This window comes from Calothrix sp. UHCC 0171, from assembly GCF_034931845.1.
Classification (GTDB): domain Bacteria; phylum Cyanobacteriota; class Cyanobacteriia; order Cyanobacteriales; family Nostocaceae; genus Brunnivagina.
In genome coordinates, this window is the sequence record NZ_JAYGHN010000013.1 from 3,045 (window position 1) to 60,715 (window position 57,671).

The 57,671-nt window shown below is 39.6% G+C and carries 48 protein-coding genes and 1 tRNA gene (1 of these 49 only partly in view); 14 read left to right on the top strand and 35 right to left on the bottom strand.

From position 1 onward, the window contains the following. The 3 genes from VB733_RS12025 to VB733_RS12035 form a co-directional block, all read left to right on the top strand. Positions 1 to 644: hypothetical protein (locus VB733_RS12025; protein WP_323340322.1), on the top strand; the 644-nt coding region annotated here is incomplete at its 5' end. Between the two features lie 60 nt (positions 645 to 704). Next, a tRNA-Gly gene (locus VB733_RS12030) sits at positions 705 to 775 on the top strand. A 361-nt stretch (positions 776 to 1,136) separates the two neighbouring features. Next, positions 1,137 to 1,538 (top strand): hypothetical protein, encoded by a 402-nt coding sequence (locus tag VB733_RS12035; protein WP_323340323.1) that lies wholly within the window; start codon positions 1,137 to 1,139, stop codon positions 1,536 to 1,538. A gap of 49 nt (positions 1,539 to 1,587) precedes the next feature. Here the strand turns inward: VB733_RS12035 and VB733_RS12040 are convergent, their stop codons facing one another. The 8 genes from VB733_RS12040 to VB733_RS12075 all read right to left on the bottom strand — a co-directional run bounded on the left by VB733_RS12040 (position 1,588) and on the right by VB733_RS12075 (position 12,171). Continuing rightward, positions 1,588 to 2,547: a GNAT family N-acetyltransferase gene (locus VB733_RS12040; RefSeq protein ID WP_323340324.1), complete on the bottom strand. Its 960-nt coding sequence runs from the start codon at positions 2,545 to 2,547 to the stop codon at positions 1,588 to 1,590. Positions 2,548 to 2,759: 212 nt separating this feature from the next. Then, positions 2,760 to 5,441, bottom strand: a complete 2,682-nt coding sequence (locus VB733_RS12045; RefSeq protein WP_323340325.1) for an HDIG domain-containing metalloprotein — start codon at positions 5,439 to 5,441, stop codon at positions 2,760 to 2,762. A gap of 452 nt (positions 5,442 to 5,893) precedes the next feature. Beyond that, positions 5,894 to 6,931: an ADP-ribosylglycohydrolase family protein gene (locus VB733_RS12050; protein ID WP_323340326.1), complete on the bottom strand. Its 1,038-nt coding sequence runs from the start codon at positions 6,929 to 6,931 to the stop codon at positions 5,894 to 5,896. Positions 6,932 to 7,162: 231 nt separating this feature from the next. Further along, the gene (gene aroQ, locus VB733_RS12055) at positions 7,163 to 7,636 is read right to left on the bottom strand and encodes a type II 3-dehydroquinate dehydratase (protein ID WP_323340425.1); all 474 of its coding nucleotides are present in this window, start codon (positions 7,634 to 7,636) and stop codon (positions 7,163 to 7,165) included. Between the two features lie 27 nt (positions 7,637 to 7,663). After that, positions 7,664 to 7,801, bottom strand: coding sequence for a hypothetical protein (locus tag VB733_RS12060; protein ID WP_323340327.1), 138 nt, complete (start codon positions 7,799 to 7,801; stop codon positions 7,664 to 7,666). 293 nt (positions 7,802 to 8,094) lie between these two features. Then, the gene (locus tag VB733_RS12065) at positions 8,095 to 9,792 is read right to left on the bottom strand and encodes a SulP family inorganic anion transporter (RefSeq protein WP_323340328.1); all 1,698 of its coding nucleotides are present in this window, start codon (positions 9,790 to 9,792) and stop codon (positions 8,095 to 8,097) included. 76 nt (positions 9,793 to 9,868) lie between these two features. Continuing rightward, the gene (locus tag VB733_RS12070) at positions 9,869 to 10,732 is read right to left on the bottom strand and encodes a universal stress protein (RefSeq protein WP_323340329.1); all 864 of its coding nucleotides are present in this window, start codon (positions 10,730 to 10,732) and stop codon (positions 9,869 to 9,871) included. Between the two features lie 32 nt (positions 10,733 to 10,764). Further along, positions 10,765 to 12,171 (bottom strand): SulP family inorganic anion transporter, encoded by a 1,407-nt coding sequence (locus tag VB733_RS12075; RefSeq protein ID WP_323340426.1) that lies wholly within the window; start codon positions 12,169 to 12,171, stop codon positions 10,765 to 10,767. Between the two features lie 764 nt (positions 12,172 to 12,935). On the opposite strand from VB733_RS12075, the gene ureC reads away from it, so the two are divergent. Together ureC and VB733_RS12085 are read left to right on the top strand one after the other, a co-directional pair. Beyond that, complete coding sequence (ureC, locus tag VB733_RS12080; protein ID WP_323340330.1) at positions 12,936 to 14,663, top strand: urease subunit alpha; 1,728 nt, start codon at positions 12,936 to 12,938, stop codon at positions 14,661 to 14,663. Positions 14,664 to 14,760: 97 nt separating this feature from the next. Continuing rightward, positions 14,761 to 15,510, top strand: a complete 750-nt coding sequence (locus VB733_RS12085; protein ID WP_323340331.1) for a Uma2 family endonuclease — start codon at positions 14,761 to 14,763, stop codon at positions 15,508 to 15,510. 40 nt (positions 15,511 to 15,550) lie between these two features. Here the strand turns inward: VB733_RS12085 and trxA are convergent, their stop codons facing one another. Further along, positions 15,551 to 15,874, bottom strand: coding sequence for a thioredoxin (trxA, locus tag VB733_RS12090; RefSeq protein WP_323340332.1), 324 nt, complete (start codon positions 15,872 to 15,874; stop codon positions 15,551 to 15,553). 934 nt (positions 15,875 to 16,808) lie between these two features. Between trxA and VB733_RS12095 the strand changes: the two genes are divergently transcribed. Together VB733_RS12095 and VB733_RS12100 are read left to right on the top strand one after the other, a co-directional pair. Beyond that, positions 16,809 to 17,099 (top strand): nucleotidyltransferase family protein, encoded by a 291-nt coding sequence (locus VB733_RS12095; protein WP_323340333.1) that lies wholly within the window; start codon positions 16,809 to 16,811, stop codon positions 17,097 to 17,099. Beyond that, positions 17,096 to 17,431, top strand: a complete 336-nt coding sequence (locus VB733_RS12100) for a DUF86 domain-containing protein (RefSeq protein ID WP_323340334.1) — start codon at positions 17,096 to 17,098, stop codon at positions 17,429 to 17,431. The genes VB733_RS12095 and VB733_RS12100 overlap by 4 nt, the downstream gene beginning before the upstream one ends. Positions 17,432 to 17,561: 130 nt before the next feature. Here the strand turns inward: VB733_RS12100 and VB733_RS12105 are convergent, their stop codons facing one another. Further along, positions 17,562 to 17,813, bottom strand: coding sequence for a hypothetical protein (locus VB733_RS12105; protein WP_323340335.1), 252 nt, complete (start codon positions 17,811 to 17,813; stop codon positions 17,562 to 17,564). A 186-nt stretch (positions 17,814 to 17,999) separates the two neighbouring features. On the opposite strand from VB733_RS12105, the gene VB733_RS12110 reads away from it, so the two are divergent. Beyond that, positions 18,000 to 19,100 (top strand): hybrid sensor histidine kinase/response regulator, encoded by a 1,101-nt coding sequence (locus tag VB733_RS12110; RefSeq protein ID WP_323340336.1) that lies wholly within the window; start codon positions 18,000 to 18,002, stop codon positions 19,098 to 19,100. 251 nt (positions 19,101 to 19,351) lie between these two features. Beyond that, on the top strand, positions 19,352 to 20,728 hold the full coding sequence (locus VB733_RS12115) for an aldehyde dehydrogenase (RefSeq protein ID WP_323340337.1): 1,377 nt from the start codon (positions 19,352 to 19,354) through the stop codon (positions 20,726 to 20,728). Positions 20,729 to 20,834: 106 nt separating this feature from the next. Here VB733_RS12115 and VB733_RS12120 read toward each other — a convergent pair whose 3' ends face one another. The 21 genes from VB733_RS12120 to VB733_RS12220 all read right to left on the bottom strand — a co-directional run bounded on the left by VB733_RS12120 (position 20,835) and on the right by VB733_RS12220 (position 49,044). Further along, a complete protein-coding gene (locus VB733_RS12120) occupies positions 20,835 to 20,972 on the bottom strand; it encodes a hypothetical protein (protein WP_323340338.1) in 138 nt (45 codons plus the stop codon). A gap of 32 nt (positions 20,973 to 21,004) precedes the next feature. Then, complete coding sequence (locus tag VB733_RS12125; RefSeq protein WP_323340339.1) at positions 21,005 to 23,215, bottom strand: polysaccharide biosynthesis tyrosine autokinase; 2,211 nt, start codon at positions 23,213 to 23,215, stop codon at positions 21,005 to 21,007. Positions 23,216 to 23,298: 83 nt separating this feature from the next. Continuing rightward, positions 23,299 to 24,798 (bottom strand): DUF4091 domain-containing protein, encoded by a 1,500-nt coding sequence (locus VB733_RS12130; protein WP_323340340.1) that lies wholly within the window; start codon positions 24,796 to 24,798, stop codon positions 23,299 to 23,301. A 314-nt stretch (positions 24,799 to 25,112) separates the two neighbouring features. After that, complete coding sequence (locus tag VB733_RS12135) at positions 25,113 to 26,285, bottom strand: glycosyltransferase family 2 protein (RefSeq protein WP_323340341.1); 1,173 nt, start codon at positions 26,283 to 26,285, stop codon at positions 25,113 to 25,115. 11 nt (positions 26,286 to 26,296) lie between these two features. Continuing rightward, positions 26,297 to 27,073, bottom strand: a complete 777-nt coding sequence (locus VB733_RS12140; protein ID WP_323340342.1) for a polysaccharide deacetylase family protein — start codon at positions 27,071 to 27,073, stop codon at positions 26,297 to 26,299. Between the two features lie 36 nt (positions 27,074 to 27,109). Beyond that, positions 27,110 to 28,426 carry a glycosyltransferase family 4 protein gene (locus VB733_RS12145; RefSeq protein ID WP_323340343.1) on the bottom strand — a complete coding sequence of 439 codons (1,317 nt, stop codon included), beginning with the start codon at positions 28,424 to 28,426 and terminating at the stop codon, positions 27,110 to 27,112. Positions 28,427 to 28,466: 40 nt separating this feature from the next. After that, a complete protein-coding gene (locus tag VB733_RS12150) occupies positions 28,467 to 29,468 on the bottom strand; it encodes a GNAT family N-acetyltransferase (protein WP_323340344.1) in 1,002 nt (333 codons plus the stop codon). A gap of 68 nt (positions 29,469 to 29,536) precedes the next feature. Beyond that, positions 29,537 to 31,486, bottom strand: a complete 1,950-nt coding sequence (gene asnB / locus VB733_RS12155; RefSeq protein WP_323340345.1) for an asparagine synthase (glutamine-hydrolyzing) — start codon at positions 31,484 to 31,486, stop codon at positions 29,537 to 29,539. 52 nt (positions 31,487 to 31,538) lie between these two features. After that, positions 31,539 to 32,681: an O-antigen ligase family protein gene (locus tag VB733_RS12160; RefSeq protein WP_323340346.1), complete on the bottom strand. Its 1,143-nt coding sequence runs from the start codon at positions 32,679 to 32,681 to the stop codon at positions 31,539 to 31,541. Positions 32,682 to 32,883: 202 nt separating this feature from the next. Next, positions 32,884 to 34,053, bottom strand: a complete 1,170-nt coding sequence (locus VB733_RS12165) for a glycosyltransferase (RefSeq protein ID WP_323340347.1) — start codon at positions 34,051 to 34,053, stop codon at positions 32,884 to 32,886. 32 nt (positions 34,054 to 34,085) lie between these two features. After that, on the bottom strand, positions 34,086 to 35,225 hold the full coding sequence (locus tag VB733_RS12170) for a glycosyltransferase family 4 protein (RefSeq protein ID WP_323340348.1): 1,140 nt from the start codon (positions 35,223 to 35,225) through the stop codon (positions 34,086 to 34,088). A 78-nt stretch (positions 35,226 to 35,303) separates the two neighbouring features. Next, positions 35,304 to 36,137, bottom strand: coding sequence for a class I SAM-dependent methyltransferase (locus VB733_RS12175; protein ID WP_323340349.1), 834 nt, complete (start codon positions 36,135 to 36,137; stop codon positions 35,304 to 35,306). Between the two features lie 112 nt (positions 36,138 to 36,249). After that, positions 36,250 to 37,632 carry a murein biosynthesis integral membrane protein MurJ gene (gene murJ, locus VB733_RS12180; protein WP_323340350.1) on the bottom strand — a complete coding sequence of 461 codons (1,383 nt, stop codon included), beginning with the start codon at positions 37,630 to 37,632 and terminating at the stop codon, positions 36,250 to 36,252. 51 nt (positions 37,633 to 37,683) lie between these two features. Further along, positions 37,684 to 39,096, bottom strand: coding sequence for a sugar transferase (locus VB733_RS12185; protein ID WP_323340351.1), 1,413 nt, complete (start codon positions 39,094 to 39,096; stop codon positions 37,684 to 37,686). Positions 39,097 to 40,100: 1,004 nt separating this feature from the next. After that, entirely contained in the window at positions 40,101 to 40,619 is a 519-nt protein-coding gene (gene ilvN, locus VB733_RS12190; RefSeq protein WP_096611386.1) for an acetolactate synthase small subunit, read from the bottom strand. A gap of 140 nt (positions 40,620 to 40,759) precedes the next feature. After that, positions 40,760 to 41,383, bottom strand: coding sequence for a molybdenum cofactor guanylyltransferase (locus tag VB733_RS12195; RefSeq protein ID WP_323340352.1), 624 nt, complete (start codon positions 41,381 to 41,383; stop codon positions 40,760 to 40,762). A gap of 190 nt (positions 41,384 to 41,573) precedes the next feature. Beyond that, entirely contained in the window at positions 41,574 to 42,824 is a 1,251-nt protein-coding gene (locus VB733_RS12200) for a retropepsin-like aspartic protease (protein ID WP_323340353.1), read from the bottom strand. 210 nt (positions 42,825 to 43,034) lie between these two features. After that, positions 43,035 to 44,099: an S-methyl-5-thioribose-1-phosphate isomerase gene (mtnA, locus tag VB733_RS12205; protein ID WP_323340354.1), complete on the bottom strand. Its 1,065-nt coding sequence runs from the start codon at positions 44,097 to 44,099 to the stop codon at positions 43,035 to 43,037. A gap of 388 nt (positions 44,100 to 44,487) precedes the next feature. Continuing rightward, positions 44,488 to 46,395: a 1-deoxy-D-xylulose-5-phosphate synthase gene (dxs, locus tag VB733_RS12210; protein WP_323340355.1), complete on the bottom strand. Its 1,908-nt coding sequence runs from the start codon at positions 46,393 to 46,395 to the stop codon at positions 44,488 to 44,490. Between the two features lie 516 nt (positions 46,396 to 46,911). After that, positions 46,912 to 48,087 carry a tetratricopeptide repeat protein gene (locus tag VB733_RS12215; RefSeq protein ID WP_323340356.1) on the bottom strand — a complete coding sequence of 392 codons (1,176 nt, stop codon included), beginning with the start codon at positions 48,085 to 48,087 and terminating at the stop codon, positions 46,912 to 46,914. 51 nt (positions 48,088 to 48,138) lie between these two features. After that, a complete protein-coding gene (locus tag VB733_RS12220; RefSeq protein ID WP_323340357.1) occupies positions 48,139 to 49,044 on the bottom strand; it encodes a M23 family metallopeptidase in 906 nt (301 codons plus the stop codon). Positions 49,045 to 49,609: 565 nt separating this feature from the next. Between VB733_RS12220 and VB733_RS12225 the strand changes: the two genes are divergently transcribed. Further along, positions 49,610 to 50,827 (top strand): HhoA/HhoB/HtrA family serine endopeptidase, encoded by a 1,218-nt coding sequence (locus VB733_RS12225; RefSeq protein ID WP_323340358.1) that lies wholly within the window; start codon positions 49,610 to 49,612, stop codon positions 50,825 to 50,827. A 103-nt stretch (positions 50,828 to 50,930) separates the two neighbouring features. Here VB733_RS12225 and VB733_RS12230 read toward each other — a convergent pair whose 3' ends face one another. The 3 genes from VB733_RS12230 to ispD all read right to left on the bottom strand — a co-directional run bounded on the left by VB733_RS12230 (position 50,931) and on the right by ispD (position 52,916). Further along, positions 50,931 to 51,278 carry a DUF760 domain-containing protein gene (locus VB733_RS12230; RefSeq protein ID WP_323340359.1) on the bottom strand — a complete coding sequence of 116 codons (348 nt, stop codon included), beginning with the start codon at positions 51,276 to 51,278 and terminating at the stop codon, positions 50,931 to 50,933. Between the two features lie 129 nt (positions 51,279 to 51,407). Further along, on the bottom strand, positions 51,408 to 51,941 hold the full coding sequence (gene scpB / locus VB733_RS12235) for an SMC-Scp complex subunit ScpB (RefSeq protein ID WP_323340360.1): 534 nt from the start codon (positions 51,939 to 51,941) through the stop codon (positions 51,408 to 51,410). A gap of 285 nt (positions 51,942 to 52,226) precedes the next feature. Then, positions 52,227 to 52,916, bottom strand: a complete 690-nt coding sequence (gene ispD / locus VB733_RS12240; protein WP_323340361.1) for a 2-C-methyl-D-erythritol 4-phosphate cytidylyltransferase — start codon at positions 52,914 to 52,916, stop codon at positions 52,227 to 52,229. 354 nt (positions 52,917 to 53,270) lie between these two features. Here ispD and VB733_RS12245 point away from each other — a divergent pair, with 354 nt between their 5' ends. Together VB733_RS12245 and VB733_RS12250 are read left to right on the top strand one after the other, a co-directional pair. Then, on the top strand, positions 53,271 to 54,230 hold the full coding sequence (locus tag VB733_RS12245) for a glycosyltransferase family 9 protein (RefSeq protein ID WP_323340362.1): 960 nt from the start codon (positions 53,271 to 53,273) through the stop codon (positions 54,228 to 54,230). Positions 54,231 to 54,989: 759 nt separating this feature from the next. Further along, complete coding sequence (locus VB733_RS12250) at positions 54,990 to 55,856, top strand: thermonuclease family protein (protein ID WP_323340363.1); 867 nt, start codon at positions 54,990 to 54,992, stop codon at positions 55,854 to 55,856. Positions 55,857 to 55,929: 73 nt separating this feature from the next. Here the strand turns inward: VB733_RS12250 and VB733_RS12255 are convergent, their stop codons facing one another. Then, positions 55,930 to 56,502 (bottom strand): peroxiredoxin, encoded by a 573-nt coding sequence (locus VB733_RS12255; protein WP_096617510.1) that lies wholly within the window; start codon positions 56,500 to 56,502, stop codon positions 55,930 to 55,932. Between the two features lie 178 nt (positions 56,503 to 56,680). Between VB733_RS12255 and VB733_RS12260 the strand changes: the two genes are divergently transcribed. Both VB733_RS12260 and ung read left to right on the top strand, forming a co-directional pair. Beyond that, the gene (locus VB733_RS12260; protein WP_323340427.1) at positions 56,681 to 57,106 is read left to right on the top strand and encodes a Fur family transcriptional regulator; all 426 of its coding nucleotides are present in this window, start codon (positions 56,681 to 56,683) and stop codon (positions 57,104 to 57,106) included. A 127-nt stretch (positions 57,107 to 57,233) separates the two neighbouring features. Then, on the top strand, positions 57,234 to 57,671 hold the 5' portion of the coding sequence (gene ung, locus VB733_RS12265) for a uracil-DNA glycosylase (RefSeq protein ID WP_323340364.1). The gene runs 246 nt beyond the window's last position; the window shows 438 of its 684 coding nt (coding positions 1-438); it begins with the start codon at positions 57,234 to 57,236; the stop codon falls past the right edge of the window.

A 57,671-nucleotide genomic window follows, 5' to 3' on the forward strand; every position in this document is an offset into this window, starting at 1 on the left:
AGCAAAGAATTGCCGAGCAACAGCGCCAGCAAAGAATTGCCGAACAACAGCGTCAGCAGGAACTTGCCGAACAACAGCGTCAGCGAGAATTAACTGAACAACAACGTCGTGCTGATGAAGTGGCAAGAAATCAACGGGAAATACCAAAATCATCAGATACAGTTGGTGTAAATAAAAATCCACCACCGCCTACAGGAGGAAGAGTTACTACAGAAACAACTGGGGGATTTTGGACAGCAAGCTTGTCTTCTGCATCTGAAAGTGAACAAATTGATCTCAACTCAATCACGGGTGAAGGTACACTCGAATCTCCTCCTCAAATGAAACAAAAAACGACAACACCAAATAAATCACCTTTACTCAACGAAAAAGATCGGCAGTTAATTACACAACCGATAACATGTCGCGTTTTACTATCTATTGATGCTAGCGGCAAGATTTTTAAGAATAATGGAATTCGCATTGCCGATGACGCAGCCCAGAAAGATGTCTGTAAAAGATATGCTGAGGAGTATTTTCAGCAAAATCAGGGAAATATCGAATTTATACCCAGACGAGACAAGGGGAATGTGCCAGCAAGCGGCGGACTTTTCGTAGACCTAATCATACAACCTGCCGCAACCAGCGAGGAAATTACTAATTAAATACTTGATTTTACTAGCTAGCTATGTTATTCTATATAAGTTGAAAATTTAAAAACATTTGCGGGTGTAGTTTAGTGGTAAAACCTTAGCCTTCCAAGCTAATGATAGGGGTTCGATTCCCCTCACCCGCTTATTCTATTTGTGATACAGTGAGAATTAGTGCGATCGCCGCAAAGCAGCTAAAATAATCACCACCATCATATAAATTTTTCATGATCTGAAATTATCTGTATATATGCGGTTTAATATATGCAGCATTTGTGCGACATTTGTAAAAGATGGTATATGATGTCATTTGCCTAAAGAATGGCGATAAAATCGACGCGGGTATGGGGAAATAAGAGACGCGGAGAAAAATTAATCATAACTGATTCGCTGGACTTGATATTAATGTCATCTGATATAACCGTGGGAATGAAACACTTGCGCGACTAGCAGCGTCTTCAACAATTATTTGGCTAACGATGAAATCGGTAATAAGGAATCAAAATAATGGCTAGCGAAGGATTTGAGAGTGTTTCTTTTCAGGGTTCATTCCAAGATACTTTGGATACTGTCGCGGGATTCATGGAAAAGTATGGTGAAGCTGTGAATCAAACCTATCAAGATGAAATTGATAGCAAAATCTATCAAAGTCAAAGTATGGGTGAGATTGTCGGTAATTTTGCGGCAATCAGTTACCAAATTTCCTATTTAAAAACTTTACAAAATAATTTAATTACTCAAAGAATTGCTGATAGCGAATTAACCCAAAAAGCGCTCACAGAGTTTGAGAAAAACCTCAATCAAGTGAGTAATGATTTAGATGAACTAAAGCAAAAAGTTGCTGAATTAAAAATATTTTTATCTAGGAATATCAAGAATACAAAAACTATAATCAAAGATGTAGAATGATTAATATTTATGAATCAGTTCTTTATAATTTACTATTCCATGCTTCCTTTTACCGCCAATCATCGATCGCAAATACATCATGACGATTGTAGCCTTGTTGGTTAGGTTTTTGCATTGCCACACCGATAATTTCTGGACGAAAACCACGCGCTAACATCCGACAATAAGCATCATCACGACTCGTATTTATCCCTGCCACCAACTTAGACATTCCTCGCGCCACAGTCAAAGCTTCGCACAAATCTAATAACTTCTCAAAATTGTCGGCTGCATTCTTTCCACAACGCACGGCAGCAAACTTAATAAAGCAAGTATCACTACCAGCTTCTGTGGCTGCACCACAATGACAAACTGCAAAACCAGCTAAGTTTGATTCATCCCATAATAAGACTGTCTCTCCCAATCCTTGGGCTTGGACAGTTTGAATTTCTCGCGATAAATTTAGCCCTTCATACACCGATTCTGTGACTTCTCGACAAGCACGGAGACATTCCAAGCGTTGTTCTGGATTAATTTGTGAATATTGTGTTTCCCCAGGTAAAACTTGAAGTTGAGTTGGAACTTGATTTGGCTGCACAGATTTTGCCATAATAGCAGTGAGAAATTGCAACCGAAAGCCAAACTTTTGATAAAGTGCATGGTGTTTGGGACTTTGAGCAAAAGTGAACAACCCATTCAAACGATGATTCCATTGTTCAAAAGAAGCGATCGCTGGTTCAACTAATTTTTGTCCAATTCCTTGGTTCCAATAGTCAGGATGCACACTTAAAGGACCAAAAAAACCAAAACTACCCCAATTTACCGCTAAGTTCGAGCCAATTAATTTACCATCTGCCTCAGCTACAAATACCGTAGTTGGATCACTTTTCCAACGGTGAGGAATGTAAGTTGCATCCCCATAAAACTCAGTTGGTTCGGGTAATCCCACAAATGTACCAAATGCTAGGCGAAAAATATGGTCAGCTGCATCCAATTCATGGGATTTTAGTAGGCGGATAGATACATTCATTGCTTTATATTCCAGAAAAGCATGAATCATATCTTATGACTTGAGGTTACTTAATTGGTAGTAGAACTTAATTAAACGCAATAGTTAATCAAATTTTCCAAAGCTCACCATTACATCATGTTCGGCTAATCACTTACAATTAAAATTTCTCCGCGTCTCCGCGTCTCTAAGTCTCCGCGTCAGTTTTAATAAGAAGTATTCCGGACATAATATTACTTCTCCTTTGTACTCGCTTTTAACTTGGGATAGGCAATACGTTTGTGATGGAACTGTTGCCAAACTTCCACAAATATCTCAGCAATCTCTGACATTTGAGTGCGAGTCAATCCAGAATCCAGCAATTGATTATCTTGCCAACGGGCACGCAAAATATTATTAAGCATAGATAAAGCTTGTTCTGGTGTTGTGTCCTTGAGGCTGCGTAGGGCTGCTTCACAGGAATCTGCTAGCATGACGATCGCAGTTTCTTTAGACTGGGGAATGGGACCATCATAACTAAAGTCACGAGCATCCACTTGAATATAGTCGCATGTCTTTGCCAATTGCTGTGCCTGATGGTAAAAATAAGCAATCTGCATAGTCCCTTGGTGTTCAGGGATAAAGGCTTGAATCGCTGTCGGTAAGCGATGTTTTCGTGCCATAATTAAGCCTTCACTAACGTGTCTCTTAATAATTTCGGCACTTATCCAAGGGTTTTTGATTTCCGTATCATGTTTGTTAGGTGCCCCCATTTGATTCTCAATAAATGCGTCGGGGTCATGCATTTTCCCAATATCGTGGTACAATGTCCCGGCTCTCACGAGTTCGACGTTACATCCAAGTCTGCGCGCTGCGGCTTCCGCCAGACTGGAGACGAACAAAGTATGTTGGAAAGTACCGGGAGTTTCAGCAGCCAAACGTTTGAGGAGGGGGCGATTGGGGTTTGCAAGTTCGGCTAGACGAATGGGGGTGACTAAATCGAAAAGCTGTTCGAGATAGGGACTTAAACCGAGAGCAACGATACTCCAACTTAAACCAGAACAACCTAATAGGAATGATTCTTTCAAGACTGGATATAAGTTACCGCCAAAGGCTCCACCAATACAAATCTTTAGAAGTAAATATACACCAGCTTGGGCGATCGCAACCGCAATTCCTAGTAAAGCTAATTCTTCACGGGAACGTAATTTGTGGGCGATACAACTAGCTAACAATGAGCCTGTGGCACCCGCTAAAAGTGTAATCCTACTGATTTCTAAGCTACATGGTAATAGTAATGTCAATAAGCCGATTGTCGTCACGCCGATGGTACTACCATAAAGGCTACCCAATAGTAAACCGGAAGCACTCCAAGTTGTGAATGGTGTGCCCATTGTTAAGACTAAAGGAATACTCAGAATAAGTAATAAAATTAAAATGCGATCGCGTTGTCTCTTCCGATATTTTACCCGTTTTTCGACAAACACAAAAATTGCCACCGCCACCGCAATGATTCCAGCCAAGATGATTAACCGCAACCATTTAACTTCTCGGCGAATTAAACCGTAATGTTCGAGAACCTGAAAATTCCAATCACTAATAATTTCGCCTTTACGAACAATTATTTCACCCTGCTGCACTGTAATCATGACAGGCTTAATGCCCTTAGCCGCATTTTTAGCTTGGATTTGTGTTTTTGCTTCATCTTTCTTCAGATTCGGTTGTAGTGTTTCCAATAACAACTTGGTTGCGAAAGATTCGGCTTCTTTCATTCCCGCATCTTGTAAGTTTAACTTGACTGCATCTTCTAAGAAGCTGGGTGGTAATCCGGGGGGAATACCTTGGGCGAGAATACGCTGGGCTGTCTGCTGGATAGCAATTTGGGCTTTCGTCCAATCATCTTCAGTTAAATCTAAGACTAGACTATTTTTGTATGCCGAATTCGGATTTTGACGAGCAAGTTCGGCTATTTTCATTTTAGCTTGAGTATATCTTTGGCGCGATCGCGATATTTCTTTGAGCAGTGCAGATATCTGTTCTGGGGAAGTCGTTAACCGTAAGGTTTCAATTTCTGTCAATGCTTGAGCTAATTTATCACTGCTAGTAATCCCGGCAAAGTCTGTTGGTATTGGGTTTGATAATATCTGGTTTGAATTCGGTAGTGTTTTTGTTGTATGTGTGGTGAGACTGGGAAAATTATGCTGATGATTCAATTGAGAATTCGCTCCTGTTTCCACACAAAAGGGATTCTGGCATTTTCCCTGCTGTTTGGGTAATAGCAATTTCTCTAGACGTGATTCGCGAGATTTACTCATACTCGCCAAAGTCGAATTATTGCGAGCGATGACTCCTTGAAATACTTGCCATTCTTTGTTTGTGGCGGAACGCAAATAACGCTGTGATACCACCGACAAAACCGAACTGTCGGCATAATAAGGGAATGAACCGGCGATACTGCGGATTTGGCTTCCCTGCTCTAAGTCTTCTTGGAGTTTTTGCCCAATGTGCCCATTAATATTCTCATCAACCATCAAAATTGGTATGGAGCTAGAATTATTACTGGCTACTTGGCGCTTCGCTTGTGTTTGGTATTTGTTTTCAATCGTATCAGTATGGGGTGCTTGAATTGTTGCTAATGCTTTACTTCCAGCTTTCATTTGTGGCTGATTGTATAATTTTTGCCCCATCACCCCAGTCAATGTCAAAACTGCGATCGCAAAAATCACCAGCGAATTCTTAGGTATTTTCTCTAGTGCCATTATATAAATACCTGTAACATTGCTAACTAAATTCGCTATTACTTCATGCCAACTATAACCTATTTGCCATTTTTTACGGAGCCTGAATAAAAACTCGCGGTGTAGCTTTTTGTAATGTCGCCACCACTTATTCATCCTCTGCAATAAGGAATGTAAAAAAAATGGCGCTTGTTTCATCACCTGTAACCGTAATAACTGACTCTGAAAGTTAAAATGAGGAAATTTTGCATGGAAGCATGTCTGAAGCAAGTTTTACACAATTACTACCCTTAGCCCCAAGTATTAGGTAGCAGTGATAACACTATATAAAATATTACTGATGTTTGTAAATTTTTGCTGAACCGTAGGATATTGTAATTTTGTCAATGGTGTTGTATGTAAATTTAAGAGCGATTATGTATTTGCAAAAGATGTTGAGATTGCTAGGTAATGTTGCAGTCAGGAATCATGTAAAAATAAGTAGTGCAAGTGTCTCGCTCGCTATTTCCCAAAGGTGGGCTTTCCAGCCCCTGAGTTTTCCGTGAAGAACATCTCCCTGGAAACTCCTCTCCACACTACTTGTTTAATTTATTTTTACACGACCACTAACTGATGATATTTGGGCTGTATATTTAATTTTGTGGAAGCAATCAACGGCATTTAATTACGCGAGGTGATGCAGAAACCTGCCAGTGAGAATCAGTTTCGAGTAAAGGGAGTCTCTGATTGGACAATGTTGAATTCCCTATTTCGTTAGTTCCGTTTGTCTGCTGTTCAATATCGTACACCCCTGACCATACAGCCAAAAGCCCATCTGCTAATTTTACCATTTGCGTTCCCATGTTTGAGTGCAAGGTTGTCGATTTTTGTTCCGAACATCGGACTTGCCAAGCGATCGGTATTCCTGCTGTACTATTGTAAGCTCCCGATAATGCTCCTGTAATTGTGCCTATGGTTGTGAAGTCTGTGTTGCTATGTGCAAGCAAAATAGAAAGACGAAAGTCTTCAAGGGTTACTAGAAAACAGTAAAAAGCTACTGCTACCAATTGACTGGCGGTATATTGATGAGGAGAGTTTTTGTGGGGTTGCTCGGCTTTACTTACTTTACTTAATTCAATGTTAACTTGTTCTAGGCTAGCGCCTTGTTCTAATAAGTGATGAATTTTGAATAACTGCTGTGGAGTATCAGTTGGAGTATTACCTAAAAAATCTACAATCTGGGGAATTAGCGTAGCTGGTTTGAGATTTTCAGTCAGTGATTTGGCAATTGCATAACCGACTGCAAGGGTAATATCTCGTATAGCTAAATCGTCGCTATAAGCCTGCACTACATCACTTATGTTTTGCTTCAGCTTCAGAGAGTTCTCGTGAAAAAATAGAGCTACTGGTAGGGTTGCAAAAATTGTTGTTAGTAAAGGCTGCTCGTTTAAGTCAATATTTACATTGCTAGATGTATTTGAGTTTAACGGATTTAGGATGTGATTCACTGGCTTGATTCGCAAGCAATCTTCTAAATCCAATTTGCCTTGAGCAATCAAACTTTTACTAGCAAATTTCATCACATTTAGAGAGGCTTGAGTCTGAAATGCTAACTCTTTTTCCTGCTTTACATTCTTAATTGGTAATGTTTCTCCAATTACAGCACCAACAACAGCACCTCGAAACCTACTAATCAGCGAATAGCGCAACTTTTAAATTCTCACTCCTGTTAGCTGTATATTATTTTACTAAGTTTCAGAAGACAATCATCAGCAGTTAGTCTCTAAATAAATATGTACAATACGTGATTTTCTATGATTTTCTATATGTTTTTATACATCAACAACCAGAAACATCTCTAATTTTTAGGAGAATATCCCTCTAATTAAAATTTCAGATTCTCAATTGTATCTTCGATATTCATTTAATCTATGCCTGATTTAGGCTGGAGTTTCCTTTTGGGAATTTTGTTCTCTGAGGTAATTTACCAATGCATGTAAACCCAGCAGATAACTTTGAGCGCCAAAACCGCTAATTTGACCGATCGCAACGGGTGCTATATATGAGTGGTGGCGAAACTCCTCACGGCGGTAAATATTGCTTAAGTGAACCTCAACTGTCGGCAAATTGACACCAGCGATCGCATCCCGCAAAGCTACACTGGTATGGGTATAAGCTCCAGCATTGATCAAAATGCCTTGATGTTGCCCTACAGATGCGTGAATTGTATCGACTAGGATACCTTCATGATTTGACTGCGTGACAGATATATTGACCTCAAGTTTATTGGCTGCTTCTGTTAATAACCGATTAATATCAGCTAAACTCAGGCAACCATAAATACCTGGTTCACGTTGCCCCAGCAAATTCAAGTTTGGCCCATGTAGTACCAAAATGCTGAAAAGGGAATGGATTACCACGTCGAGTGCTTAATATATCCTTTAGCGACGACGCGATCTATCATTTACAGGAATCGGAATTAATTCTGGTTCCGGTTCTGCTTGTGGACCTAGCAACGCTTCTATCAGCTTGCGCCCCAATTCCTTCAGCTTTTCTAGCACCTTATCTATATAATCCATTGAACTGACCGCTCCTGAGATACTACCTCAATTTTTGGTTAACAGCTAGGGAATTATGGGACTATCAAACACCTTATATAATCCAAAGCGGGCTACTAAGTTGTAATATCCCGTGCTGCGGAAAAGAGCCGCTTCTCTAACATCATTCGGTGTTGATTCCCCTCCTACTAGAGTATCACATTAACAACCAATAGAAACGCATCTGTCCAATGATAGGTATTTAAGTATTTTTAATCACAAATAATTTCCTGGCATAGGAGGTCGGGTTTTCGATTTGAAAATTTACAAATTGTTCAGGCGGAATGTTCTGGTTGAATCAGGACAGATGCCGATTCTAATGCCTGTAAGCGGCTTGCTACCTGAAGAATTTTGGGTGACAACTTAACAGAGGACTGCTCCTGTGTATTTTGAGGCTTGCAGAAGCGTTGCAATTCAAACTGAGTAATTCGCCGCTCCACTTGTCCAGGGGTGACAACAACCCAAACATGGCGATGATGGGCGATCGCATCCTGAACTATAGATTCAATTGCCAATGCTGCGGTCACACCAATACTAGGGACTTCAGTCAAATCTAACACCAGTGCATGGTAGTTTTGCACAAAAGACATCCGTCGGGAGATACTTTTGGCAGCACCAAAACTCATGGGTCCCCCTAATTTAAGTAGCAAAATATCTCCTCTTGCTTGGGTGAGGATTTCCTGTTCGGCGGGAGTGAGATTGTGATGTCCAGTGGAGTCGGTAATGACTTGAATATTATCGCTTTGGACATCACTTAAACGTTTAATTGTCAGGACATTGGCAATAAATGCCCCTACTAGTACCGCCGTAATTAAATCTACAAATACGGTTAAAAACAGCACCAGATACATCAATCCCGTCCCTTTCAAGGAAAGACGGGGGGCACGTTTAATAAAACCCCAATCGAGAATATCAATACCTACCTTCAGTAATAACCCTGCCAATACTGCATTGGGAATCTGCGCTGTTAATGGTCCTGCCCAAAATACTACCAACAGCAGTACCAGGGCATGAATCATCCCCGATAGAGGTGTTTTTCCCCCAGCTTGGACATTCACCACCGTCCGCATCGTGGCACCAGCACCGGGTAAACCCCCAAATAGCCCCGCCAACATATTGCCAATTCCCTGTCCAATCAATTCCTTGTCAGAATCATGCTGGGTGCGGGAAATACTATCAGCCACCAAGGAAGTTAACAGAGAATCGATCGCTCCCAATACCCCTAACATCAGCCCATATCGCAGCATATCGGCTAACTCGCGGATATTAAAGGTGGGCATTCGCAAGGTGGGTAATCCGCTAGGAATTTGACCAATCCGAGCCAGATTTGCATTTTTGAATAGCACCATCGAGATAATTGTCACTACCACCAATGCCAATAGGGGAGAGGGTAAAATCCGATTTAGTTTGGGTGGAGAAGCAAAAACAATCACCAAGGTCAGTAATCCTAGTCCTACTGCCACCCAGTTGGGATTACTCAGGTAGGTGGGTAGTTGTTGTAGAGTTGTGACTACGCCACCCGCTCCGGTATGACCCAATAAGGGGGGTAATTGCAGCAAAATGATAATTACGCCAATCCCTGACATGAAGCCAGAAATGACAGTGTAGGGCAGGAGGGTGATGTATTGTCCTAGGCGCATCACTCCAAATAGAATTTGCAGCAGCCCACCCAACATGACAACGGTAAATGCAATTGCTAACCCCGTATCAGGATAACGTTGCACCAAGGTGGCAATCACAGTTGTTACTACCACAGTCATTGGTCCGGTGGGACCAGAAACTTGGGCTGGTGTTCCCCCAAAGAGGGCAGCAAAAAAACCAACAATGATTGCACCATAGAGTCCGGCGATCGCTCCTGCACCGGAAGCTACCCCAAAGGCTAGGGCTAATGGTAGAGCTACAATGGCAGCAGTTAAGCCCCCAAACAGGTCGCCGCGCCAATTGCGAAAGTGAATTTTATTTATTAGGCTCATGGGTTTTGGGTATGATACTTATCAGTAAAAAGCCATTAAGTAGCCAGTTCATATCCAATCAGTATTTGTACTGCGGTCAACGAAATACCAGGACAGGTATATTACTGCTGCGGAGAATTTGAGCCGTGGTGCTACCAATTACCAAATGGCGAATACGGCTATGTCCGTAAGCCCCCATCAGTAATAAATTAATGTTGTTTTCTTGCACATATTGTGCGATCGCATTTTCGGGATTACCTACCATTAAGGAAGATACCGCTTCAAACCCACCTGCACGTGCCTGTTGTTTGGCTTCCTCAATTCGAGAACTGGCTGTGGAATCTTCTGCACTTTTGGCAACAGTGATGATATGCAGTTCTAAACCTGTGAAGACAGAAGATGTTAGTAAAAATTGCAACATTTCCTGACAACTTTTACTACCGTCATAAGCCAGTAAAAATCTCTCAATTGGTTGAAATTGGCGGGAGGTGACTAAACAAGGTTTATTACTAGCCCGGACAATTCGCTCCAGATTTGCCCCTAAATGTCCAGAGGCAAATTCCGCCGTTTCTCCCCGTTTACCCAAAATAATTAAATCCACTTCTGGTTCTAATTCCGGCATATAATCAACCAAAAAACCAGTTTTATGCATTACCTGAACAGTTTCTACACCCCCACGGGTGAGTGCGTCCTCGGCTTCCTGTAAAATTAACTTTGCCCGTTGATGGTTTAGCTTGGCTTTTTCATGTTCTAATGCCACCAATTGATTGAGTAGCACGTCAGAGGCATTGACACCAATACTACCACTCAAGTTTGCGGCTTCCTCTGTTGCTTGGCTGCGGGCATCTGTGACGTACAACACATCGACTGCTGCTCCTAATCGCGTCGCCAACCATGCCCCATACTGATAGCTACTCTGGGAAAAAACTGAACCATCTGTACATAATAAAATTCGTTTCATGGTGACTAATTTCTGTTAGTAATATGCTATTTTTAGGAACCAGATTGATTGTGAATACCTAGCTTCTCAACCAATGTGGCACTGGCTTGGTTTAACCCCACCAATACCACATCCGCACCATTACGACGAAATTTCAAGACGATTCGGTCAAGTATGGCTACTGCTCCCTGATCCCAGAGATGAGCATTGGTCAAGTCAACGGTGACGCGATCGACTACTTCCCCAAAGTCAAAGGATTCTAAAAATTCTTCCTTGGATAAAAAGAAAATTTGTCCGCTCACTTTATAGGTGCGATGGCTGCCATCCTCGCTTAAAAATTTATTCACAAATACCAATTTGGCTATTTTACGGGAAAAGAACACCGTACTCATCACAATTCCCGTCGCCACTCCCAGGGCAAAGTTACGGGTAAAAATCGTCACAAACATTGTTGTTAACATGACGAGGGTTTCACTTTGGGGAATTCGGGGAATATTTTTAAAGGATGACCAGCGAAATGTACCAATCGATACCATAATCATAATGGCAACCAGGGCAGCCATGGGCATTTGTCTGACCCAATCTTGCAGTGCCAAAATGGCAAACAGCAGAAACACCCCAGATGCGAGGGTTGATAAGCGTCCTCTACCCCCAGATTGGACGTTGATTACCGATTGTCCAATCATCCCACAACCAGCCATGCCGCCAAAGAATGCGGTGACAATATTCGCTATACCTTGCCCTTTGGCTTCTTGGTTTTTATCACTGGGGGTATCGGTGAGTTCATCTACCAAGGAAGCAGTGAGGAAGGAAGCCAATAATCCGACGATTGCCAAGGTCAAAGAATAGGGCAAAATGATTTGTAAGGTTTCCCAGGTGAAGGGAACTTGTGGTAAGGCAAATACAGGGGGTGCAGTGGGTAATTTCCCCATATCTCCGACGGTGGGAACATCTAGTTTCAAAGCGATCGCAGCAATTGTCATCACTGCTAAAGCCACCAAGGGGGAGGGGACAACTTTGGTAAACCGGGGCAAAATGTAAATAATTGCCAAAGATATACTAGTTAAAATATATACCAAGGGTGGTTTACCGATGAGTTGTGGCAACTGTGCCAGAAAAATTAACACCGCCAAGGCATTGATGTATCCCAACATTACGGCTCTGGGGACATATTTCATCTGCCGACCCAGTTTAAATACTCCAAATAATACTTGGATGATCCCTGTCAGGAAAGTTGCCGCGAGTAGGTATTCCAAACCACGCTCTTTGACCAAATCAATCATCAACAGTGCCATTGCTCCGGTTGCAGCCGAAATTGACCCCGGTCTACCCCCTAAAAACGCTGTCATCACCGCGATAATAAATGAGGCATATAGCCCAACTTTCGGATCAACACCAGCAATAATAGAAAAGGCGATCGCTTCGGGAATCAGTGCCAGTCCTACCACAGCCCCAGCCATAATGTCTTGCCGAGTGTTAAAAAACCACTCTCGTCTCAGAATTGTCCCTTTCAAGTTTCCTCCTAGCGTCTTGATTCAAATAAAATTGCCAGTGCGTAATTCACACTCAAAATAGCCCACTCGCCAATATAATTCAGTAATTAATCATTCCTAATAGCCTACGGAAGCACATCTGCATCTAGGTTGTTATCAGTGATTACTTCGACCCTTATAGTTCTAAAGTTACCTAAAGCTACGCAAGCATCACCTTTGCCATAGGCAATTAATTAGTGATTATTTCATCGTGATTGGAGAGGAAGATAGTATCAACGCTGGGTAGTTAAATGACTCACAGGAACAACGAGCAGTTATAAACCCAGGTTAAAATTTGTTGAATGCGATCGCTTCAAAGAATCAAAACGAAACTAATAGTTTGCCTACTTTCCTAGACAAAAAATATTTCTGATTACTATTCCAATTGCTATAAAGCTCTGTACCTTAAGGTGGACAATCCCAACTATTTGAAGCTATTGGAGAGATCGTTACCTGTGACATTACTCAAACCTATTTACTACTAAAATTAATGAAAAACCGCTCATTGCTGGAAAGGATCATACCATAGCGTCTTTACAATTTGCAATATAAAGTCCGCAAAGCCTCACATATCTGCTAAAGCAATTTCCCGACATTACCATCACAGCAAAATTATAAATTTATACAAAATTTCCTCTTAATATTCCTAAACTTGCCCAAAAATAATCAAAGCAACACCCCAGGAGTGCATTATGCCTTACAGAATGTCCCGTCGTGCCTACGCAGAAACATTCGGTCCCACCGTCGGAGATAAAATTAGACTCGCAGACACTGAATTATTTATTGAAGTCGATCGCGATTTTACAACTTATGGTGATGAAGTAAAATTCGGTGGTGGTAAAGTCATTCGTGATGGCATGGGACAATCTCCAATCTCCAATGCTGATGGTGCTGTGGATACCGTGATTACCAACGCTGTCATTCTCGATTGGTGGGGTGTTGTTAAGGCTGATATTGGCATCAAGGATGGCAAAATATTTAAAATTGGCAAAGCGGGAAATCCCTACATTCAGGACAATATAGATATTATTATTGGTCCCGGAACCGAAGCGATCGCTGGAGAAGGAATGATTCTCACGGCAGGAGGCATTGATTCCCACATCCATTTTATCTGTCCGCAGCAAATTGAAGTGGCGATCGCATCGGGAATTACAACTATGATTGGTGGGGGTACGGGACCAGCAACGGGTACAAATGCGACAACTTGCACACCAGGGGCTTGGAATATATACCGAATGCTACAAGCGGCTGATGCTTTTCCTATAAATTTAGGATTTTTAGGTAAAGGTAATACCAGTCAACCCCAGGGACTAATTGAACAAATTCATGCCGGAGCAATGGGGTTAAAGTTACATGAAGATTGGGGAACGACTCCAGCGACAATTGATACTTGTTTAGCTGTCGCTGATGATTACGATGTCCAGGTTGCCATACATACCGATACCCTCAACGAAGCCGGATTTGTTGAAGATACTATTGCCGCCTTCAAAAATCGTGTCATTCACACCTACCATACCGAAGGTGCAGGGGGAGGACACGCACCAGATATTATCAAAGTCTGTCAAGAAGCAAATGTTTTACCATCATCCACAAATCCCACTCGTCCTTACACAGTAAATACCCTTGATGAACATTTGGATATGCTGATGGTGTGTCATCACCTGGATGCAGATATCCCCGAAGATGTGGCTTTTGCTGAGTCACGCATCCGTCGAGAAACCATTGCTGCTGAGGATATTCTGCATGATTTAGGGGCGTTTAGTATGATTGCCTCCGACTCACAGGCGATGGGACGGGTAGGAGAGGTAATAATTCGCACTTGGCAAACTGCCCATAAAATGAAAGTTCAACGGGGGAATCTCTCCTCAAGCTCGGCAATTTCGGGAGAAGAACTTAGAGCAGATAATTTTCGGGCACAGAGATATGTCGCAAAATATACAATAAATCCAGCGATCGCCCATGGGATTGCTGAGTATGTGGGTTCCGTGGAAGCGGGTAAACTGGCAGATTTGTGTTTGTGGAAGCCTGCTTTTTTTGGCGTAAAACCAGAGATGGTGATTAAAGGAGGTTTTATTGCTTGGGCACAAATGGGTGATGCCAATGCAAGTATTCCCACACCCCAACCTGTACATATGCGATCGATGTTTGGTAGTTTCGGGGGGGCGAGACATGCAACTTCACTGACGTTTGTTTCTAAAGCTGCTTTAAAGCGAGAAATTCCTGACAAATTGGGTTTGCAAAAGCAAGCTGTGGCTGTATCAGGAATCCGCAAATTAAGTAAGGGAGATATGAAATTAAATGATGCGATGCCACGTATTGAAGTTGATGCGGAGACTTATGAAGTACGTGCAGATGGAGAATTATTGACTTGCGAACCGGCAACGATTTTACCAATGGCGCAAAGGTACTTTTTGTTTTGAGGCTAAAAATTTATATCTGGATTGTCATCGACCAAGGGGCGATCGCAATTATGTAGAATAGAAACTACGAACAACCATTATGCAGGCAGGCTTCCCCATGTTAGCCAATTCAGCCACATATCAAATTACCTGGGAAAAATTACCAGACGATTTTGTTTTAGACGACGAACCTGTGGATAATATTAATCAACCTCCCCTTGCAGCTGCATTGACTGAAAGCTTAGAACTTGCGGGAAAATTACCAGTTAATGCTTTAACTACAACTAATTACGGCATTTGTGCCACTTTAAATCATAAAATTGTCGTCAAAGCACCTGATTGGGGATATGTACCAGCAATTCGGGTTCCGCGAGATGAAGTTATCCGCAGTTATACCCCCCAACTGCAAGGTGATATTCCTGTGATTGTCATGGAATTTATTTCTGACACTGAAGGAACAGAATATTCCAGCAAACCAACCTATCCACCAGGAAAATGGTTTTTCTACGAACAAGTCCTCAAGGTTCCTAACTATGCCATTTTTGAACCCAGCAACGGCACATTGGAAGTTTATAAATTAGACAATTTAGGTAATTACGAATTGCAAACTCCCGATGCCAATAACCGCTATTCAATTACCCAGATGAACCTATTTTTGGGTGTATGGCAAGGTATGCGGGAAAATCGTGATGGTTTTTGGTTGCGGTGGTGGGATGAAAACGGAGAATTATTGCTTTGGGGTGCGGAAGTCGCAATACAAGAGAGACAACGTGCGGAAACGGAGAGACAACGTGCGGAGGTAGAAAAGCAACGTGCAGAAAGATTAGCACAACAATTACGGGCTGCTGGCATTGAACCCGAAGTCTAAATGTTTTCATGCCAGAGTGTAAATCTTTTTAGAAAAGTGCCTAAAGTAGATTTGTTACAGCTGTGGAGAATCTTTCATAGGTTGTTACTCCAACAATGGTTTCCATCAAGTTTCCATCTTTGTAAATCATCACTGCTGGAATACTGCGGATACCCAACCTTTTGGCAAGGGTTTTACTCTGGTCGAGGTCTACTTTTGCTACTTTAGCACTACCTGCATATTCTTGAGCTAATTTATCCATCAAAGGAGCAATCATCTTGCAAGGACCGCACCAAGTTGCTGTAAAGTCAAATACAAGCACTCCACTGTCAGGTGTCAAAAGTGAGTCAAATTCTTCTTCTTGAATATATTCAACTGTTTGCATGAGATATTCCCTTTATTTTTTATTGATGTTGATATTGATTCTTGTCGCAGATTCAGACAAAATTTAGTACAAAGCTTCTTCTTGATAGGTTTTAATTATGCAATTAGGCGTTGCTGAATTGATGAGTGAATCTCAAGTCAAGACGCTATATGTAAATATTCCATTAACGCCACAAACCTTAATAATATTATCATTTATTGAGTTGATATAATTATGAAAAATTAGAAATGCGATAACTTCGTTGAGTTGTGCTAACGCAATCCCCAAAAAACCTTATAAAGTTAAGGCGATAACTAGCTCATCCGGGGTAGCTTTGTCAAGAAAGACTGATAGCGATCGCATAACTCTACAAATCCACAAAAAGCGATCGCAATTTTTTTAAAACTTGCACCCCAAACTAGAGTTTTCATTCTTCATTGTCATCTAATAAATCAGCTTTTAAGTCAGCGAATTTCCCCCTTTTTGCCGTACATACTTTTAAAGCCTTCAAAGTATTAGTAGCATTGAGCGCAATCTCTGCACGTCTTTTTCTATGCGTCTTTTCTTAATCAACTCAAATAACATATCTTGTTCTTCTTCTGATAATTCTTCTACACAATCGATTACCGCTTAAAAGTTGAAATTATTACTCATGTTTAAAATGTGGGAATGACTGTTAATTTCCACTCAATATAATATTTCTGACATTATAATATCGCGATGGCGATCGAACTTCCCTAAAAACCTCAAAATCGAAAGCGCGATAAGCGAAGCTTAATGCCAAAGGCATATCGCATTCCACAAAACTCTTTAAAACCAAATGCAATAGCATCTCACAAAAGCCCTTTCAAATCGAAATGCGATCAGCCCAGCTTAATACCTAAGAACAAAGCGCACGCTCCACGAACGGCATATCGTATATCATTAAGAATAAGAGAAAAACAAGTATTGAGTCATGAATATATATGAAATTCTGCGAACCAAACGAGAAGATATTTTGCAGATTGCTGCAAAGTATGGTGCATACAATATTAGAATTTTTGGTTCAGTAGCTCGTCGTGAAGCTGATGTTCACAGCGATATAGATTTTTTGGTGGAAATGGAGTCAGGACGTAGCTTGTTCGATTTGGGTGGATTATTGATGGAATTGCAGGATACACTTGGCTGTGAAGTTGATGTCGTTACGGAGAAAGGATTGCGATCGCGCATTCGAGAGCGAGTATTAAATGAAGCAATTCCATTATGAGAGATAATCGTGAAAAGCTGCGCGATATTTTAGAAGCGATTGAGCGCATAAATAAATATGCAATTCAAGGTCGAAAAGCTTTTGAAGAAAACGAACTAATTCAAACTTGGTTTATTCAACACCTACAAATCATTGGAGAAGCATCACGTGTATTATCTGCTGATATTCGCGAGGAAAATCCACAAGTTCCTTGGTCACAGATGATTGGAATGCGAAATATTTTAACCCATAACTACTTTGAAATAGATTTGGATGTTGTTTGGTTGGTTATAGAACGGGAATTACCAAAACTCAAGCCTCAAATCGAAGCAATTTTACAATCATTATCTTAAATCTTGCAATTGCGATCGCACTTCCAAAAATAGTACAAACGAAATGCGATAAGCGAAGCTTAATGCCAAAGGCATATCGTACTCTATAAAAAACCTTCAAATCTAATCTGATAAGCGGAGCTTAATGCCATCAGCATATCTTCATTCCAAAAACTTCTGCAAATGCAGGTTGAGATTTCTTCTGCAAAGCTTGAAAAGCCTGAGTAATCGGACGGCAGCCACGTATAATCAAATCCTTAACAGCACCAAAACTACTATCAACTTTTTCTATAGGTATATCACCAGGAGAAGATACGCGCCCAATTGGCATGTCAGGTACTTCCACAGCAACTAAAATAGTTTTGCCATCTCCTGTATCAAGTTCGATTAGTTTACGTGCCATGATTAAATTTGTAAGTGATTATTTTTATCAAATGCCATTTATATCGTATATACAGTAACAAGATTCATGTATCCAAGCAAAGAATCACTCTCTAGCAGGAGGGTAATTTCCAAAACTGTACCAAAATAGTGATATAAATAAAACTTATTTATATTAATTTGATTTAAACCTATACATCCTAACTAAATGAATTCCCTGACATCTCACTCAGATAAAATCCTTGTTGTTGATGATTCTCCAGATAATGTCTTTCTCATTAGAACGATTCTGGAGGAAGAAGGTTATGTAGTTAGCACCGCAGAAAATGGTGCTACAGCTTTAGCAAAAATTGCAGAATCTAGCTTTGATTTAGTCTTGCTAGATTTGATGATGCCGGGGATGGATGGTTATGAAGTTACTCGCCGTGTGCGTGAAAATAAGGAGTTGCGGTTTATGCCGATTCTGCTCATAACCGCTCACGATTCCCCTAATGTTGCCCAGGGATTAGATTTGGGTGCTGATGACTTTATTCGCAAGCCCGTTACAGTCGATGAATTGATGGCAAGGGTGCGTTCTCTATTACGTCTAAAGCATAGTATTGATGAACGTGATGAAATTGCCAAGCAGCGTGAAGATTTTGTCTCCCGTCTTACCCATGACTTACGCACACCATTAGTCGCAGCAGAAAGGATGCTGGAATTATTACAACAGGGTGCTTTAGGGGAGCTTTCGCCGCAAATGAGTGAGATTATTACTATTATGGGGCGAAGTAATAGTAATCTGTTAGCGATGGTAAATACTCTATTAGAAGTTTACCGTTTTGAAGCTGGACGGAAAACTCTGGCTTTTCAACCTGTGAATCTCTATCAACTATTACAAGAAGTCGTCGGAGAGTTGACTCCTCTGGCACAGCCAAAAGGACTAGCGATACACTCAGAATTACATGGGGAAACAAATTCATGTGTGGTAAACTGCGATCGCTTGGAACTTCATCGTCTATTTACTAATTTAATTGGTAATGCGATCAAATTTACCGATAAGGGTACAGTAGCTATTGATATTACTCCCATAAGGAATAGTCATGAATCTGTGAGGATAGAGATTAAAGATACGGGTATGGGTATTTCTCTCGAAGAACAAGCTGATTTATTTGAAAGATTTCGCCAAGGAAGTCACAAACGTCAAGGAAGTGGTTTAGGGTTATATCTTTCCCGTCGTATTGTTGAAGCGCATAACGGTAAAATTCAAATGCAATCGGAGGTTGGTAAAGGCAGTACATTTATCATTGATTTACCAGTTAAGCAATAATTAATTGGTTGAATTATGAATGCTCAGTTTTTATTGGTTGGTAAATTTTTTATTTATAAGTTTTTAGACTTAGATTTAGCTTTGGACTTTTAACTGTTTAATCTAAATTTTGATTCTCTATTATATTATTTCAATAGTAAGCTGCGACGTATCTAATTTGTATATAAGACGCGGGCAGGATGCCCGCACTACTTATACAATTTAGCTGCACATCAGCTTATAACCAAAATTGTAGGACATGTATTAACATTATGTCACCTCAGATATTAATTAGCGATGTACTCCGTGAACAACGTCAATATTTTCGGGCAGGTGCAACTAAAAGTGTTGATTTTCGTATTGCCCAACTTCAAGCTCTTAAACAAGTAGTAATTGAGCATGAAAGTGAAATTCTTGAAGCATTAAAAGCTGATTTAAATAAACCGGAATTTGAAGCTTATACTTCCGAATTTTCTTTCGTTATTCAAGAAATTAATTATGCACTAAAAAATATTAAAAATTGGGCGAAAACGAAAAAAGTCTCAATTCCTTTGATTCTGTCACCTGCATCCGCACAAATGATTCCTGAGCCTCTAGGAGTTGTTTTAATTATTGGACCTTGGAACTATCCTTTCCAACTAAGTTTACTACCATTAATTGGCGCGATCGCATCTGGTAATTGTGCAGTTATTAAACCTTCTGAATTTGCTCCGCATACCTCTCATTTAGTTGCAGAAATTATTTCTAAAAACTTCCCCCAAGAGTATATATCGGTAGTTGAAGGAGATGTTGAAATTAGCAAACAATTACTCCAAGAAAAATTTGATCATATCTTTTTTACAGGTAGTACAGCTACAGGTAAAATTATCATGGCAGCAGCCGCAAAACACCTCACACCTGTAACTTTAGAATTGGGCGGGAAAAGCCCTTGTATTGTTGATAAGGAGATTAATTTAGAAGTTACAGCACGTCGAATTGCCTGGGGTAAATTTTATAATGCGGGACAAACTTGTATCGCTCCAGATTATGTTTTAATTAACAAAGATATTAAAAAAGAATTCTTAAAAAACATCGAAAAATGTATTCAAGAATTTTATGGAGACAACCCCAAAAATAGCCCAGACTATGCTCGGATAATTAATCAAAGGCAATTTTCGAGAGTCGCTAATTTATTGCAAGGTGATATTCGTATTGGCGGTGAAATAAATGCGGATGAACTCTACATATCGCCGACAGTAATTGATAACGTTACTTGGGAAGATACAATTATGCAGGATGAAATTTTTGCTCCGATTCTGCCTGTAATTGAATATGTAGATATTAATGATGTGATAGATAAAATTAATTTGCGTCCTAAACCATTAGCCTTATATATATTCTCTAAAAATAAGAAATTTCAGCAAAAAATATTGTCTGAAACCTCCTCTGGAGGCGTGTGCATTAATGATGTGATAAAACAATTTTCCGCATCAAATTTAGCTTTTGGTGGTGTGGGTGATAGTGGTATTGGTAGCTATCATGGGAAAGCTAGTTTTGATACTTTCTCCCACTATAAATCTGTGGTTAACAGAAAATTTTTCTTGGATGCAAGCATATTATATGCTCCTTATGCAGGAAAGCTGAGTTTATTGAAAAAACTATTAGGTTGATAAGTTTTATTCCTCTAGGAGGATGTTTTAAAAAGAGGAGTTTGGTTACAAACCTCTAAGGTAGTAGTTTTGAGATCAGGGTTGGGGACTATAATATTAGAGAAAATCACCAAAGCGATCGCTTACCCAAACCAAACTCAGGATTATGGATTAAATAAGGTGCAAAAGCGGGGTTTCGACTTAAAAGAGCCACTTCGTCATTTGTTATTCCCCGCGTCCCCTTCTCTCCGTGTCCGCCTTTCATGCTTGCCGATGAAAAAATTTCATCGGGACTGCCTACCTCTTCACTCCCAAATCTAAATCCTCAACACTAACTCTATCAACACTTTTTTGAGAATAATACTCTTCATTATTAAAATAGTAGTTGCTGTAGGGTTCGTTTTTGGGAATGATGCCATTCACAACTTGTCCTAAAACATTTTGACCGGATTTTTCTAATAGTTCTTTCGCAAATCCCGCGTTAATCACATCAGCCACACCTGGACGAACTACAAATAAAAGACCATCTGCCATTTGCCCAAGACTAGCTGCGTCAGCCCCAACACTGAGAGATGGAGTGTCGAGAATTACAATATCGAAAATATCTCTAAATGAGTCAATTAACGTTCCCATACGTCTGGAATCGAGTAAAGAACCTGGGCTAGGGGGAACTAGACCGGAAGGAAGAACGTATAAATTATCCATGACTTGGGTAATAGCCGATCGCATATCCGATTGTCCGACAATGACGTTGCTCAAGCCTTCGTTATTTGCTAAATCCCAGATTTGATGTTGGACAGGATGATGTAAATCACCATCTACCAGTAAAACACGACGTTCCATTTGGGCGATTGCCATTGCTAAGTTTGCAGCGACGGTTGATTTTCCTTCTTGGGGAACTGAACTTGTGACAACAATAACTTTAAGTTCTTTATCGGCACTGACATATTTGAGGTTTGCCCGCAGCATTCGATAAGCTTCACTTGCAGGCGATCGGGGCATATCCCGAACCACAAGTCTCGGAATTGATGGTTCCATCTCATCGTTAGCCTGGAAAAAGGACGATTTGGGTTTGCTAAATGAAGGAATTACACCTAGTAAGGTGAATCCCATGAATTCCTTAGCTTCATCAATACTCTTAATATATTTATCGCGGGTTTCTAATAAATATATAGTTGCGATCGCAGCCAATGACCCCAATAAGCCCGCACTCAAGTAATTAATAGCGGGAGATGAAAGTGGCACATCCGGAATTTCGGCTTTACTGATAATTTGGGCATTACCCAAATTTTGATTCTCAGCAATGCGGCTTTCTTGTAGTTTTTGCAGTAGCAAAGAATAAGTCGATTGAGCAGCCTGAACTTTACGTTCTAGCTCGCGTTGTCGTTGTTCTAATCTGGGTAAATTATCTAGTCGTTGTCGGTATTTTGTCTCTAAACCAGATAGTGTTGCTAATTGACTGACTAATCCTGAACTTTGGGATTCTAATCTGACAAGTTCTCCCGCCAGTTGTTGTTTTAGTTCACCAATTTGTAAGTTGGTATTCGCTTTAACTTTTCCACCACTAGCAACCTGTCCCACTTTATTTTTGAGCAGATTTTTTAATCCGTTAATTTTATTTTCTAATTTAATAATTTCTGGATGTGAATCTCGAAAAATTTCACGTTTCGATACCAATTCTAAATCTAGCTGTTGAATTTGTTTAGTAAGTTCGTTAATTCCCTCAGATTGACTGATTGAGGTTATTGTTACAGCTTGGGCTGATGACATTCCTAAACGATTCCGAATCGATTGCGACTGACTGTTGACATCGGCAACTTTTGATTTTGTGTCACCAATCTGTGTTTGCAATTGAGTTAGCATTTCCACTGATTTTGTCGCTTCCTCTTGCAAAGACACAATTCTATTTTTTTCCTTAAAATCGCGTAATTCTGCTTCATTTTTACGAACAACTAACTCTGCGCTTGGTACTTGTTTTTCTAAAAATTTACGTGCAGAACTAATAGCACTGCGATTATAAGCAATATTATGCTCTAAATATGCTGTCATCAGCGTGTTGACAACATCAGCAGATACTTCTGGATTAGTATCATTATAAGAAACTTGTAAAACATCAGTTCCTCTGACATCTTTAACACTCAGTTTTTTCAGAAAATCACGAGTTTTTATTGGTGCGCCTTTATTATCTTTTAAATTGAGCCTATCAATGGTTTTTCTAATAATTGGAAATGAGCGTATAACTTCTGCTTCGGTATTTAAAGGATTGGTTTTTTGATCTTGAACAACAGGCTCTAACTTAGCAACTTCCGTACCTACACCAGTTAATGTTGAAATGGTATTTGTGCGCTGAAATTGTAATTTGCCCTGGGCTTGGTAGGAGGGCTTTTTCATCGAAGAAACAACTAGTGATATTAACAAAATTGGGAAAAATACGCTCAACGCTGGTATCCAGCGTCTCTGAAGAATATGCCAATATTTATCAAATGTAAATGATTCTTGATTTTCCATCTTTTTAACTTCCTTATATCCTGATATTTTTATTGGGAGAACTTCAGTTTAAACTAGCGATCCTTTTGACTGGGAAGATTTCGTCAGTTTTTTGTTGTAGTTTTTATTCTCTCTATTCCTTTAGCTAATCGATTCCGTACTGATAATATAACTTGGGGTTTTTGTGTCCAATTACGCCAATCACGTCCAACAGATTTACTCAGTAGTAATGCGGATTTCTCTTGACCTAGACGTTTCATAATCTCCACATATTCATAATCCTCAACTCCCTCCCGCAGCCATTTCAGTCTCATAGACGGAACAATACCTTTCACCCCAACTTGTTCTCCGGGATAGACTAACATCCCATCACCAGGGTAAGGACGATTATTATCAAATTTATCAAAAAAAGTCCGCACATCATGCCAGGGATTGCTAGTCCACAAATCCATTCGCCAATATAGCAACCCTGTCAATCCCAAACTCTGACTAATGAAACCAGGTTGAATTCTGAAATTAATGGGCGCAAAATCAATCTGCCATTTAGGGGAATAACCATCTTGTACCAAAGCATTATAAGACCATACCTGATCCCCCTTTCGCAAAACTTGCTGTATTCTCTGGGCAGATTTTTCATAATCAATTGGCAAAACTACCCAAACATCAACTGCTGAACGACCTTTTCCCAAAGCATCATCATATAATTCAGGGACAGGAGGCATGACAACCAAGTTTGCATATCCAGCTTGATGAATAGCGCGCCCCCATTGCTTCATTGGTTCATAGAGATTTTTACAATTACCAATCTCATCTGCTGAATAGACATACTTAAATAAATCTGGTTGATGACGTGCTGCCTCAGCTTTAATCTCAGCTACCGATGGGGGTGGAGACATCCGACAATTTCCCAGTTCTGCTCCACTCCAAAAACCTAAATTCACTGACTTTAAGCCCCAGCGATCAATTAATTCTCTCTCTAATTCTGGCAAAGGACGAGAATTAAATTGGGGATTGAGCTTATGTTTGAGAATTTCCTGTGATGCTTGTTGAGTTTGCTCTCCCCAAAATAAAAAAGCAGAACTGAGTGATGGCTTTAAAGGTAGTTCAAAGTCCCATACTTGCAAATTAATCTCACCTCTGTTGGTTCCGCGATCGCTAGTCACCGTAAATGTACCCCTATATTCACCGGGAACGGTATCACGCGGCACATAAACATCCACCCAAATTGGCTGATTCTTGCCAGCCTCTAAGCTAAATGGAACAGCAGCAAAATTGTCAGTTGTTAAATATTTTCCTGTTAAATTATCCCCAAAAGGAATTAACCCATCAGCATACCAGCCTTTACCTAAAGATTTATTACTGCCTTGGCGATCGGGACTAGGATTTGTAACATAAACATAATGCTCTTTATAAAGTGTGATATTGTTATTAGCAATAATCTTATTGTTTGCACTTTTCAAATCAGAAACAGCAATATTCACATTATTTAGACTGCTTCCATGTGCTTGAATACCAATTTGAAATGGTTCATATTCTCCACGAGCAGCATACAGTTTAATCCTACTTGAGTTCCCTGGGCGATCGCTAATGCCAATGCGTTCCATCGCGGAAGTAGCCCACGCTCTCAAGGGTGATGAGGAAATAAACGACGATTTACTTATAGATGGATATAAATGTAAAGATGATAATAAAATAATGAATGTGATCAGAAAATATAAATAATTTTTTTTTTGTTTTACCATATAGTGTTACAAAAATAAATAAAATAAAACTGATATTTTTCAAATATAAACATCAGCTAATGTATCTCTTTCCACTTAACTGAAAGAATTAGGGCTGTTCTCAAAATCTTTATGAAATGCTACTTAAAGTAAGTCTCTACACTGATTAACAACAACCTCAATAAATTTTCTAAATATCAAACTGAACTCTGTTCCCTAGCTTTTTCCCAAGTTACATTTTGTTCACTTTTTATAAACCGGAGAAAGCCAACTAATGCAGAGAAATTCAGTAGACAAAAAACGTACGGAACATAGCACAATTTGGAGACTATTTTCAAAAAACCATATTTAGTCTGTTTTGTGGTCATCCCCACCATCGCTAAAGTATAAAATATGACCTGACTAGCCATGGTAATTGAATATAATGATGATATATTCACCAAATACAAATTGATGATGAGCATTGCAATTAATAGAAAAGGTGCAATGACTCGCAATAGCTTGTGGGAAAATAATTGCAATGCAATGCGGCTACTAAAGGGGTTAAAAAGTTTGCTCAAAATCCAAAAAATCTGATAATTTCCATAAAGAGTACGTACTTTACGTCGATATTCTTCTTGAGGATTATCAGCGACGATATCATAGGCTTTGGCATCAGCATCAAAAACTGCACGATATCCCTTTTGAATTATTTTTAAGGGAACAAACATATCATCGAGAATCACATTCTGGGGAATTGGCGTGAATAAATGATGACGAATTGCATAAATAGCCCCAGTAGCGCCTAGCATTGACTGGAATTTACTTTCACAAGCCCGTAGGAATTTCTCATATTTCCAATATAGACTGATTCCTTTCGCAGTTCCCCCTGCTACTGTCAATGGTTTGAAATGCAATTCACCACTCACACAACCTATATATTGATCATGAAAATTAGCTACCAGTTGGCGTATGGCATTTTTTTCAAAACTTTGACGTGCATCGGTGAAAATAATAATTTCATTTTTAGCTTGTTTTACTAAGTCATTAATTGTCGCCATTTTACCTCGGCGTTGCGAGTAGGCATAAAAAGCCAATATTGGGACTGAAAACTTTTGAACAATTTCATTTGTTTTATCTGTTGAGCCATCAGAACCAATAATGATTTCCATTTTGGAACTAGGATAATCTAAGGACAATAGATTTTGAATTTTATCTGCGATACAGTCTTCTTCATTATAAGCAGAGATAATAATTGAAACTGTTGGTTCAATCGGTAATTTATCAATTTTTTTTTCAAACAAGCCTGCAAGCAAGTAAATTAAAACTGGATAACCGAAATAGCAGTAAAGAATTAATAACGCTGATATCCAAAATAATAATTGCATCATTCTTTTGAGTTTTATTTACTAGATATGCTGATAAGAGTATTACGTAAACGGTTATAAGTTTCTCCGTTTAAGGATTTTTTGATAGTCTTTTTAACCTGATCTGATATTTGCTCACTAATAGGCTTGATTCCATAGATTGCTTTCTCAAATCGCTGATGATTCCAAGATGTTTTCACGGCAATTCTGTCCAAACAATCAGATTTTAAATTTTCCGGACGCTCAGAAATAAAGACGTGACGATAACCAGATGCATAGGCAATTTGCATCACTTTATCATTACAAAAACCTCGTGGTATCGACAATGTGTTAACTCCATCTCCCAGATGATTTACAAGAATTTTGAGAGAGTTGTAAAGCTCATCCTCCACTTGAACATCTGTTAAGTCAGTGAGAATAGGATGAGTCATACTATGAGAACCAATGATCATGCCAGCTTCTTGCATTTGATGCAGTTCATCCCACCCCATATAACCGGGTTTGCCAATCCTGTCTACAATCACAAAAAAATAAGCCTGAAAAATTAATTGCTGCAACACAGGTAATGCATGGATAAAGTTATTCATTTCTCCATCATCAAATGTTAAAATCACCTGTTTTTGAGAAGCAAATTTATCAATTTCTTCAATTGCGATCGCATGATATTGGTGTTGGGCAAGCCAATTCATTTGATATACAAAATTATTCAATGTTACATCATAAATTTCTGCTCCAATTTCACGACCTTCAGGAACTGATTGGAGGTCTGTTTTGATGCCATGATACATTAAAATAGGAATAGAGTTGTTCATTTATCATTACCTACAAATAAGCTAAGTTTTATATATTTATAGACCTAAATCAGAATCTTTCTTCTCAGTTAGTAACTTGAACCAGCGTTGTTGCAACTCTGCAATAATTTGCTCAATATCAAAGTTTTTTCTCAAATGTTGGTAAGCCGCTTCATTAATCTGATTCATCTGCTCTGGATTTGAAAATGCTTGTTGAATCAATTTCGCCGCAGTATCTATATCATGTTGTGGGACAATATAACCATGTACTTTGTCACTAATAAGTTCTTCAATACCAGGTGTATGACTGATAACACACAAACATTGACAGGCTATTGCTTCCTTCACTACATTAGGAAGTCTTTCTGCTTTGTAAAATGACATAAACAGAAAAATTTCTGCTAAAGCCATTTCTTGAAAAATTTCATTGTGAGTAACAAAGCCTCGAAAATCAACTGCATGGCTAATATTTAGAGACTGAGCTAAAGCTTGTAAATTTTTTCTTTCTGGTCCATCTCCCAAGACTATAAGTGATGCATCAGGATATTGTTCTAACACTTGTTTAAAAGCTTTGAGAGTATCACTAAAACCTTTTTCTGGGATTAACCTTCCAGCAGTAACAATGCGTCGTTTAATTTTGGCTTTTTTCTCAGGAATCTTCCGAAAATCTATCCCATGATATGACAATAATATTTGTTCTTTAGGAATACCATACTTTTCAATTGCTGGGATATTGTCTGCTGTAATTGTATGAACTAGATCGGCATTTCGAGCAACATCCCCAGTATAGGAATCCTGAGATTGGAATTCTGAATTATAAATATCATGGGCAACAAATGATATTGTCACCACAGTCTTAGGTAAGTAGTTTTGTATTAAGTAACCAACTAAAGATGGAAAATGAGACCAATACAAATGGACAATGTCAGGGTTGTGTTGTCGGGCAGAATCATATATCTGTAAGCTACGAGGTACAAGTATTAAGCTTTTGAATAAATTAATTGGTCTTTTCCAGGAATGTTTGAAAATCCACACCATGAAGTCAATTAATATTAGTGGATTTTTGCAACCAATCCATAATCCTTGTAAAGAATAGATGAGAGAATTATGTGTAGTCCATATGTCTGAAATACCCCTCTCTACCACTAATTTCGAGAATAATTTAGGGGTTGGACGCAATCCATGTATCGCAACTTTTAAGCCAGCATTTCTCATGGTATGAACATCATTAGATGCGAAGGTTTCTGATATGCCTGGAAATATCATAGTGATAATCCAAACTTCCATATTTGAATCCTTGATAAAACTCTGATGATGCAAACTTTGTTCCTGTTTAGCAGAATTAATTTCTGGTTCTACTTGTTTATAAGGCATAACTATTTACTGCTAAGTAATAATTTATGAATTTATGAATTTATGACTTATTTAGTCCTGCTAATTTTTGCTTTTTATCAGCTAAAAATTTGCCAAAATTACGCAGTTTTTCCAGAGTATGATACTTTGACTTTCGTCCCCATGGAATTGCAATCTCAGATACAACTCCATATTTTCTCTTATAGTCTCTTGCTCCCGCCATATCCAAAATAGAAACACCCCTTGACTTCCAATAACGCATAGCAAACCATATTAGTGCTTCATTTGGACGAAGATCTTGATAGGTCCGATAACTCGCTCCTCCCCAAAAAAACATTGTGTCATTTAAGGCAGGAAAAATTCCAGTTGCAATGCAGTTATTGTTGCCATCTTTAGCTCTGAGCAACAGCAATTGAGAAGTAGGCAAAAGATTCCTAATTAGGCTTTTTACACGTTCCTTGGGATAAGTTGGTACTAGCTTTTGTTTAGCAAACACATCTTGCAATTGGGAATAATAATCATCAGCAAATGATAAGTCTTCAGCAATTTCTATACTGACACCGAGTTTTTTTGCTTTCCTGATACTCCAACGACAAGAAGAGGACATGGATGCAAAAATATGATCTTCATCTTGACTTAAATCGATTTCAAAGTTAGGGAAAAAATCACATTTATATCCAGCTTTCAATAAATCATCTGTATTTAAGTGTCGATTCATTATTTCCAGATGAATGCAGTTTAAATCATTAAATGCAAAATTTTCTAAAGCAATTAATGCATCAACATTCCGTATGGATGGATGTAAATTGAATCCCATGTATGATGTTGTCCATCCTGGAAAGGGAGAGCCTAATATCCGCAATCCAAATTTTTTTATAATCAGCCCTGTGAAGTATCCTACTGGGATATTTTCATTTTCAATGACTGCAACAACAGGTTCTGCATCTTGTGTTTCCTTGACAAAATTCAACCAATTTACTGTCTGGAAAATACTAGGAGTTGCAAAACTCTCTAACTCTGTCAATTGTTGGTAATCGATTCGAGAAAATTTGAGGTTACCCATAGTTTAATTTACCTTTTTTTGAACAAACAATCATAGTCAGGTGCTGAATATCTATAATGCAAACTAAGTTAACAATGATGCTCAAACCATGCTTGAAACATGAGAATGTTCCACAAGCTATATTGCCAGTTGCGATCGCCTGACAGATGCTCAGTCCATTTTTGGCGGATTGGCTGTGGGTTAAATAATTCTTCTTGTTGTAACCGTCGCTCATCTAACAGTGCTTCTGCCCAATCTCGTAACGGACCACGCAACCAGTCACCGATTGGTACACCAAATCCCATTTTGGGACGATCTATCAAATGTGGAGGAATATAACGGTGTAAAACTTGGCGCAATAGCCATTTGCCCTGGTTATTCCTGATTCTCATTGCATCTGGCAGTCGCCAAGCAAACTCGACAACACGGTGATCTAATAAGGGAATTCGCCCCTCTAAGCTGACTCCCATGCTTGCCCGATCAACTTTGACGAGGATATCATCGGGCAAATAAGTTTCTGTATCCAGGTACATCATCCATTGGATAAAGTCTGGTAAAGTTGCCCAAAGCCCCTGATTATTGAAGATTGTTTGAGGTTCTTTACCACCAATGACGACTTTTGATGGTTCTTGCCAGTCGGAATCTAATTTCATATATAGAGTTTCTGGGGTTTCAGCCCGCAAAAGTTCAGAAACTCGGTTGAGTGTGTAGCCCAATTTGCCTAATTTGGGTTTGGTAAGCATTGTTTGCCCTTGATGATGAGAATTTCGTCCCCAACTTTGTGCTTCTAAATTGGTTAAGGCTTGGGCTACAGTTTGACGAATTGGTGCGGGTATCCAACCCATTGTTTGCCAGAGGTTTTGTCCCCGTAGATAACGCCCATATCCACCAAACAATTCATCTCCACCATCTCCTGACAAACTGACTGTCACATATTGTTTAGCGAGTTGTGAAACCAGAAAGGTAGGAATTTGAGAGACATCTGCAAACGGTTCATCATAGAGGGTAGGTAGCTGAGGAATTGTTGCTAATGCTTCTTCTGGAGTGACGTATAATTCCGTATGTTCTGTACCTAGGTGTTGGGCAACTGCTTTTGCATACTGCGCTTCATTGTAAGTATCTTCCTGAAAACCAATGCTGAAGGTTTTTATTGGTTGACAACTTTGAGCTTGCATTAGTGCTACCACAGTGGAGGAGTCAATACCACCGGATAGAAAGGCTCCCAGGGGAACATCAGCAACCATGCGTAATCCAACTGCATCCTGTAACAATGAATCAAGATGATTGATGGCATCTTGTTCTGAACCAAGAAACGGATCGGCAATACCAGATTCTGCCACTGCTTTGATAGACCAATAAGATTGGGGTAAGGAATGATCTGCTCCTCCCTGCCAACTCAGTGTGGTTCCCGGAGGTAGTTTATAAATTCCCTTGTAGATGGAATGGGGTGTGGGGATATATTTCAATCGCAACAAAGAGGTTAAAGCATCCCTATTAATCTCTGGTTGAAATTGAGGATGGGCAGCTAGGGCTTTTAATTCCGAGCCAAAAACGAGAGTTTGTCCCAACCAGCCATAATATAATGGCTTTTCTCCCAAGCGATCGCGCCCTAAATGTAATACCCTTTCTTGCCGATCCCAAAGGGCAAAAGCAAACATCCCGTTCAACTTTTGGATTGCCGATTGCAGTCCCCATTGGCAAAAACTCGCCAGCATCACTTCCGTATCAGAATGTCCGCGAAATGAGTGCCCTAATTGCTCTAACTTCTGTTTTAGTTCTAAAAAGTTGTAGATTTCCCCATTAAAAACTATGATGTAGCGACCATTAGCAGACATCATTGGTTGATGTCCTTCTGGGGAGAGGTCTAAAATGGCTAAACGTTGATGTCCCAGGGCAATCCCCGCAGCTGCGTCAACCCAACAACCGGAGTCATCTGGTCCGCGATGCTGGAGAGTGCGTGTCATCCTCTGAGCGAGCGATCGCAGAGAGTCAGCATTCATTTGTTTTGTTGAGTCTAGAAATCCAGTAACACCACACATTTGTTAAACCAATAAATGTATTTTTTTAATTATTTTGAATGAATTTTTTTATTTATCCACGCACTACACGATTAGTCGGTATTGCAGTTTGATCTTTTTTAAAATTATTTAGGGCTTGCTGAGAACAAATTTGGCGGCTACTTTCACTCATCACAGCCATCAAAGCGAATGGGATCAGATAATATAACAGAGACAAAACCGTATGGGAAAACAAACTGACGAACAAAATAAATATGGTAAAAATAATACCTATTTTGCGGGTTTCACCGCGAGCGCGATGGGTCACAGCATATGTGGCTAAGGGCAAAATCAGAATTCCCACTATTCCATATTCTGCTGCATAGAGTAAAAACATATTATGAGTAGAAACAGAAAATTTTGTGATGCTGTAATCAAAAGTTGAACCAATTCCATAGCCAAAGATTGGACGTTCTAAGAACATTTCCCACCCTTTTTCTGCAACTGCTTTACGTTCAATAGTTGACTCATCTTCCACAACATCACCTCCATCAATCATACTTTCAACTCTTTGCAGTGCAATGGAGTCAAGTTGATTATGAATATTTACACTGTCGCCAATCGATCCTAGTTGAGTAGCAAAAAACAGTATCAATCCTATTCCAACAACCCATAAAAGAGATTTTTGCAAGGAAACAATGCGAGTTATACTCATCATCATGACTACTACAACCCAAGCTAGAATACCTCCGCGAGAGAAAGTCGAAATCACTCCCAAACCAACTATTACTACCCAAAGAAAACGTAATTTTTTGGGGAGCATCTCTACTGTCAAAATCATGCCCAGGATTAATGCATTGGCACAATCATTGGGGTCGAGATAAAAACCTACTGCACGCCCCTCTACAAGACCACCAAAGGCAGATGGATTGGCAATGTGGTACAAATTATTGAAAACTCCCATCCCTATGGCAGACATTAAAACATATTTTGTCCAATTTTGAATTCGCCGATCTGCGAATAAAAAAGTCGTTACCAATAAAAATAAAGTTGAAGAAGAACGATCTATAAATATTCGTAGTGAAGATTCAGATGGGGGGAAAAATGAGTAGGAAAAGAAGGCAAGTAGGAAAAAGCCAAGACACCACCACAATATTGATATTGGTGGATATTCACCCTTTTTCCGAATTATCAAGACGGGAATCGTGAGAATAATATAAGGTATAATCCACCCCACAGGACTAATTATGAAAAGCTTAGTTACCAAGTAGGTATCTAGACGTGTAAAAAAGAAAAATATAACACCAACAATTAAAAAATACTGGTAATATAGTAAGTAATTATGTATCTCCTTCTTTGCCATAAAATTATAGTTTTCGCAATAGTATTTTCATTGAATTAATTATTTTTTTGATGTACGATTATTCCCTTACACCAACCTAATTGTGATTAAATAAGCTCAAAAGATTAGACTCAGTTTTTTGTAGAAGTTGGGGTACTGAGAAATTTTCAACAATTCGCTGTCGAACCTCACTTTGAGTGTAATTGCCAAGACTCATTTCCATGATTAATTGCAAAACGGCACTTTGCAAAGCCTGTGGTTTGCCCGGTGGAATGACAAAACCCTGATTACCCAAAATCCAGGCAGAATCTCCCACGTCAGTAACTATACAAGGCTTACCACAAGCCATTGCTTCACCGATCGCATTGGAAAACCCTTCCCCATAAGCAGAGGTGGAAACAACTATATCTAATGCGTTGTAGATATCAGTCATATCTGACCTCGCTCCTGTCCAAATTACGCGATCGCTAATACCAAGCTGCTTAGTTAGTTCGTAGATTTGCTTGGCATAATCTGGTTGTTGTTCCTTGCCAATGCAAACAAAACGCAAATCCTGCCGTTCTTGACAAAGCAGAGCAGCAGCTTGCAAAAAAGTTGTATGGTCTTTCATGGGAGCAAGCCGTCCCACCAAACCAATTAAAATTGTATTGGGTAAAATATCCCATTCTTTGCGGATGCTTAATCTTGCTTGGGGATTGATTTGAAAGCGATCGATATCAATACCGTTGGGAATTACGGTGATATTTTCTGCTGGAAAACCTTTCAATAAATGGTACTTTTGACCAGCGTAAGAATTAACAATAATCAAATCAGCAAACCTAGCCAACTTCCGTTCTAACTGGAGAAGAGTGTTTTGGGCACCATCCCAGTTGACAAATTGCTTATCTTTCTTCTGATTCGGCTGGATGATTCCCCAATTAGAATGACGAATCCCCCAAATTATCTTAGTTTTAGGTAAAAAAGGCTTTAAAAATATGGCGATAACATTAGAGTCCGGTAAATAAGTATGTAATACATCTGGTTGAATACGCCGTAGTTGGGAGAGTAACCTCCCCAAAAAAGCGATCGCGTCCCAACGTCCTTGTTTTTCTAAGGACACAATCTTGACTGTTGTACCAGTAAAATCTTTTTCAAAAGCACCATTGGGATAAAAACATAAAACAGTAACATCAAAACCTCTTACATCTAAAGCCTTTGCCAGGGTAACTAATTGTTTTTCTGCCCCACCATAGCTAAGTTCTCGAATTAAGAAAGCAATTTTTTTCATCTGTTTTTTGTTAATAAATTGCGCCGAATTTTTCAACTGGAGTACTTTGCTGTTGACCAAGAATATTCCTCTTTTAAAACTTTATCTATGAGGTACTCCCACTGATCCAGTACTTTGTCCAAGCTGAAACGCTCAAGTACTTCTGGTGCTTTTTTTGCCAGACGATTGCGCTCAGTTTCATCTGACATCAAACGACTCATTGCATCGGCTAATGCAGTCACATCTTCATTTGGCACAAGAATACCGTCAATCTCATCTCGAATCAGTTCTCGCACACCATGACAATCCGTAGCAATTACAGGTAAACCACAGACAAGGGCTTCTCCATGAGCCATGGGAAAACCCTCAAATCTTGATGGCATTACAAATAAATCCGAATTTTTCAGAATTGAGAACGGGGGATTAATTGCCCCTGTAAACACTACTTGTTCTGATAATCTCAGTTTATCTCTCAAGTTTTCTAAATCTTGTTTAAGCTCTCCTTCACCTAAGATTAATAGTTGCCAATCTGGATACTGAACAGCTATTTTTTGAAAAGCATTTAATAATATATCAAATCCTTTTTGTACGTTGAGTCTTCCCATGGATACGATCCATTTTTTATCTGGGTTAACTCCTGATGGTAATTGCAAGTTTTCTACAAGATATGGAATGGGAATAAATGGGTTATAAATAACTGTTTTTTTAGCTGCTGGTAAGCAATCAATCTCTTTATTTACATCTTGACTCACACTAACTAATTTAGTGAGATTTAAATATGCAAAATTCCGCAACATCTCCCAAGGCTGTTCACAAGGACATATCTTTGGACTAATATGTTCAGTGCCAATTTTGGGATATTTTGTTTGCAATAGTGCGAGAGAGGTAAAAATATTCATAGATCCCATAAAGGAAATGACAATATCTGTTTGAACCTCCCTCACTGCTCGCCTTAAGTAAATAAATCTGTGAATTGTATTCCATAACCCATGGAATACAGTTTTTGATGTCTGTTGTACATCGAGAGCAATCCGCTCAATTTCTGGCGGCAATGAGTAAAAGTCAGTATCTTTACCAGATAGTGTAATTACTGCAACATTATGTCCTCGCTGTAAAAAACCTTGTGCGAGCAGAACTAGAACTCTTTCTGCTCCACCGCTTGTAAGTCCTGGAATAATGAGAGTTATTCGCATATAATTACGCCAAATTTAAAGAACTAATCTCTGAAGATTGAAACAGGTTAAAACGGTTAAAGTAATTCTCTAATTTGATTATTTTCTGCCCACAATAATAATATTCAACAGCCATCTAAATAAGAGAGCTGATGCTATTTTTTTTCCCATTTTATATGGCAATTTAGATAGCATCCATTCGATAAGTATAAATGGATATGGACTAAAACCAATGAGAATACTTTTAAAGTTCTTGTAAATTTTTAAGTGAGAAAAACCAACTTCTGAAAAGAGGGTAGATAATTCAGTGATTGTATATTCTTTGAGGTGAAAACCCGTAGCGACTCGATCAAAATATTCTGATATATCGTGTGGACCATTCAACTTATTGGGTGTACAGCAAATATAAATGCCATCATCAGCAAGTACATGATAAATATTTCTCAATTGTTTCACAGCATCATCGGGATGCAAATGCTCCATGAGTTGATTACTGTATGCGATGGTAATTGATTCATCGGCAAGAGGAATGCTAGTTCCATCAGAAATAATCAATTCAAAATTTTGGGGTATAGCTTGTTGTTTTGTAATTGTTTCAGATACATCTAATGCGTAGACTTTTTCTACATATTTAGATATTTCCAAAGATAAGCTACAATCTCCTGCTCCTATTTCCAAGCACCTGGAATTGTTATGCAGAAAATTCCGCAATAATTTCATTTGATCTGATATATGCAATTTCCTCAATTGCAAGTCTTCCTTCCTCACAATTTGTGGGTGATCTGGCAATGATTGAAATAATTTTTCATAAAGAGAAGTATATAACCTTGTTCTCTCAGTTTCGTTACTGTTACGCAACTGTTCTGCCAGTTTCTTCTCCAGATTATAGTGTTCTCTAATTCTTTCAGCGCTTCTAGTTTCTTGGTTAAACATTTTTGCTCCTGTCTAAAATATATTTTGTTGTAATTTCATGAACTGAAATTTATTTGTGTGTGCTGGCTCTCACAATTTTTTGTACTTCAGAGATTTTTTTATGCATTAAATATTAAATGCTATTAGCAAAAATCATTTTCCTTAAATGTCTAATTGATGCAACTAAAAGAAAAACAAAGGAAAACAAGATTACACAACTTGTTGATAATGCAATTCCTTGAATGCCCACCCATTTCATAAATAAGTAGTTTAAGGCTATATTAATTATTAAGTTATAGACAGATACCCACATCAGAATGGAATTAAGGCATAGGGATGTTAACAATTTGACAATAAATATTAATGCTATGTAAAAAGGTATTTGTAATGCATAGGCAGATAGAATGTGTGCAACTAAATTAGTTTCCTGGGCGGTAAAAGCACCTCTTTGGAAAAGTATCTGGATAATTGGTTTAGAAAGCAGGATTAAAAGTCCTGTCAGGGGGATTGTAATGAGGAAGATTAACTGGATATAGGAACGTAAAGTATGCTTGACTCCTTGCCAATCACTAGATGCCACCATTTTAGAAAGATAGGGAATAGCCGCAGTACTAATGGCAGTAGATCCTAAGAGGATAGGGAATGAACTCACGCGACTGGCATAATTGAGAGCAGCCACACTTCCTGGTGCTAACATAGCTGCCATAGATTGGTCTACTAACGCAGTACTGCACATTAAAAGTGCCCCCATCATTGCTGGTGCATACTGTTTCACAACTTGTTGAAAAGCTGCACTCAAACCAAACCATTTGGGTCGAAGAACAATCCCTCTTCGATGAAGGACAACCCCTAAAACTATTACCTCTAAAACTACGCCGAGAACCAACCCGATCGCTAAAGCAAAAATCCCTAGTGACTGTTCAAATAAAAGCAGCAGTAAAATTGTTACTCCCGGTGATAATAAAGGTGAGATTGCTGCTATGGCGAATTTTTCTCCTGCATTCAATACCGCACTCAATAACATGATTATTCCAGTAAATAAAATCACTGGTGTAGTCATGTAAAACAGTTGATAGGTCAAAGCTAGTTTTTCCGGACTAAATCCTAGGGTCATCCAGGGTATATAGATAGGAGCAGTTATGATGATGAATAGAGTTGTTATTCCCAGTAGTGTAAGGCTGCAAAGTATTGCGCCAGAGAGAAGTTTTTCAGATTCTTTAAAGCCCTCTTGTTCCCTAACTTGAATATAAGTTGGAATCAGTGCTGCATTTAATGAACCAGCGATGACATTAACTATAAAGTTAGGGATAACTGAAGCGATTAAAAATGCATCTACTAAATCATTCGTACCAAACTTCCAGGCGACAATAGATTCTTTGGAAAAAGCAACAACTTTGACTAACATTGTACATAGACCAACTATGATCGCAGCACTTAAAATCTGGCGATTAATAGACCCTTTTGTGAATTGTTGCCACAATTTTCCAAACTGTTTTATCGAAAAATTTTTGTTCATTACTAACAACAAAATTATTTTGCTGATTAACTCCTAATTTATTCAAATTTTTTATCTACCTTTACCTAACAACACGACTCTAATTGTTTTAAAGGCGATCGCCAAATCTAACCAAAGGGAATAATTCTTGATGTAATAGAGGTCATAGGAAAGCTTTTCATAGGCATCCTCAATAGATGCACCGTAGGGATACATCACCTGTGCCCAGCCTGTAATTCCTGGTTTCACCAAGTAACGTACTTCATAATAGGGAATCGCTTCTTTGAGTTTGACATCAAATTCGGGTCTTTCTGGACGCGGACCAATCAAACTCATTTCGCCTCGTAGAACATTCCATATTTGGGGTAATTCGTCAATTCTCAACAAGCGTAACCAGTATCCAACTCTGGTAATCCGTGGATCACGTTGACTTGCCCACTGCGCTCCCCGCTTTTCTGCATCCTGATACATCGAACGAAATTTATAAACCCTAAATGGTTTGCCATAGAAGCCACTTCGTAGCTGACTGTAAAATATTGGGCCGGGGCTATCTAATCGAATTAGCAATGCGACTAACAAGAGAAGTGGTGCAACTAGTACCAGTAAAAACAGTATCAATATGATATCTATCACTCGCTTCAGCTTCATACTGAAATCACCAGGTATCAAGTTAAATCCTTCACTAAAAGCTAACCATTTATCTTGTAGTAAAGAGGAAGGAAGTTTAAACCAAAATGTTTCATAAGCATCCGGCAATCTATAAATCGGGATGCCTCGTAATCGTATCTGCATTAACTGTTGTGCCTGGGTCTCGGAAAATTCTACCTGAGTTGCAACGATGATTGCAGACCATGATTCCTGACTCCATGCCGACAAATCACTCAAATTACCCAAGTAACTGAGATTGGTATCTGGTAAGTCAATAGTTTCTTGGTTAGTCTCTGCGAGAACAGTCAACTTTCCCAAAGGATTCAGAACTAGTAATTTGTGTAAAAATTTGGTGGCGTTATCACCTGCTCCTAAAACCAACCAACGACTTTTTTGAGACTGCGATCGCACCCACTTCACCGCTACCAAACGCAATACCACAGCCCAGATAGTAAACATTCCCAAGCTAGGTAACAAGACACTCCGCCATGAAACTGGATTCTCTGGGCTAATACCTGACAAGTAAATTAGCGCAGAAATCAAGAATGCGATCGCCAGGTTACAAACAATAATTCGAGCAGGTGTTCTTAAACCCGCAATTTGCCTATCTGGATTATAAGCATTTGCTAAGTAAAATCCAGCAAGTACGATGCCCACAAATCCGTAAGGTAAGGGATCGAGCCAATTCAGAGGTTGATGAAAACGCAACCAAAAGCCAATGGCTAAACAAATAAATAATCCACAAATATCCCCCAAAAAGAACAATACTGGCAGATTACGAATGATATTTGGCAATCTAGTATTGACAGGGGAACGAACTTCACCTGCAAGAGTCATGGATTTTTCTTCCTATTTTTCAGTTTTCTGAATATTGATTGATTTTTATCAGTTTGCAAAATTGCTCTTTCATTCAGGCTTTCTTAGATATGGAGAATGCAGCCTAGTTATCAAGATGAATCATCATCTCTAAAGACACGCAACTAAAACATGATTGTGACACTGAATGAATATAATGAACAGTAAGCTAGACAAATTAAATACACGCACTAAATTGCATGTAATACAACTTGATTTAGATTTATTATTGCTGAATATTTCTGATTCCAAAGACTTACAAACAGCAGTACATTCGGATGATCAAGATGTATCTCCAACACTTACGCTAAACTATAATTTTTATTATTTTTGAATCTCAATCGACTCTGGCAGCAATTTTAAATACTACCAATGCTAACTTATTCTTATTACTCTGAGCAACTCATCTCATTCATAGAATAAGAGAGTGCCATACACCCCATGACTTAAGATTACTGAGACATACTCTAATTCTGACGAATCTAACTGCACTGGCGTTTCGTGAGTATTGGTGTGTAAGGAAGATAGAAAAAACATATTTGAATGCACCCTAAATACGACAGTTTCTCTTAAGTCATGAATGTTCAAACTTTATATTATCTATGACCACGAACTCTATCTTCTACTCCAAAAGATAGATACTGAAAAATCATTTCAAACTACAACAAGCATAGCTTGCTAGCATTATCTGCTAACAATAAGGTTAATAATTGCAAAAAAGCTTGCATTTACTTCAATAACCTTTTTTGCCTCCATAATTGCTCATCCTTTTTGTAGCAGTTTTAATCATGGAATTTGTGCCAAATTGGCACAAGTTTATCCACAATTAGAAGTATCGATCGCCCAAATTGCAACAGGTTTAATAGAAAAAGTAACAATAGCTACAATTGCTGCTAACTAGAAGAAATGAGTCATTTTGACCAAATATTCTGATATACAATGCAGATATCGATTTGGATATTACATCTTCATCAGAAAATTTACGACTATATTTTTGCTTCTAGAGACTTTAATAACTCAGTATTTACTCCCGACTCACGAGTGAGAGCAATTTTCCCAGTCCGAGCAACTTCCCTGAGACCGAATTTTTGCAATACCTGGACGATCGCTACCATTTTGCCAGGATCACCTACAACTTCGAGTGTCAGCGAATCTTCGGCTACGTCTACGACACGGGCGCGGAATATTTGTGAAAGCTCGACAATTTCCGAGCGGTTGCTACTGGTTGCGTTCACTTTTAGTAGCATTAATTCGCGTTCAACGCAAGGGGTTTCGGTGATATCCTGAACTTTGAGGACGTTGATAAGTTTGTATAGTTGTTTCGTGAGTTGCTCGATCACGCGATCGTCTCCAGGAACAACCATTGTAATTCGAGAAACACCTGACTGTTCAGCTGGTCCGACTGCAAGGCTTTCGATATTGAAGCCACGACGGGCAAATAAACCAGCAATGCGAGAGAGAACTCCCGCTTCATCTTCGACAAGGACGGAAAGGGTATGTTTCATTGTTCGCCAACTCAGGCTAGGGCAGTTTATCAAGTCTTAAATGCAGGCTGAAGCTGATGGCGGCACTGCACTTGTTGATTCAAAAAAATCCAAAGATTAGATAATTATTTTAAACTAAGCTGGGTAGCGATTGATGGGATTTAGTCGAAAAGTAAATCTTCAGGTGTGTTGCAGTTGTAGAAAATATCTCGATTGGGAGCCGCTAGAACTTCCACGGTATTTTGGTTTAACCATTGTTGAAATGACCTGCCACCTTGATAAATAAATTCATTTAATCCCGGTAAACAACTTTGCCGATAGAAGCCACATAGGGGTTCCCAGCCTTTTTGATGATGTGCCAAGAGTGCGATCGCATCTTTTCTCACATTTACTAATTGTTCTCTCCATGCTTGTAATATCTCCACTTGCAAGTTTGGTAAGTCGCAAGCTAACAGTAAAATCCATTCTGCTTGGTTTTGCGTTTGTAGGTATGTTAGTGCTTGGGCAAAACCTATTAATGGTCCATGGGTTAAAGTTGTCTGAGTCTGATCTATCTCTTCAGGGAAATACACTTCCCGGATAAATTTGCAAGTATGCGGTAACAAATCTTGATAACGTTCCTGCCAGGGAGTAACAACATAAACTGCATCGGCGCAGGATTCCGCAATTTTACAAATTTGCTGTAATAGTGGCACTCCACGAATAGGTAGCAGGGCTTTGTCTTCTCCCATACGACTACTTTTGCCACCTGCTAAGACAATTGCGATTAATTTCTCATGTGTCATATTTAGGTTCACCTATAAAATTGACGCGGAGATGGGGAGATGGGGAGATGGGAGAGGAGCGTTGAAAGATATAAAAACCGCAGATGCACGCAGATATGGATGCGCTCTTCGGAATCATGTAAAAATAAGTAGTGCAAGCGTCTCGCTTGCTATTTCCCAAAGTTTTGTAAATAGTGGAATTTGGGTATTTTTACTTCGACATTGGCGTTAATGTCAAACTTCCCTTTTCAGGATATCCTAACGGACTTCTCTCACCAAATCGCCAATGCTGTTGATAATGAGTGAGAAAATTTTGACCTACTATTCCTTCAACCCCCAACATCTTAAAAATATTGTCATTATCTAAAATGACAGCATCCAAATTATTAATATTATGCTCTTGTAAACTAACTTGATTTAATTTAATTTCTCTGGCGGATTCCGTCCCACAAAATCCTTGAACTTTAGTTTTTTTAGCTTGAGGATTATCTAATTGTAATTTCTGTGCTAATGATTTTGATATTACCATCACATCTGCTCCTGTATCGAGCATAAATGTAAATGTTCCTTGTCCATTAATTTTGACTTGTGTTGTCATTGCCCCCAATCTTCCCTGTAGGGGAATTGATTTTTCTACAGGTTGTGAAGGCTGCAAAAGTTGCAATTGTAATTTTTTTGGATGAACAACAACATCAAAATTACTCAAAAAATCTAATCCTAAAACACCCGATTTTTTACCAGGAATTGAATTTGCCGAAAGTCCTAAACCATTTAACCCAGAAACTTTTGCCGAACTCACCCCCAGAGTTGGTAAGCTCAGAGAATCAGCTTTGACTTGAGAACAGTTTCCACCTACCCCCATATATTTCAACACATCACTAGGGATGGGCACACCCATGAGACGCAATTGCTGTGCGTTTTTATTACTAATCACTGAAGCGGAAGCACCTGTATCGAGGAGAAAATGACTAGTTTTGCTACCAATACTAACTGGTACAGTTAAAACTCGACTGCGGGGAAGATAACGCAACCCTACATTGGTGGCATTTCCCTTACTCGTTGGTTGTGGTGGTTTGAAGCCAGTGACAGCAAACAAAGCCGAAACGCGATCGCTTGCATCTGGTCGTACTGTACCATTTTTTTCTAGCACTGCCACCTCAAACACGCATCGCATTGAAATTGCTTGTAATGCTTGCTGATTTTTCTGGGAATTATGGGGATTATTGGCTATTTTCGCTTGTACGCATTCACGAATTTGCCCAACCATTTCTTTACCCAAATCTGTTGATGATTTATGGGATTCTGATGTAGTCTGACTAGTTGCAGGTGACAACAAGCCAAAATATGCGGCTAATAATCCTCCTGCTATCCCGATACCTAAGTTGCGTTGGCAATTATTTTTCTGGGGCTTACCCCTCTTACTTAGATATGCTAAAAAATTTACTTTAGGTTTAATATTCATCAAAAGAATTAATAAAGCAATTTATGGATGCTGTAATTGTTGTAACGTTTTCACTCTTCAACTGCAAGAGTATTTTTTCCGCAGGATACAGTTTATCTTTTTCGTATTTTTGCACTTTCCATAACAATATTCCCGACTTCTTCAACAAAGGAGTCAGGAATATCAAGATTTTATATTGATGAAATAAAAACTAAAGCAAATTTTGACACCCTACTGCACCTGCCTTTCCCGTGACAGAGCTAATTCGCCAGCAGCAAAAACACCATTTTCCGTAATAATTGCGGTAATTAAATCAGCTGGAGTCACATCAAAGGCTGGATTGTAATATTCTACCCCACTAACTGGTGTGAGCATTGTATCGCCCACTTGGTAAATCTCCGTAGGCTCACGTTCCTCAATCGGAATTTCGCTACCACTTGCTAATTCAAAATCAATCGTGGAAAGTGGTGCTGCTACAAAAAATGGGACATTATGTGCCCTTGCTACCAGTGCTAAACTATACGTGCCAATCTTATTCGCCGCATCTCCATTTGCTGCAATCCGATCAGCTCCAACGACTACAGCATGAATTAATCCCTGTTTCATGCAGTGTGCCGCCATGCTATCAGTAATTAAAGTTACAGGAATACCTTCTTGGGCACATTCCCATGTGGTCAATTTTGCCCCCTGTAATCTCGGACGGGTTTCATCGGCGAAAAGCTTGTTTAATCGACCTTCACGCCATGCCGATCGCACAACTCCCAAAGCTGTACCATAACCACCAGTTGCCAAGGCTCCAGCGTTACAGTGAGTTAGTAATGTGAGTTTTTCGGGGCTGGCTGGTAATGCTTTTAAGCCATTATCACCAATTAAGCGACAGGTTTGTAAATCTTCGAGTTGGATATCTTGGGCGGTTTGTAGTAATACTTTTTTGATATCATCAACCGTACCCAATGTTTCATAGGCAACTTTGAGAGTCCGGGATATTGCCCAAAAAAGATTGACGGCGGTGGGACGAGTTGCCCGTAACATTGCCGCAACTTGTTCTAATTGTTGCAAAAAGCGATCGCGATTATCGGTTTGAATTTCCCTCGCCCCCAGATACATCCCATAGGCAGCAGCAACTCCAATTGCTGGCGCACCTCGGACAATCATGGTTTTAATTGCCCTTGCCATATCTTCACTGCGGTGAATTTCTACAAATGCATACTCGTTAGGTATGCGGGTTTGGTCGATAAGTGATACGGCATCATTATGCCAAATAACTGGATAAACCTGGTTGTTGAGAGGATTCATAGCAAAGATTTCAGAAGAGTTAACGGTTAGTAGTTAATGGCTTGTCAGAGTGGTAATGGATGTTGATTGGTAAGCTGTGGCGCATTTAATTTGTATATTAGACGCGGGCAAGATGCCCACACTACAGTAATTTGACGTTTTCGCCTTATACAATTGAGCCGCACATCAGCTTAACTATTGGTCAATATCTATACCAAACACGGCTGGAAATTTGACTCCCTAAATTGCTATAACGCCTTCCGATTAGCCTTATAAGGCTAATCGCTAAAGGCTAATAGCTAACCGCTTGCAGTATATATCTGATTATCACCAACAAAGGTTAAAAACAGTTTGCAACAACCATTCACCATTAACTATTAACCAATAACAAAAATAATTAACTAACTAATTAACTAACTACAGACAATTGCTGTTTAAAGTAAGCCTGCATCACAGTATTAGCCATTTGCGAGCTAGTTAAACCTAATTCTGCCTTAGATTGGTCTGGTTCTGCATGATCTACGAGAATGTCGGGGATGCCAATCCGCTTGACAGGAACAACAACATCAGCATCAAGCAACGCTTCTGCAACAGCCGAACCGAAACCACCCATAGTACAGCCTTCTTCAAGGGTGACAACACGACCAATTTTTTTAGCTAGGGGTAAAATTAGTTCGGTGTCTAAAGGTTTAGCAAAGCGGGCATTGATGACGGTTGCTTCGATGCCATGTTCACTGAGAACTTCAGCTGTCTGCATGGCTGGGTAAACCATTGTACCGTAAGCAACAAGTAAGACATCATCACCATTACGAACAATTTCACCCTTACCAATTTCTAAAGGTTCCCAACCTTCTTCCATTAAGGGTACACCTTGACCGCTACCGCGAGGAAAACGCATGGCGATCGCCCCGTCGGTATATTCTACTCCAGTCACCAACATCCGTTGCATTTCGGCTTCGTCTTTGGGTGCCATCAACACCATATTGGGAATACAACGCAAATAAGCAATGTCGTACATCCCTTGGTGGGTGGGACCATCAGCACCAACAATGCCTGCCCTATCTAAGCAGAAGAAGACGGGTAATTTTTGGATGCAGACATCATGAATAATTTGGTCGAAGGCACGTTGCAGGAAGGTTGAGTAAATACAACACACCGGACGCATTCCTTCACAAGCTAAACCAGCAGCTAAGGTGACGGCATGTTGTTCAGCAATCCCGACATCAATATATTGATTTGGTAACTTTTGCTGAAGTTTATCTAATCCTGTTCCCGTTGCCATTGCCGCCGTAATTCCCAAAATTTTCGGGTTTTGTTCGGCAAGTTTGACTAAAGTATGGGCAAAGACTTTTGCGTATGCAGGTGGTTTGGGTTTAGTGGAGGGAATTGCTTTGCCAGTGGTTAAATTAAATGGGGTTTGGGCATGGTAGCCAACTTGGTCTTTTTCGGCAATTTCATAACCCTTACCTTTGGTTGTTGATACATGTACCAAAACTGGTCCAGGGATTTGATGTGCTTGTTGGAATGTGGCAATTAATTCTGCCAAATTGTGCCCGTCCACTGGTCCCATATAAGTAAAACCAAGTTCCTCAAACACTGCCCCAACTTTCGGCACTGCCAGACGCTTCATCCCCTCTTTAATCCGCTCAAATTCGGGAGACAGCGATTCACCCACAAAGGGTAGATTCTTAACTTGCTCTTCAAAATTATCAGAAATAAATTGCATCGGTGGCGAAAGACGCATTTTATTCAAGTAACGAGGAATTGCACCGACATTCGGAGATATTGACATCTCGTTGTCGTTCAAGACTACCAACAAATTAGTTTTAGGCAAATGTCCTGCATGGTTGATGGCTTCCAGTGCCATTCCCCCCGTCAATGCGCCGTCACCAATAATCGAGACAACTTTGAATTTTTCTCCCTTTGCGTCCCGTGCTAGCGCCATGCCCAAGCCGGCGGAAATACTTGTCGAAGCATGTCCCGCACCAAAGTGATCAAATTTATTTTCACAACGTTTGAGATAACCGGCAACACCATTTTTTTGTCGCAGCGTGTGAAAGTCGCTATAACGTCCAGTAATTAGTTTGTGAGGATAAGCTTGGTGTCCGACATCCCAGATCACTTTATCGCGATCGAGGTCGAGTGTCTGATAAAGCCCAAGGGTTAATTCAACAACACCTAATCCCGGTCCCAAATGTCCACCAGTTGCGGCTACGGTTTGCAGGTGTTTGTCGCGTATTTGACGGGCAATCTGTTGTAGCTGACGAATCGACAGACCGTGCAACTGATTGGGGTGGGTGATTTCACTCAGGTGCATACTATAAGGTTTTCCTCTCTAAAATATCTCTTTGTTCTGATTCTCCCATGCTGCGGGCTGCTAGCAATATCAGTTACATTGCGGTTGTTTGAAATTTTTTGTGTACTGTTTGTTACTTTGATTTAATTGTTTAGTCACAGCTATGGGATATTTTTGACATTACTCTCGTTGTTGAATTGGCTGTAATAATTAGCAATATCATTGGATAATATAGTCTTACGTGTATTCTGCGATCGCATATATTTTCAGTATTTAAGTTTACTTTGGGCAAGAATTATATCCATCTAAAGTCGTATTAATAATTAATTAAATTCTGTAATTAAATTTTTGTTTTTTACTAAGAATTCAATCAAAATAGTTGGAGCCATCCTACGGCGATGAAGCTCAAAGCCATCACAGAATTATAGAACTAATATCGTTTCTCCAAAATCTGCCAACACATAAAATAAATCTCCCTGTTTCTCCATCTCCGCATCCCATATATTAGATTTTGCTATCTATGGGCAAATTTATCGCTTATTTTTGTGACACCAGCAATGCAAATTGTGGTGAATGAAGAATTTCTGCAAAGTCGGGTTCATTGATTGCAGCTACAATCAATTCTTCTGGATTGATTTTAATTGCTTTTTCGAGATTATCTAAGGCATTTTTTGTTTCTTTTTGAAGTGCATAACAGCAAGCAAGATTGTATAATGTATCTGCATCATCTGGTTGGCTCTTTAATGCTTGATGATAGCTGGCGATCGCTTGTTGATAGTCTTGTAGTTCATACAAAAAATCTCCTTGATAAACCCTTGCCCAGAATTTATCGGTCATATTTTTAATTGATTGCTCAAATATTCTGAGTGCATCTGCTACATAACCAATATCAATGAATACTTTTGCCACAACAATTGATTGCGGGTCTATTTGTATTAATCTCTCATAGCAATTTAAAGCCGCTTCTACTTGACCTAAATTGGCTAAAAATCTGACTTTACAGGCTAATGCTTCATGAGACTCTGGACTAATTTGTAAAGCTTTTTCACAACAATCTAAAGCTTCAGAATATCTTGCCAATTTTTCCAGAACTTCGCATTTACGGCATAAAGTATCTGCCTGATTCTCTCCAACTAATAAAAGTTTGTCATAATTAGCGAGGGCTGCTTCATAACGCTCCATTTCCCATAGCATTCTACAGAATTCATCCCTAGCTCCGAAGTGCATAGGGTCGATTAATAGTGTTTTTTCATAACTAATTACTGCTTCTTCGTAGCGTTCTAATTGATATAGAGCAAAGCTTTTATCCCACCAACTATCAAAATCATCTGGTTGCAGGGCGATCGCTTGATTCAAACTGACTAAAGATTCTGCAACCGCAGATAGAATTTCTAATTGGGTTTGTCCGCGCCTGTACCAAGCTAAAAAGTTATCGGGTTCAATGGCAATGGCTTGATCAAAACAAGCAATAATTTCTTGTTTTTTTAAACTAGCCTCTGTCTCAGATAAAGATGAATCAGGAAAAACTTGATGCCAAAGTAAAAACAGATTCCATCCTTTTTCACACCAAAGTTTTGCTGAATCTTTGTCAATTTCTAGAGCTTGATCCAGATAATCAATAGCTATTTCATGTTCACCATCTTCACAATATTTATTTGCTTGTTCTAACAATAACTCAACTGCATCATTTATATTTAGATTCTGATTCGACATCACCAATTACCTATTAAACAGGAAATTTTTTTCAATTTTGATGGAATTAAATTACTTATTTAAATAATTTTTTGGGTCTTTGGCTACCCAACCTAAATCAGAACTAGTGCGGATTTCAAAATGTAAATGTGGCTGTGGGGATGATGGCTGTCCACTAGTTCCGACTATTCCCAACACATCACCCTGCTTAACTTGTTTCCCAACTGCGACTTTGATTGTTTCTAATTGGGCGTAACGACTTTGCAATCCATTACCATGATTAATGATGACCAAATTACCATAAGTTCCCTGGTTGCCAGCAAAAGCGACAACTCCCTCAGAGATAGCTGTTACTGGTGTTCCTACAGGTGTAGCTATATCAATACCACTATGAAAAAATACTTCGCCAGTCTGGGGATTTGTTTGCCATCCATAGGGTAAAGCTACATTTGTGACTGCTGCTAGGGGATAACCAGTAAACTTTGTCGGAGTAGTATTAGATACGGGGATTGCTGCTGACTGAATTGCAGTACGTAATGTTGAGCGATTCGATTCAGGTACAAAAACAAATCGAGGGTTTTTTTGACAGCCGTTAATCTCAAATAGGACATCAGCACGAATTTTATATGTTTTGGCGATATCACCCCAAGTTTGACCCCGTGGAAATTCGATGATAATGCCATTGTAGGGGGGAATGAGTATTTGTTTGCCGACTGTAACTTCCCGACTTGGCAACCCTGGATTCATCGCCGCGATCGCACTTGTTGTGAGACTATATTGTTGAGCAATACTATCTAAGGTTTCGCCACGGGATACGGTATGGCGTACAAAACGCGATAAAGCTGAAGTTGGACAACTTGCCGCAGTTTGCGCTAATGCTGTTGGCGAGATTGCGGATATGATACCAAGGATACCAACCAACAATAGAGAAGAAAATAGAGAAGAAGATAACGGGAACAAGCTAGAGAATGATTTCATGCATTAACTGAAGGGGAAAAGTGAGTTAAAATACTGAGAATAAAAGAACTTTACTTTTTTCCTGTGAAATTTCTTGTGAAAATTTTTCTTTAACTCCTTTAACTGTAGCTTGCTACTGTAGGTAGTTTCGAGTAAAGCCAAAGTCGGGCATCTAGTGCCGAAGATTACAGCATTCATAGCGGACTTAGCTGTAAATTTTTAGTTATATTTTAATTTAATTTTAATTTGATTTCTGGGAATCATTCACCCTTTCCAGCCCACAACCCATCCAAAGTCCCGTAAATAAATAACTTTACCCCGCACCCATTTTTTACGGGACAGTTAGAGAAACTTATGAATACTGACGATGTCACTAATCAGTAGTTGTGGTTACAGCAACTTCACAAAAATTTTGGATTATAAAGTCTCAAATCCTTGGCTGTGAAGACTTTCCTCGCAAAAATAACTTTCAACTAGCTTTTTGCTTGATTAAACTTATAGATTAGCGATCGCTTTACATTCCCTTTAATTTTTTTGTATTTTTTTGTATTTTTTCTAAATTTACTTTCCCTTAAGTGTAATGACTATGAAGTTATCCCTGAAGCAGCTTGTCACATATTTTTCTTTAGTGACGATTGGTGGCGTATTTGGTGGTGTTGCAGTTTTATTTGCCAGTTCTGTTTTGATGCCCCAAAAGCGATCGTTTCAGGAGTTAAAAAGTGTCACGTTGACTTCTGTTCCTGAAACTATTGTCTCTCCTAAGGTTGGTGGTGTAATTGGGGCGATTAGTGATGATAATGTTAATTTTGTCACTTCTGCCGTTCAGCGTACTGGTCCAGCAGTGGTAAGAATTAATGCTACCCGGAAAGTTGCCAATCCCATTTCTGATGCCTTCAAAAATCCCCTACTCAGAAGGTTTTTTGGTGAAAATGAGGAACCCATTCCCCAAGAGCGGATTGAGCGGGGTACAGGTTCTGGTTTTATTTTGAGCCAAAATGGTCAATTACTCACCAATGCCCATGTGGTGGCTGATACTGATACAGTGCAAGTAACACTGAAAGATGGGCGCTCTTTTGAAGGAAAAGTGGTAGGAGTCGATCCAGTTACAGATGTGGCGGCGGTAAAAATTGACGCTGACAAATTACCAACTGTCAAATTCGGGAATTCGCAAAACTTAATACCTGGACAATGGGCGATCGCAATTGGAAATCCTCTTGGTTTGGACAATACAGTTACAATAGGTATCATCAGCGCCACTGAACGCACCAGCGCTCAAGTAGGAGTGCCCGAAAAACGAGTTAGTTTTATTCAAACCGATGCCGCAATTAACCCAGGCAACTCTGGAGGACCACTTCTAAATTCTCAGGGTGAAGTCATTGGCGTAAATACAGCTATCCGCGCCGACGCACAGGGACTAGGTTTTGCAATTCCCATTGAAACAGCTGCCCGGATTGCCAACGAATTATTTACTAAAGGGCGTGTCGAACATCCGTTCCTGGGGATTGAGATGACAGACTTAACCCCAAATAAAAAGCAGCAAGTTAATCAAGAAAATAATCTCAAAATTAAACAAGACACCGGGATTCTAATTAAGGGTATTGTCGATAATTCCCCAGCCCAAAAGGGTGGCTTGCGTCGTGGCGATTTAATTCTCAAAGTGAATCGCAAACCTGTAAAAACAGCAGCCCAGGTGCAAAAGATAGTCGAATCCAGTTCTGTAGGTGACATTTTAGAAGTAGAAGTCAACCGTTACGGAGTGATTCAAACATTCAAAGTCGCGTCAGGGGCTTATCCAGCGAGATAGTTAATGGTTAATGGTGAGTGATTTGGTTAATTATGAGTGATTGGAACCATCAACAAATAATTCTCCATTAGCCATTCACCAATTACCCACTATTAGCCATCAATTAATGATTATTATTCAAATTGTCTAAATCCATCCGTTGCTCCATTTGGCGCAGAAAATATCCCGTCATCATTGCCGATGCTAGCATTCCTGCTAAATTTTCGCGATCGGTAGTCACTTGGACGTTGAAATTTTCCGCAGGTAGCATTCCTACTAGCCCTTGGACATTTTGGGAAATAATTTGCTTAATTTCTGGACTGACAGACTGGGCGACACGCGCTAAAACGTCAGGCGACTGGTGTTGGAGATACTTGAGTAACTGGTTGGGATGTTCCTCAAAGCTCTCGTTCAGAAGCTCGTTTGGGTGTTCATCGAAGTTGTCGTTTAAAAAGTTAGGGTCAAACACCATTGGCAATTTTTTAGCTTAGTTGCTAATTCTACTCTAAACCATAGCAGAAGCGTGAGACATATTACTTTAGATGGGAAAAGTAAAAAGCGAAAGGAGGAAAAACAAATTCCTCACTCAGTATTCCCCCTGCTAACTAGCTTCTGCTTGGGGTTGAAAGTCTAATTCTAATTGACGTTCCTCTTGACGAGTAATAAACGGTTGTGGGAGTTGTTCAATTTGGAAATATTGATTGAACTTGGGAGTAACTTGGAGCGAGTAGGAACGAGACTCGCCATCGCGTCGTTTCCGGACAAAACCCTGTTCAACTAGTTCTTGAACGTGTTGGTAAGCCCCAGAACCGCGCACGTTAATTAAATCACTTTGGCGAATGGGATTGTGAAGTGCGATCGCAGCTAAGGTTCGTAGTGCCCCCACACCTAATTCTACCGGAATCAGCGTTTGCACTAAATCTTGGTAGTCAGAACGAACTTGCAGACAGTAGCCACTGGAAGTTTCCACAACCTCCAAGGCTGTCTCTCGCCGCGCATATTCATCAATTAATTCAATTATTCCTTCTTCTGCCGTTGCGCGATCGCACGCTGCATATTCAGCAATTTCGCCTATGGACAATGGCTTGCCCTTTAAATAGAGAATCGCTTCAATTTTTGTCGCTGCTATAGTCATTGTTCTTGGTTATTTGGTCATAATTTATCAGTCATTAGTCATTAGTCATTAGTCATCAGTCATTAGTCATCAGTCATTAGTCAATTTGCTTTAATTAATTTTTGTTAATTAATTGGCGTAATTATGGGGTCAACAACAAATGACAAACAACATAGCGTGAACGACAAACAACATATGGCAAATCGGACAAATAACAAGTGGCACGGATTATATCATTGTTTGATGAAAATGTAAATGATTGATGGGCAATCGGATCGAAAATTGGAGATGCCATACCCCTATTTCCTATTTTCCCTTCTTTCTCATTTCCAAGATAAATTCAGCGATCGCTAAATCTTGGGGTGTAGTCACTTTCAAATTTGTTTCTTCCCCAGCGACTATTTTGACTTGATAGCCACATTTCTCGAATAATGCGGCATCATCGGTGACTGCCCAGCCATTTTCCACGCCTTCAGCATGGCATTGTTTCAATAAATTTACATTAAAACCTTGGGGAGTTTGCGCCGCCCATAAATATTCTCGGTTGGGAGTATTCTGAATTACGCCACTATCATCAACTACTTTGATCGTATCTTTGACGGGAACAGCAGCAATAAAACCAGGACAATGCAGCACTGCTTCCGCGCATCTATCGAATAAATTAGGCGTAGCCAAACACCTCGCCCCATCATGAATCAAAACCTGTTGAGCATCAGAGGGTAGAGCCTGCAAGCCATTGTAAACCGATTCTTGACGAGTAGCACCACCAGCAATGAGTTCCACAGGCTTTTGCAAATTTAACTCCGCCAAAATCCCCTTTAACTCATCCCAATCATAGGGCTGGGAGATAATCCCAATCCATTGAATCGCTTGTGAAGCCTCAGCCGCCAGCAAAGTCCAAGCAATGAGAGGACGCGATCGCAACATTAACAAAAGTTTATTGCGATCGCTTCCCATCCGTTTACCCATACCAGCAGCAGGAATTAGTAAATACATAGTATCTATTTAGTAGTAGTAGTTAAGTAGTTAATGGTTAATTTTGGGTTTTCGCCTAGTAGTTCACCAAAGTAACTTTGCAGGGACAAAAATCTCCGCGTCTTTGCGTCTCAGTATCTCCGAGTCAATCTCAACCCGTCAATTCTTGGCAAACCACTAGCCAGAGAAGTCCAGTTTCTTAGTCTTCTCCTGCCTATTAGAGATTTTGCGTCAGAGAGAAACCGGGTTTCTGCCAGTCTGATTCTTTGCCTAATGCCTAATTCCCCATATCCAATTCCCAATAAACCATTAATCATTAACTATTAACCACTAACTACTAATAAAATAATGAGCGAATGAGCGTAAACAAATATTATGCGAGTAGTAGCCCTAGTAAGCGGCGGAATAGGCGATCAAATTCTCTTCTTTCCGACTATCGATGACATTAAGCGCTATTACCCAAACGCGCAAATCGATGTTGTCACCGAACCCCGTTCAAAGGCTGCTTACCGAGTGAGTAAGTCAGTCTCGGAGGTGATAACGTTTGATTTTAGCGATCGCAATAGTTTGGCTGACTGGGGTAACTTAGTTGGTACAATGCGCGATCGAGAATACGATGTTGCCATTACCTTCGGACAAAGCTGGTTAATCGGTTTGATACTTTGGTTGACGGGAATCCCTACCCGTATAGGTTTCCAAGGTAAAGGTTCCGGTTTTTTAACCCATCCAATACCTTTAAACAAGCAGCAATACGCAGCTTGTATGTACCATGATCTTCTCAAAGGCATGGGTATTAATTCACTCTGTCCAGAATTAACAGTCAATGTTCCTAAGTCTGATATTGAATGGGCAACCAATGAACAAAAACGACTGGGAATCAAAGACTCTGGATATGTGTTAATTTATGTCACATCTCAGCAGTCTGCCCAAATCAGAGGAACCAATAATATTTATCCAATTGAAAACTGGGTTCATATAATTCAAGATTTTCAACACAAACAACCAGAAATGCCTATAGTCGTCGTTGCTGAACCCAATGACGAAGTATTTATACGCAGCATCAAAGAATCTATTCCGAATATCAAAGTTATGCTTGCTGAGAATATCGGTAAGTTAACCTCAATGATTGCAGGTGCTAACTTGATGCTATCTACTGAGAATGCCCCCATACATCTAAGTGTGGCTGTGCAAACCTACACAATTGTCTTATTTGGTTCCACCGAACCAACTACTCTATTGCCTCAAAGCGATAAATTCCTGGCAATTAAATCGCCTACAGGTAGGTTGGCAGATATACCAGCTACAACTGTTTTAGAAAAAGTTTGGGGTGGTTAAACTATCTCACCGCAAACGATTTAATTAGTTGCTGTTCAGGCAGGCATACAAGCCTGCCCAATCTGAATTTTCATTCTCAAAATCATAATTCTATTTTTTATTTTTTTGCCTTTATACTTTTTTACTTTTGCTTTGTTGTACTAGCCTAATAGTATGATACTCGATTGCAACTCACAAAATAGGCGATCGCACAGTTCCAATTCTCCAAAAGTAACAGATGGTGACGCGGGGACGCGGAGATGGAGAGATACAAAGAAGGAACAATATTAATACAACGTGAATTCGACGAATAAAATATGACCCCTCTCACGTTAATACATATTACTACATAGAAATAAACTTCAGAGTTGATGTATAAAGTAAACCTTAAGACTAAGGAATGTGAATGAAATAAAGTGCAAAAGTAGGGTGCTGTTAGCGCAGCGTAACGCACCATTTCATATTCGTTCAGAATTGTAAGTTATGAAATTCCTGTTCCTAAAGAAACCGGGTTTTTTGGATTTAAGTATCGAGCATCATTTGACTTTTTGATGAGAAACCAGGTTTCTCCCTACACGACTATCCCTAATATTTACTTTGTAAATGGTCTCTAATCAATTACTTCTCAGTACAAATACAAACTAGGAATAATTTAATACTCTTACCTACTTAATTTAACTTCTGAACAGAGTAGTAATATTTGAAACACTGTATATTGATGGCAAAACTTAGCTGTAAAACTAAGTTTGGTGATTTATAGCACCGCGAGGAGTATCTACAATGCCGATGACTTTAATTCAGGGTAAATTTCGAGTAGTCCAAACCGCACCAGATGGAGATTCAATCCGCTTTTATGCTAAAAACCTAGAACATTGGAAAAAAATATCTCAATCCATTCGTACAAATAAAGCAGGTGGTGTGCAGCTACGATTGGATGCAATTGATGCCCTAGAAACCCATTTTTCGCCAAGGATTGGTAGTGTCGGTACGCAGCGCCAGCCACTTGAATATGCCCATGCAGCCGTAGACGAGTTACTAAAATTTTTGGGATTTCAAAAATTTACACGTGGTAAGAATGAAAAAATTACTTCTTCTTCCCCAGAGGAGGTTCCCGGCTTTATCCTGACTCGTTCTGCCGATGTCTACGGGAGGAGTGTGGCATTGGTATTTGCGGGTGAAACTGAAGCAGAAGATGGTAGCGATGTTTTTTTAGATGAATCTTTGCTGAACAAAAGCGCAAATTGCCATTTATTAAGCCAAGGGCTAGCCTATCCAACTTTTTACTCAAAGCTGTTTCCCGATTCACGCTCTGTGATGACTGCAATTGTGAAGCAAGCACGTCAAGAAAATAAAGGCTTGTGGAGTCAAGATAAAACTAATACTGGTTTTGTTTTAGAAAGCTTGGAAACTATTACCGATCGCGTTGTCATTTTACCGAAATTGTTTCGCCGTTTGTTAAGTTATTTAGCAATTAATGATGGTGGCGTTGAGCTTGATGGTTTTGTCAGTTATCTAGCTTCGCTGAATGACAGAATAATTATTTTACCAGATGGTCATGTCACTGGATTTGATTATGTAGTTAAAGTTGATGGTCAACAACTTAAACTAAGCCAGCAACCTGAAGATATCATCTTTATCGAAAAATAAATTTTTACATACCAAATATCCCCGACTTTGTCAATCGGGGATATGATTTTTGGGAAAACTAGCCAATAAAAAACTAGCCAACAAATGAGAGGCGAGGAGCAACTTCTTGGGAACGGTCTACACCTTTAAGATAAGCTAGCACGGTGTCAGCATCAGACACCTCAAATGGGTCGATCGCACAATTATCTTCATATCCATTTTCTGCGAATATTTTTTCGATATTGCCATCGTTGACAACCATTGCATAACGCCAAGAACGCATTCCAAAACCCAAGTTGGATTTGTCTACCAACATTCCCATTTTGCGAGTAAATTCTCCGTTTCCATCAGGTAGCAAGAAAACGTTTTTTGCTCCTATTTGCTTACCCCATTGGAACATCACAAATGCATCGTTGACTGACAAACAAATGATTTGGTCAATACCTTGCGCTTTAAATTCATCGTACAGTTCTTCATAGCGTGGCAAGTGTGTTGAAGAACAAGTAGGGGTAAATGCACCAGGAAGGGCAAATAAAACTACTCGCTTACCACCAAAAATCTCTTGGGTTGTGCGGTCTTGCCAACGAAAAGGGTTAGGTCCGGGAACAGACTCATCACGAACGCGAGTTTTGAACACTACATCTGGAACGCGGGTAACAACTGCCATAGAATCCTCGTATTTAGTTAAAGAATGCGATCGCTATTTATGCAAAATTTATGCAAACATTAAGTTCATCGCTCTAAATCAGAGTAATTCTGATTTAAGAATATGTCAACACCAATGTTGATTATGATAAATTATGTATTATTGGTTGATTGTGGTTAGTAGAGAAATAGACATCGGTATGCAGCAACAAGCGAGTGAGATTGTCCAAGTCTTGAAAAGTAAGAAGTTGCGGGTAACTCCGCAAAGGTTTGCAGTGTATGCAAATTTGCTGGCAAGAACAGACCATCCGACAGTTGAACAAATTTTGGTAGATTTGAATCAGGATGCACCAACTTCTTCCCAGGCAACAGTATATGCAGCACTCCAGGCTTTGCGTGAAGTGGACTTGGTGAGGGAAGTGCTGTTAGATGAAGGTATTTGTCGCTACGATGCGAATATCTCCCAGCATCATCATTTTCGCTGTAGTTGTTGCGGGGCAATCGAAGATATTGATTGGGTGGCGTTTCCACCTCTGGATTTGAGTTGTTTGCGTCCGGGGTTGCAAGCTGAGAGATATGAGGTTACAGTCAAGGGCATTTGCGATCGCTGTCAATCCGATTCCTAATTTGTCATTTCTAACTCCACACTCCCATCTCATGTTGTTTCTCCAAAATCTGGTGACACATTAAAACACCCCTGTCCCCGCATCCCCGCATCATTATCTGTTACTTTCTTTTAGGGAATTGGTATCAATGGTGCATCAACAATTTCAATTGTCGAGTTCTTGGCATTCTATACTCGCAGAGGAATTTGCCAAAGCCTATTTTCGCCAACTGCAAGATTTTCTGGTTGAGGAGCGTCAAACCCAAACTATTTACCCACCAGAAGCAGATGTATTTTCGGCTTTTGAGTTAACACCCTATGAAGAGGTGAAAGTTTTGCTACTGGGGCAAGACCCGTATCACGGTCAAAATCAAGCCCATGGTTTGTGTTTTTCTGTACGACCAGGTATAAAACCACCGCGATCGCTCATGAATATATACAAGGAACTCCAAGCTGATCTTGGCTGTAGTATTCCTGAAAGCGGTTACTTAGTCAACTGGGCAAAGCAAGGTGTGTTAATGCTGAATGCCGTTTTAACGGTGCGATCGCATGAGCCGAATTCCCACAAAAACAAAGGTTGGGAGCAA

What these genes read in the sequence shown, in the direction of transcription:
- VB733_RS12215 (WP_323340356.1), bottom strand. Translation starts at nt 48,087, where the DNA reads ATGTCGAATCAGAATCTAAATATAAATGATGCAGTTGAGTTATTGTTA.
- VB733_RS12150 (WP_323340344.1), bottom strand. Translation starts at nt 29,468, where the DNA reads ATGGGTAACCTCAAATTTTCTCGAATCGATTACCAACAATTGACAGAG.
- VB733_RS12105 (WP_323340335.1), bottom strand. Translation starts at nt 17,813, where the DNA reads ATGGCACGTAAACTAATCGAACTTGATACAGGAGATGGCAAAACTATT.
- VB733_RS12200 (WP_323340353.1), bottom strand. Translation starts at nt 42,824, where the DNA reads ATGAATATTAAACCTAAAGTAAATTTTTTAGCATATCTAAGTAAGAGG.
- VB733_RS12040 (WP_323340324.1), bottom strand. Translation starts at nt 2,547, where the DNA reads ATGAATGTATCTATCCGCCTACTAAAATCCCATGAATTGGATGCAGCT.
- VB733_RS12145 (WP_323340343.1), bottom strand. Translation starts at nt 28,426, where the DNA reads ATGCCTTATAAACAAGTAGAACCAGAAATTAATTCTGCTAAACAGGAA.
- VB733_RS12065 (WP_323340328.1), bottom strand. Translation starts at nt 9,792, where the DNA reads ATGAGCCTAATAAATAAAATTCACTTTCGCAATTGGCGCGGCGACCTG.
- trxA (WP_323340332.1), bottom strand. Translation starts at nt 15,874, where the DNA reads ATGCAAACAGTTGAATATATTCAAGAAGAAGAATTTGACTCACTTTTG.
- VB733_RS12045 (WP_323340325.1), bottom strand. Translation starts at nt 5,441, where the DNA reads ATGAAACAAGCGCCATTTTTTTTACATTCCTTATTGCAGAGGATGAAT.
- VB733_RS12135 (WP_323340341.1), bottom strand. Translation starts at nt 26,285, where the DNA reads ATGATGCAATTATTATTTTGGATATCAGCGTTATTAATTCTTTACTGC.
- VB733_RS12260 (WP_323340427.1), top strand. Translation starts at nt 56,681, where the DNA reads ATGCAGCAACAAGCGAGTGAGATTGTCCAAGTCTTGAAAAGTAAGAAG.
- mtnA (WP_323340354.1), bottom strand. Translation starts at nt 44,099, where the DNA reads ATGAATCCTCTCAACAACCAGGTTTATCCAGTTATTTGGCATAATGAT.
- VB733_RS12115 (WP_323340337.1), top strand. Translation starts at nt 19,352, where the DNA reads ATGTCACCTCAGATATTAATTAGCGATGTACTCCGTGAACAACGTCAA.
- dxs (WP_323340355.1), bottom strand. Translation starts at nt 46,395, where the DNA reads ATGCACCTGAGTGAAATCACCCACCCCAATCAGTTGCACGGTCTGTCG.
- ilvN (WP_096611386.1), bottom strand. Translation starts at nt 40,619, where the DNA reads ATGAAACATACCCTTTCCGTCCTTGTCGAAGATGAAGCGGGAGTTCTC.
- ureC (WP_323340330.1), top strand. Translation starts at nt 12,936, where the DNA reads ATGCCTTACAGAATGTCCCGTCGTGCCTACGCAGAAACATTCGGTCCC.
- VB733_RS12250 (WP_323340363.1), top strand. Translation starts at nt 54,990, where the DNA reads ATGCCGATGACTTTAATTCAGGGTAAATTTCGAGTAGTCCAAACCGCA.
- VB733_RS12230 (WP_323340359.1), bottom strand. Translation starts at nt 51,278, where the DNA reads ATGGTGTTTGACCCTAACTTTTTAAACGACAACTTCGATGAACACCCA.
- VB733_RS12255 (WP_096617510.1), bottom strand. Translation starts at nt 56,502, where the DNA reads ATGGCAGTTGTTACCCGCGTTCCAGATGTAGTGTTCAAAACTCGCGTT.
- VB733_RS12185 (WP_323340351.1), bottom strand. Translation starts at nt 39,096, where the DNA reads ATGACTCTTGCAGGTGAAGTTCGTTCCCCTGTCAATACTAGATTGCCA.
- VB733_RS12120 (WP_323340338.1), bottom strand. Translation starts at nt 20,972, where the DNA reads ATGAAAGGCGGACACGGAGAGAAGGGGACGCGGGGAATAACAAATGAC.
- VB733_RS12220 (WP_323340357.1), bottom strand. Translation starts at nt 49,044, where the DNA reads ATGAAATCATTCTCTAGCTTGTTCCCGTTATCTTCTTCTCTATTTTCT.
- VB733_RS12085 (WP_323340331.1), top strand. Translation starts at nt 14,761, where the DNA reads ATGTTAGCCAATTCAGCCACATATCAAATTACCTGGGAAAAATTACCA.
- VB733_RS12245 (WP_323340362.1), top strand. Translation starts at nt 53,271, where the DNA reads ATGCGAGTAGTAGCCCTAGTAAGCGGCGGAATAGGCGATCAAATTCTC.
- scpB (WP_323340360.1), bottom strand. Translation starts at nt 51,941, where the DNA reads ATGACTATAGCAGCGACAAAAATTGAAGCGATTCTCTATTTAAAGGGC.
- VB733_RS12130 (WP_323340340.1), bottom strand. Translation starts at nt 24,798, where the DNA reads ATGGAACGCATTGGCATTAGCGATCGCCCAGGGAACTCAAGTAGGATT.
- ispD (WP_323340361.1), bottom strand. Translation starts at nt 52,916, where the DNA reads ATGTATTTACTAATTCCTGCTGCTGGTATGGGTAAACGGATGGGAAGC.
- VB733_RS12070 (WP_323340329.1), bottom strand. Translation starts at nt 10,732, where the DNA reads ATGAAACGAATTTTATTATGTACAGATGGTTCAGTTTTTTCCCAGAGT.
- VB733_RS12175 (WP_323340349.1), bottom strand. Translation starts at nt 36,137, where the DNA reads ATGTTTAACCAAGAAACTAGAAGCGCTGAAAGAATTAGAGAACACTAT.
- VB733_RS12170 (WP_323340348.1), bottom strand. Translation starts at nt 35,225, where the DNA reads ATGCGAATAACTCTCATTATTCCAGGACTTACAAGCGGTGGAGCAGAA.
- VB733_RS12140 (WP_323340342.1), bottom strand. Translation starts at nt 27,073, where the DNA reads ATGAACAACTCTATTCCTATTTTAATGTATCATGGCATCAAAACAGAC.
- VB733_RS12110 (WP_323340336.1), top strand. Translation starts at nt 18,000, where the DNA reads ATGAATTCCCTGACATCTCACTCAGATAAAATCCTTGTTGTTGATGAT.
- VB733_RS12195 (WP_323340352.1), bottom strand. Translation starts at nt 41,383, where the DNA reads ATGACACATGAGAAATTAATCGCAATTGTCTTAGCAGGTGGCAAAAGT.
- VB733_RS12075 (WP_323340426.1), bottom strand. Translation starts at nt 12,171, where the DNA reads ATGGCTGGGGCTGTGGTAGGACTGGCACTGATTCCCGAAGCGATCGCC.
- VB733_RS12095 (WP_323340333.1), top strand. Translation starts at nt 16,809, where the DNA reads ATGAATATATATGAAATTCTGCGAACCAAACGAGAAGATATTTTGCAG.
- murJ (WP_323340350.1), bottom strand. Translation starts at nt 37,632, where the DNA reads ATGAACAAAAATTTTTCGATAAAACAGTTTGGAAAATTGTGGCAACAA.
- VB733_RS12060 (WP_323340327.1), bottom strand. Translation starts at nt 7,801, where the DNA reads ATGGATTATATAGATAAGGTGCTAGAAAAGCTGAAGGAATTGGGGCGC.
- VB733_RS12125 (WP_323340339.1), bottom strand. Translation starts at nt 23,215, where the DNA reads ATGGAAAATCAAGAATCATTTACATTTGATAAATATTGGCATATTCTT.
- VB733_RS12225 (WP_323340358.1), top strand. Translation starts at nt 49,610, where the DNA reads ATGAAGTTATCCCTGAAGCAGCTTGTCACATATTTTTCTTTAGTGACG.
- VB733_RS12035 (WP_323340323.1), top strand. Translation starts at nt 1,137, where the DNA reads ATGGCTAGCGAAGGATTTGAGAGTGTTTCTTTTCAGGGTTCATTCCAA.
- VB733_RS12100 (WP_323340334.1), top strand. Translation starts at nt 17,096, where the DNA reads ATGAGAGATAATCGTGAAAAGCTGCGCGATATTTTAGAAGCGATTGAG.
- asnB (WP_323340345.1), bottom strand. Translation starts at nt 31,486, where the DNA reads ATGTGTGGTGTTACTGGATTTCTAGACTCAACAAAACAAATGAATGCT.
- VB733_RS12165 (WP_323340347.1), bottom strand. Translation starts at nt 34,053, where the DNA reads ATGAAAAAAATTGCTTTCTTAATTCGAGAACTTAGCTATGGTGGGGCA.